The following is a 46,537-nucleotide window of genomic DNA, read 5'->3' on the forward strand; positions in this document are numbered from 1 at the left end:
GGAGTGGAGGCGGCCGCGGTGGTCCGGGAGCCGGCCCCGTGTCCGGGGCCGGTCGCGGAGCCTGAGGATCTTGTGGCCAGGGATGCGTGGGAGGCGCCGGATGCGGATCCCCCGGGTCCTGAGGGGCGGGATGAGTGGGTGTACCGGTATCGGGCTCCGTCATGGTGTGCGTCCAGTTCGTCGCGAGCGGGCGGCAGCGCGGATCAGGCACGGTCAGCGGTGTTTCCGTCACCGGCGGTGTCCGCGCGGACGATGACGACCGGGCAGTCCGCGTGCGTCGCGCACTGGTGGCTGACCGAGCCCAGCAGCAGGCTGGCGAAGCCTCCCCGACCCCTGCTGCCCACGACCAGCAGCTCTGCGCCGCGAGAGGCTTCGATCAGCGCGTCCGCCGCGCCGCCCCGGACCAGGTGTTGTTCCAGGGGCACGCCGCCTACCTCGACGAGCACCTTCTGGGTCTCGTTGGCCAGGTCCTGCCGGGCCGAGCCCTCGTCGAAGCCGGCGTCCACCGCCGGCGCGGACCAGCCCACCGCGCCGGGAACGTCGTAGGCCGCCACCGCGTCCACGGTCGCCCCGATCAGGCGCGCGTGGCGCACCGCCCACCGCAAAGCCTCGTAGGAGGCGGGTGAGCCATCGACGCCCACCACTACACGGGGAGTCGGGCCTATCGTGTCCATGGCCGTATCCCTCCTCTGTCACAGGTCGGAGCGGCCCGGAAGCCGTCCACCGGGGCGCCTGCCCGAACGAGCCACCCCCAAACAGCGACGGACAACGCCTCCCCGTAGCCCGTGCGGGCCGAGCGGGATCCGCGCCCCTGGCCAGGCCGCCTCGGTCGCCTCGGCCGCTTCGGCCCCGCAGAGAGGTCTGAGGCGGCGTCGGTGGGGTAGAGGAGAACGCAGAGACACCGAGTCACGGGAGGTGTGAGCGATGGGCACCAGTACCCCGACACGCCACACGATCCAACACCATGGCCCGGCGCGGAGCCCATACGGGCGGACCGCCGGCCCCGGTCGGGCCACGCGCTAGCGGGAGGATGCCATGGACGGCCCGGAGCTCTCCAAGCACGAACGCGACGTCCTGGACGTCATCGAGCGCGAACTGCGCGCCGACGTACTCCTCGACCGCAGACTCCGCACGCTGAGCCGCGGAGGCATCAGACCCTGGTCCCTCGATCGCCGTCCGGTGTTCTTCACCTGCCTGCTCGGCATCACCTGCGCCACGTTCTTCGTGCGCGCCGTGGCGACCCGGAGCACGGCGCTCCTCTGGACCTTCGCCGGTCTATGGGTACTCACCGCGGTCTGCGTGCTCCAGCTGGCGTACCAGTGGGCCATCAGGAAGACGACAGCAAGGGCCCACCGCAGGAAAGGCTGACCAGGCCCGGCGGACGCCCTCGCGGGGAGTCGGGCATCAAGGCGCTGCCCCGCCAGCCGCTCGACCACGGCCGCGTCGTGATGATCGAAGGCGACGACGCCGGAGGGCGCCTGCCCCCGGCAATCCCATGCCGAACGCGGGCCCCCTCGTGTTGGCTTGGGCCCGCGTTCGGATGGTGGGTTCCCCACAGACGGTCGGTGTCGGCATGGCGGTCGCTGCCGCCCTGCCGCTACTTCTTGCCGCGCAGGGAATCGTCGACACCGCGGGCGCGGTCCTTGGCCTCGCCCATCGCTTCCTTCGCCTTGCCCTTGACCTCGTCGATCTTGCCTTCGGCCTTCAGCCGGTCGTTGCCGGTGACCTTGCCGACGGCCTCTTTACCCTTGCCCTTGATCTGTTCCATCTTTCCCTTGGCCTTCTCAGCCATGGCTCGGCTCCTTTCGCGGATCTGCGGATCATCTCGAAGCGCAGCCGTATTCCGCTGTCTCGCCTGCCCCCGGAATCCGCGCCTACACGCGAGCGAGGAAGATTCCTACGACGCGCGCCGGGTCCCGCGGCACACTTCCGTCGGTCCACGCGCCGCACGGAAGCGGCGACGGTCTCCTCGAGGTGACCGTGGAACAGGGGACCTCGGTCACGGCCTCAAAGTGTCGGCCTCCCGGACGCTCTGCAGGTGGACAAGGACGTCGAAGGACTTGGCGAGCGCGACATCGTGCGGTTCGGCGGGGAACTGGGTGCCGAGGTTGAGCGTGGGCCGGGGTATGTCCAGCCAGGCACGCGCGGCGGCCGGGGCGCTGCGGACGTCGAGGTAGAAGTTTCGGTGACGCACCTGGTCGAGGGTGTACTCGTTCCGGCCGGGGCCGGCGGCGCCCACGGTGAACTTCTTCCACTCGCCGCCGAGGGCCGCGTCCTTCGACAGGAAGGAGCCCTCGTTGAAGGTGAAGCCGATCGGGAGGTAGTCATTGGCCATGGTGTCGCGCAGGAAGGATCCCTGGGTCTTGGGATACATCTTGGCGTCACTCGCGACGTAGCCGACATGGTCGTTGTGTGCCGAGAGCAGCACCTTGCCGCCGGTCTGCCGCTGCCACCAGGTGACATTCTGGGCCATCACCTCGTCACGGAAGCGCTGGGAGGTGGCTACCGAGTTGGGGTCGGCGAGGTCCATCGTGAGGAACTTGGTGGTCTGGGCGATGGAACGGGCGTGCTGTTCGGCCCACTTGAAGGCATCCGCGTCCGATCCCTTGTGGCTGCCGACCAGTTCCAGTGCCTGCTGGGCCTTCACGGCGAGCTGCCGGCGTTCCTCGAGCGGCTTGGCCAGGTAGGCGAAGACGTCGTCGATCGGGCGCAGGCCGGCGTAGAGCTCGTTGAGCTGTGGCAGCGCCGCTGGATGATTGCGCTGCACATAGCCGGTCACCTTGCCGAAGAACGCGTCGCTCAGTCTGGGTGCGCCGACGTCATTGCCCATGAAGTGGACGGTACGGCCGGGGTGGCTGCGATTGTAATCCCGCATCCATGCGATGAGGTTCACGAACTCCTCCCGTTCCCACGGCGAGTTGCCCAGCGCCTCCTTGGCGATCTCGCGGACATCGCCGTTGCCGGTCTGGAGATGGTCGTCGATCTGGAGACCTGCGGGCCAGCTCATTTCGAGGGAGAAAGTGGTGAACCCCTTCTTTTCCACGAGGTAGCGGAAGACCCGATCCTTCATGGTGAAGAACTCATGGGAGCCGTGAGTGGCCTCACCCAGGCCGACCACCTTGGCGTCGCCGATCATCGAGGCCAGAGGGCACAGGTCAGCGGCGTTCCCTCCGGGCTCCGTCGAGCGCAGGGGGTGCGCTGCGCGCTCCAGCGCGCGGACCTCGCCCTGCTTCGCCTGGGCCCCGTCAGCGGGTGCCGCGTGAACCACCACGGGGATGAGGACCACTCCCATCGCCGCCACTGACGTGGCCAGCATTCCCCGTCGGCTCATGCCCTTCCAGCGTTTATCCATGTACTTCGTTCCTCACATTGCTTTTCCGTTACCAAGAGCATTTTCACCTCGAATACATGGGGCAGGAAATAGGGTCTGCCTCCGAGACATACGGGGGTTAACCCCCGACGCTGACGACGGCAGGGACGGTGGGCATCTCGGTGTTGATGCCGCTCCACACGACGGCACCCATCGGGCCGCCCCGACTTTTCGGCCTGCGGCTGCTTGGACATCGCCTTTACGACCCGATCGTTCATTGAACCGTTCATCACGGATCTCATCGAGCAGCTGGTACCGAACAAGTGACGGGCCTCGCCGGGCGAAGGCGCCCCCGAAGTAGATCAACGAACCTCGGGCCTCGCCGATCAACGGGCCCGTCGACCAGGGCGAGGTGTCCTCCTTGCCCTCGGTGCTGTCACACCACCGCTCAAGAAGCGTCGCGACACAGGCCGCCATGCGTTCGGATGGAGGCTCCTCGACCTCGCTGTCGACATAGCGGTCGTACAGGTCGCCGAAGACCCGGCCAGCAGCCTTTCCGCCAGCTGATCGCCTTATCTGGACATCGGTGACCCCCAGCGCAACCAGGGCGTTCTGACGGTGGGCGCCCACTTCGGCGGGTCCGTCGTCCGTGGGGGCGAACTCCACAACCAGGACTTCACCATCCGGCAGGCCGCGAGCGAGTTCGTCCTCGAAGCCGCGGGCAGCCCTGCGGAGTTGGGGAACCGAGCGGCAGAGTGGTTCGAAGCGATCCTCGCGCGACCGCTGGTTCGCCGGGAATGGCATCACGAGGGCAGGATGTACGCGGTCCGTTACGAGTACGCGGATACGGGGCGCGGCCTCTGCGAGGGCTTCGAGACCCCCCTGGCACCCGACGCACTGCGGGAAAGACTCGCCGCAGAGGGCGTGATCCGAGGCCGGGGCCGGATCAACCGTGCCGGTCTGGGCCCACCGGACGTGATCGCGCACATCCGGGGCGCCCGCCCCGGTCAGTAGGTGCGGGAGGGCTTTCGGCGGCAACCCATCGGTCGCGTGGAACTTGGGGACTTGTCCGGCGCCGGCCGGCAGACCAGTCGTAGGCGGCCGAGATGAGTGAGGCCGGTCGCCGCGGCGGCCGGCCTCACATGCGACTGTCCGCCTAGCGCGGCTGCGTCACGATCTGGATCAGGTTGCCGCACGTGTCGTCGAAGACCGCGGTGGTGACGGGTCCCATGTCCAGGGGCTCCTGTGTGAAGCGGACACCGAGGCCGCGCAGGCGCTCGTACTCGGCTTCCACGTCGTCGACGGCGAACTGGGCGAGCGGAATGCCGTCCTCGACGAGCGCGTCACGGTAGGTCTTGGCAGCCGGATGGCCGGCGGGCTCCAGGAGGAGTTCGGTGCCGCCGGGCTCCTCGGGCGAGACGACGGTCAGCCACCGGTCCGTCTCTCCCAAAGGGACGTCGTGCTTCTTCACGAAGCCCAGGACCTCGGTGTAAAAGTGCTCGGCCTTGGCCTGGTCGTCGACGAAGACGCTGGTCAGGTGGATCTTCATGGGGTGCTCTCCTCCGGTCCCGGTCCCGGTGCGCCGGTACCGGGCCATCGCTCGGTGATCTGCCGCAGCGGAGTCGTGTTCAGGTCGTGGAACTTGTAGCGACCCTCCCGCCTGGTCTCGACGAGTCCGGCACCTTCCAGCACCGCGAGGTGCTGGGAGACCGCCTGCCGCGAGATCCCGAGCTGATGCTTCATGCTCAGTCGCGAGCAGATCTCGAACAGCGTCTGCCCCGACTTCTCCGTGAGCTCGTCGAGGATGGTGCGACGGGTGGGGTCGGCCAGGGCTTTGAAGAGATCGTCGGCCACCACAACAGCATAGGCAAGCGTTCACTTGCCTATCAAGTCGACGCACACGAGGCTTCGGGACCGGTGAGTACGGTGGGTGGGCTCAGGTCCGGGCCAGGGGGGCCGCCCCGAAGGAGACGTCGAAGCGGTCGCACCAGATGGTGACGCTGCTGTAGTCGGCCAGGTTCACGTCGGCCGGGATCTCGTAGTTCTGGTCGCCCTTGTTCCCCTTGAGCTTGCCCAGGCTCACGTACTTGCCGTCGTCGAAGACCGTCCAGCCCGCCGGGCCCTCCTTCACCGGGGCGTCGGTGAGCCAGACGCGGAGGTCCGGGCCGTTGCTGGTGTCGAGGTTCTCCAGGCGCAGGGTGCGGGAGCCGTCCGGGAGCCGGATCAGCTTCACCGTTCCCGTCGTGCTGTGCTCGTGGCTGATCAGCGTGCCCTGGGCCACGGTCTGCGGGCCCGCCGGGGAGCTCGGCCGCGCGCTCGGGGCGGTGGGCGGGGCCGACGAACCCGGCTCGGGGGCGGACGGGGCCGCCGCGGGGAGGGCCTCGTGGACGGTCGCGTCCTGCCACAGCTTCCACGGCTGGAACCAGTACAGGCCGAGGCCCAGCACCAGTGTTGCCGCGACGAGCACCCCGGCCCACAGCCGGCCGCGCCGCTTCGCCTCAGTCACTGTCACTGTCCTTGCCTCTCCTCGTCCGTCCGTCGTCGCTCGTATTCAACGCGAACGGATCGGAGCGTCACCAGGTCTGGCCTGATGACGAAATCCTTACGTCCGAGCCCCGGGCCCCGAGCCCCGAGCCCCGAGCCCCTGACCCCTGCCTCGCGACCAGCGCCTCTGGCAGAGAGTCGCGCCGCAGCCGGCAGGGCGGGGGCGCACGACCCCCGCCCTCCCCTCATGTCACAGAGCGCGGAGCTTGGTGGTGAAGACCTGGTTCGCGACCTTGTCGCCCAGGACGAGACCGTCGGCGGCGTCCCACGGGTAGTGCACGCCGAGCCAGATGCGGCTGTCGGCGTCCTCCTTGCCGGCGGCGCTGAAACTGGTGAAGTGGCGGGTCTTGACCGGGGACTGCGGTTCGTCGGTGGTCAGGTCGAAGGAGATGTTGTCGCTGCCGAAGTAGCGCTTCATGACCCCGGCCCAGGCGCCGCCGAAGGAGGCGTGGCCGGAGACGTACGCGGGGAAGCAAGGGCTGACGTTGACGCCCGTCGGGCTCTTCAGCAGCGGCTTCCACTGCGGGTCGAGGCCGCCCTCACGGATCGCGGAGACGGGCCGCCACAGATCGATGGGGGTGGCGAACTTGGCGTCGCGGACCGCGATCCCGGTGTCGGCCATGGCGAGGGACACGAGGGCGAAGAGGCGGGCGTTCGCGTAGACCCCGAGGCCGCGGGCCTTGGCGACCTCGCGGGTGGCCTGGAGCATGTGCCCCGGCGGCTTGTAGGTGCCGTTGTTGTCGTTGGCCCAGAACCAGGCGGCGGCGAGCTGGTCCGGGGTCCGGTTGATCACAGGGGTGGCCGCCGTGGGCTTGTCGGCGCCTGCCGTCCGGACCGCCTCGACCTGCCTCTTGTACTCGTCGCTCGCCACCAGGGCCTCGTACGAGCCGTACTGGGTCAGGGTGGTGGGACGGAACTGGGAGCCGGAGGTCAGCGAGAACGGCTTGACCTGGCCGTAGAACGGGTTGATCGCGTCGCTGTCCTCGTCACAGGAGGCGTCGGCCATGTCCGGGTAGCTCGTCGGTCGCCAGGCGCCCGGCTTGTTGTCCCCCACGTAGACCTGCGGGTTGTCGGAGCCGTCTCCGGTACGGGCGTCCGTCATCTGCTTGACCATGCCGGCGACCACGGAGATGTCGAGGAAGTCGCCGGCGGTGGGCTCGGTGCCGAACCGCTCGCGGAAGCGGGAGTCGAGGTAGGACGTCTGGTCCGCGTACCGGCTCTGCTTGTTGCCGTAGAGCCCGAGGAGGATGTTGTACGCGGTCCGGCCGATGACGCGCTCCTCCTCGTCCGGCCCCTCGACCCAGCCCACGTAGTTCTCGGCGTGGATGTACGGCTCCGAGGTGATCTTGCCCTTCCACTTCAGCTGGTACGAGGACTCCGCGTCGTAGATCGCCCCGTTCATCATCGCCGCCGCCCGGGCCATCGGGACGGGCCCGCCGCCCACTCGGCGGAAGACGTTCTGCAGCACGTCGTTCCAGTAGTGCACCGGATCGGATATCGACTGCGCCGGCAGCGCCGCGTGGGCGGGCTGCGGGGCCGCGGCGAGGACGGATCCGGTCGCCGCCAGGACGACACCGGCCGCCAGCGCCCGCCGCCAGAGCGTGGTGCGTCGTCGGGTGGTGCGGGTGTTCTCGGGCATGGCTCGACTCCCCCTGATCACTGGTGTGTTGATCACCACGGAGATGGCGGCGTGATCATGACCCGAGGGGCGTGTGAATGCTTGTAGAAAACGGAACGCTTCCGCGGATTGGCCGGTCCCGCACAGGCGGAGGGCGCGAAACCGCCCCCACCCGACCGGCGGGGCGACAGGGCCACGCCGGGAACGTGGGTCAACGCCCGCGGTGGTGGAGGCGGTCGGCTCAGGGCCCACGGCACGCTGACCGCGTACAACACCGGCAGCGTGGAACCGCACACGGTCCGGGAGGTGGCCGCGAGACGCCTGGTCAGCGGATGACGTCGAAGACGTTCTTCTGCAGGCCGTTGGCGTAGGCCTCGTGCTCGACGAGCTTCAGCTTCTGCGTGTCCTTGTCCGTGGCGCTGAACAGGCGCTTGCCCGCGCCGAGCAGGAGCGGGAAGACGAGCAGGTGGTAGCGGTCGATCAGGCCGGCGTCCGAGAGGGCCTGGTTCAGGGTGGCGCTGCCGTGGACGATGATCGGGCCGCCCTCGGTCTCCTTCAGCGCGGCGACCTCGTCCAGGGAACGCAGGATCGTCGTCTCGCCCCAGTTGTCGACCAGGTCGTCCTCGGTGAGGGTGGTGGAGACCACGTACTTCGGCATCACCTTGTAGTCGGCGAAGTCCTCCATGTCGGGCCAGACCGGGCTGAACGCCTCGTAGCTGGTCCGGCCGAGCAGGATCGCGGAGGCCTCCTTCTGCTCCCGGCCCTTGATCTCGAACGCCTCGGGCAGGAACTCGATGTCCTTGAAGGTCCACCCGGAGTTCCGGTAACCGGGCTCGCCTCCCGGGCCCTCCACTACGCCGTCGAGGGAGATGAAAGCGGTGCTGATCAGGGTACGCATCGTGGTTCCTCGGTGTCTCGTGTCCGGTTCTCGGCAGATACGGCCGGTGAGCGAGCGGACCGCATTCGCGGCTGCCGCACACCAGTCATGATCTCTGACTGCCGATCACGGAGAAACTCATCGGTCGTCTCCGAATCCCTTTCCTACGGTCCGACCGCCAAGGTCCACTCGCGCTCGCCGCACGTGCTGCCTCCAGCCACACGAAGCTGCCGGCGGCACGGATGCTCTCAGCCGGGAACCTGCCTGCCAAGAGCTTCGTCACGCCTGCGCGCCGCGGACGACTCCCAACCTCCGCCACCTGCAGTCGAGTGGGAAGCTGGTCTCAGCGGGTCGGGCGCTGCGGCGCGCTTGCCACCCCCGACGCCCGGCCACTCAGCGCAGCGTCCAGAGTCTCCTGGGCCACGCGCATCGCTTCGGCGTACTTCGGCTCGGACATGCGCTCCCAGGCCCGGTCCGGTGCGACGTCCTCGACCCGGCTCATCACCCACCAGATGTTGCCGAAGGGATCCCGCACCCGGCCGCCGCGATCCCCCCACGCACTGTCGGCGATCTCGGTGATCACTTGAGCCCCATGCATGACCGCGGCCTCCACGGCCGCGTCCGCGTCCGGTACGTAGACCCGCAGCAGCGAGGGCATCGCCGGCCAGTCCGGCCGGCGGTCGAAGGCCAGCACGACCGTGTCGCCGACGCGGATCTCGCCGTGACCGATGGTGCCGTCCTCGACCGCCACCCGTGCGAGCTCTTCGCCGTCGAACGCGGCGGTGACGAAGTCGAGCAGTGCGCCGGTGTCGTCGGTGACCACCCATGGCGCAACGCTGGTGTAGCCCTCGGGTGCAGTGTGAGTCATCGTTCTCGTCCCCTTCTGCGGCTCTTCGTGATGTGACGACTCTAGAACCCAACTAGGACGGATACTGACCTAGATCACGCACGAAACCGGCACCATCCTCGTCAACTGCCAGCGCCCCCCTTGGTCCCGGACGAGGGGATACCCACGTCCGGTCCCTCCGCTCGTCCCTACAGGTCGAGCTGGTACCGCAGTGTCGTGTGCGTGGGCAGGTAACCGAGGCTGTCGCTGATGTGTCGCATGTGCGTGTTGCTGTCGGCCGAGTCGGTCAGGAGACCGCCGAGGTCTGGATAGCGCCCGTGGGCCTGTCGGATCGACTCGGCCTTCATCCAGCGGCCGAGGCCGTGTCCGCGGTGCTCAGGCAGCACTCCGGTGCCGTAGTGCTGGGCATCACCAGTGCCGGCGCCGGGCACGACGAGTTCGGTGAACCCGGCGATCGAGCCGTCGGAGGTGTCGATGGCGACGACGGTGTGCAAGTGGTCGCCACGCCGCTCGACGGCCTTCGCCGCAGCCCGGACCCGGTCCACGTCCCAGGTCGTGGTGCCGTGGTCGGTGTCCTCCATGGGCATGTCGTCCATGGCGCGACGCGAGTCGGCGAAGGTCTGGGCGAGATCGTCGGGGACGGTTCCCTGCCAGGACGCCAGCCGGTAGCCGGAACGCGGACGCTCAATGATCTCTGTCAGGGAGGGGATGTCCACATCGACCAGGGGCAGGCGGGAGTACCGCAGGGTGAGTACCTTGCGGAAGCCGCGGGCCGACAGGAAGTGGTCGCCGGGCGATCCGGCCCCGGCCTCCGCAACGACGCAGCGCCGGGTGTTGTCCCGGGCGGCGGCCACGGCGGTGTCGAGGAGCTGAGAGCCGACGCCCTTGCGGCGCTCCACGGGATGGACGTGGAGGGTCAGTTCGGCCAGGTGCGCCTGTCCCCCGTCGAACAGGCGCAGAAAGGCCGTCCCGACAGGGTTGGCATCGGCGTCGGACGCCAGCCATGCGAGGCGTCGGCCGTGCGCCCCGTGTGCGGGGTCGGTCAGTGGGGTGATGTGGAGCGACAAGGTGTCTCCGTCGTGAGGAGGTGGCAAAGGTCAGTACGCGGGCTCAACTGCTGGGCGCTCCTGCGCATGTGCTCCACACCTCCTCGTCGACAGTGCCGGTCCGGATCACCATGGACGGCTGGGAGAACGTAGCCGGTCCCCCGGCTCCCCGACAAAGGGTTAACCGAGGGCTGCTGCGCCCCGGGTCCGCAGCCACTCACAACCGGGTCACCGACCGACGTACTCGAAGGAACGAGCGGACGCGATCCGGTCCAGTGCCGTGTTGTGCCCCGGTCGCCGGGCCGCGGCCGGGGCACGGTCGTCGGCTGTCAGGGGCGATCAGGCACCCGCGCCGGCTTCCTCGGCCCGCCGCGCGAGGTGGTTCACGGTGGTGATGACCTCGTCGGCGAGGGATCCCGTGTCGCCGATGGTGAGGTAGGTGACGTCGGCGACGGTGTGGAGGCCGCGGACCAGGAAGGCGTAGTCCTTGCCCTCTTCGAGGAGGAGGACGATCGGCTTGCCCAGGGCGGAGGCCCAGCCGATCTCGATGTGGGTGCCCGGGGAGGCGGGGTGGCCGGGGAAGGCGACGAAGACCGTGGAGGCGGAGATCTCGTCGTAGTCCAGGCGGGTGCACTCGTCGGGGGTGAGGAACTTCGCGCCCCAGGACTCGCGGCGGTGGGCGTTGTAGACGTGGTAGTCCTCCGCTTCCAGGCGCTCGATGAGCGTCTCGAAGCGGGTACGGGCCTCGGTGTTCATGGCGCCGTCCGCGTCCACGAGGGCTTTGAAGGGGCCGGCGAGGAAGACGCTGCGGGTCTGCTGAACGGCCGCGGTGGCGGTGGCGGTTGTGGTGGTCACTGCTTGACTCCCGTGACGATGAGGAACGGCGGATGGGCGGTCTCGGCCGGGGCCGTACCGGGCAGGGCCGAGGGGTCGGTGAGGAGGGGCTCGTCGACGGTGAGGTCGGTGAAGCCCGCGTCGGTCAGGACGTCCAGGTAGGTCCCGCGGGGCCAGTGGTGGTCGATGAGCTCCAGCGGCTCGCCGCCGCCGGGCTGGTCGAGGAGGACCTGGCGGCGTTCCCCGGGAGCGTAGGTGCGGCCGGGTTCGCCGCTGCGGAAGGTGGAGAAGCGGATGCCCGTGGTGGCCGGGTTGGTGTCGAGGACGGCGTACCGGGCACCGGGGCGCAGGACGCGGTGGACCTCGGCCGCGATCTCCTGGAGGACGGGGAGTTCGGCGACGTTGATGAAGACGTAGCAGGACATGGCCGCGTCGACCGAGGCGTCGGCGAGGAAGGTGAGCTTGCCGCTGTCGATCTGCCGGTAGTCGATGCGCGGGTGCGGGCGGCGGGCGCGGGCGATCTCCAGCATGCGCGGGGAGATGTCGGCCGCCACGACCCCGGTGTCGTGACAGGCCTCGACGATGCGGGTGGCGACCTTGCCGGGGCCGCAGCCGTAGTCGAGGACCGTCCGTACGCCGGGGGTGCCGATGCCGAGGGCGCGGAACACCGCCGGGTAGCCGATGAGGCGCTCGGGGAGGTCGTCGTAGGCGTCGAAGCCGTCGGCGGTGGAGACGGACTTCTGCCAGTGGGTGCTGGTCATCATGGACGGGATGCCTTTCAGCCTGCGACGGGGGCGGGGGCGGTGCTCGGCCAGCGCTCTTCGACCAGGCGCCGGTACATGGTTGGCAGGAGGACCAACTGCTCTTCGCCGACGTGTTCCTCGTGCCGGATGCGGCGGTGGATCTCGAAGAGGACCAGGACGTGGGTCCAGTAGTCCGGCAGGCCGTGCGAGCCGGGATCGGCGGCGAGTACGTGGCGCCCGCGCCGCAGTTGTTCCTCCACGGCGAGGACCTCGCGTACGTAGGGCCAGTTGTCGCCCTCCGGCATCGCGGGGAAGCGCCAGGCCGGCGGCGCGCCGGCGGCCGGATCGGCGAGGACCTCCAGGGCCCGCGCGTGGTCGGGATCGTAGAGGTGCAGGGAGCCGACCTGGTGCACGTACGAGCCGAGGGAGACTCCCAGTTCGCGGGCGAGCATCTCCTGGAGGACGGTGAAGGAGAAGACGTCGCTGGTCATGCCGCGGTAGACGTCGTTGGCGCGCATGAATCCCACGCCGTGCAGGGCTCCTTCACGCAGGAGGAACTGCAGGCCGAGGGTGCAGGAGACGTCCGGGTTGCCGGGGACCTGGAGTTCCTCGCCCCGGTAGATCTGGATGACGGCCCGCTTGGAGTCCGGATCCTCGCGGAGGGTCTCGACGACGGCGGGCCACTGGTCGGGGCGCCCGTCGCCGGCCCCGAAGAGCGCGCGGCCGTACGCGGTGCCGGTCAGCCGGTGGCCGTCAGCGGAGTACTTGCGGATGCTGGGGGCGTAGTAGGCGATGAAATCGAGGTCGTCCCGGCCCGCCAAGTACCACAGGGCTTCGGCGAAGTTGAAGACGATGTTGAGGCGGCGGGCGGGTACGAACGGCACCCGCTGGTCCGCCCGCGCGAGCCGGAAGCGTACGCCGAGCTGCTCTCGGCTCGCGTAGCCGCGGGGTGCGTTGCGGTAGGCGGGCTCGTCGATCAGCCACCGCAGCATGTGCGGATAGGCGTGGTGAAAGGTTTCGAAGTCCACGGGGTCGCTCTCTGCTGCCTCTGCTGCTGGTGATCCACTTCAGTCGGAACGTACTGGGCGAGGGAGCTGCCATCCTTCGCCCCGAAATGTGGGATTCATGTCGGATGAGCGAAGGAATCCCAGGTCAGAGGCGGTAGGCCGACCGTGCCGGTGGTCGGGGCACGTGCGGATCGCTTCTCCGGTGGCCGGGGTGTGTCCGTCCATCGGGTGAACCGGTGAGCGGAGCGATCGACGTCGCCCCAGGTCAGCCGGGGAAGAAACGTCAATCCGGCCCGCGCTGGCAGCCCGGGGACCGTCGCCGTGTGAAGATCGCTGACCGGAGGCCGTCGAACCACGGGGGCCGGATCCCTGTTCCCGTTCCCCGATCCCGGAGGTCGCGATGGCCGGCAGCGTGATGTCGGCAGCGGTCCTGAACTCTCTGGGCAAGCCGTTGGAGATCGAGCTGCGCCCCCGCCCCGTTCCGGGTCCGGGACAGGTGCTCGTCCGGGTCAGGGCCGCCGGACTCTGCCACACCGACCTCCACCTGGCGGACGGCTCGGCCGTCACCCCCCGCCTGCCCATCGTGCTCGGGCACGAGATCGCCGGGGAGGTCGCCGAGGTGGGTGAGGTCCGCACGGTCGGTGCGGGCGGACATGTCGGTGAGGTCGGTCGTGTAGGTGAGGTCGGTCAGGTCGATGAGGTCGGTCAGGGAGCCGGGTTCGCGCCCGGGGACCGTGTCCTCGCGTACTACTACGAGGGCTGCGGGCGCTGCGCCTGGTGCGCGGACGGCTCGGCGAACCTCTGCCCGGACCCGGCGGCGAAGGTGGGCTTCGACTCCGACGGCGGGCTGTGCGAGTACTACCTGGCCGACGCCCGGTCCCTCGTACCGATCGCGGACACGGTGTCCTTCGCCGAAGCCGCCGTACTCGGCTGCTCGGGAACGACCGCGGTCCGCGTCGTCCGGACCGTGGCCCGCACCGCCCCGGACGAGACCCTCGTGGTCATCGGCGCGGGCGGGGTCGGTCTCGCCGTCGTCCAGGTGGCCGTCGCCGACGGAGCCCGCGTCATCGCCGTCGACCCGCACGCGCCGAGCAGGGAGCAGGCGCGCCGGTACGGAGCCGACACCGTCATCGACCCGGGCGACGGCGACACGGTCGCGGCCGTCCGCGCGGCGACCGCGGGAGAGGGCTGCCAGGTGGCGGTCGACACGGTCGGCAACGTGCACACCCCGGGACAGGCCGTACGGATGACCGGCACCCGGGGCCGGGTCGTCCTCGTCGGCTACACGGGCAAGCCCTCCACCCTCGACGTCCTCGACGTGGTCGTACGGGAGACCGAGGTGCGCGGCTCCGTCGGCGCCACCCTCGCCGACGCCCACACCGTCATGCGGATGGCCGCGGCAGGCCTCGTCCGCGGGTGCGTGGAGGCCGAGTACCCCCTGGAGCGGGTCAACGAGGCCCTGACCCGCCTCGCCGCCGGCAACGTCACAGGACGCCTGGTCGTCGTCCCCTGACAGAGGTCACCGGGTCAGAGCCCTGCCGCGGCCGCGCTGCCGTTGAGGCCGGGGTTCTCCTCCCTGGGTTCGGGAAGGGGGTGGGGTTCGGGCCCGCGGCCCTGGTGCGTGGCGGGGACGGCCAGGATGCCTCGTATGCCCTTGTAGGCCCACTCCGCGTTCGTCGGCGGAAGCGAGACGCTGATGGTGCGGCCGGCGACCGTCCAGGTGATGTGCTCCATGACCGCCTCTTTCCTGATGGTTGACAGAGGTCCAGCCTCCGATCACCCGAACCCCGCGGACAGGGGCCAACGTCCCCTCCCACCCGGTCGGGAGTCCTCCGTACCGCGGCCGGTTAGGCTCGGCATCATGCGGATCTCCGTTTCCTCGGACATGGACGAACCCGTGGCTCGCGCGCTCCTCGGGCAACTGCGCGACCGCGGACACGATGTGGTGACGTACGGGGCGCTGAGCCCCGGCGACGATCCGCAGTGGGCGGCCTGCTCGGAGGCCGCGGCCCGTGACGTCGCCGCCGGGCACGCCGACCAGGCCGTCGTGTGCTGCTGGACCGGTACGGGCGCCTCGATCGCCGCGAACAAGGTTCCCGGCGTACGCGCGGCACTGTGCACGGACGCATACACGGCGGACGGTGCGCGCCGCTGGAACGACGCCAACGTGCTCGCGCTCAGCCTGCGCCTGACCTCGGAACCGCTGCTCAAGGAGATCCTCGACGCCTGGTTCGCCGCCGAGGCGAGCGCGGACGCCGAGGACCGGGAGAACGTGGCGCGCGTCGAACTGCTCGACCGGACCAGAACCGCACCCTGAGAACCGGCTCCCGGACCTCAGGCTCCCCCGGGGCCACGAGCGGCCGCGCTGCCGAGCCGGCTCCGGATGGCGCCGGGCCGCAGCCAGCCGTATCCGGCGTGCTGGAGGAGCCGGAGGAGGTCGTCCTCGTCGCCGGGCGTCCATCGCGTTCCGTGGCGGCGGAGGAAGTTCTCCAGGTACGGGGTCGCGCCGTCGTGCCAGTCGGCTGGTTCACGGGCGGCCAGTTCCCAGTCCAGCTCCCAGCGCCGGACGTTTCCCGCGGTGTCCCCGGTGAGTACGAAACGACCGTCGCGGGACAGGGCGAGGGATGCCGCGTGGCCCTCTCCGGAGAGTTCGAGGGAACGCAGGCACGTGCCGCTCTCCACGTCCCAGACGCCGACCCGGTTCGTGTGGGTGGCCACCGCGAAGCGGCCGTCGGCGGTGAACCGGGCCTGCTTGGCCCAGCCTCCGAGTTCCTCGAGTTCTCGTACGCATTCCCCGGTCGTGGTGTCCCACAGCCGGAGCGGCCAGTTCGCGTGCCCGCTGGAGAGCGCGAACCGTCCGTCCGTACTGAGGCACAACGCGGTGACGTTCTCCCGGAACACCGACCCGGCTTCCGCCGGTGCGCGCAGGACGCGGCGGCACTCTCCGTCGGCCAGGTCCCACAGGCGGATCGTCCCCCGGTCGGCTGACGCGGCGAGGTGTCCGTCTGGTCCGGTCCAGAGGGCGGTGACCTGGACCTCCTCGCCGCCGTTCCGTGCCGGTGCGCCGGTCTCGGCCCTGAGGGTTCTTACGTGGCGGCCGGTTTCGAGGTCCCACAGCCGTACGCCGCCATCGGCGCCTCCGACCAGCGCCGTCCGCCCGTCGGCGCTGAACCCCACGTGCGCGGCGCCCATGAGCGATTCCCCCCGTACGCACCCGCGGGTGGCGGGTTCCGGCACCAGGAGGTCCGGCAGTGCGTGGGTGCCGGGGAAGGTGCGGAGGCATTCACCGGTGTCGAGCCTCCACAGGCGTACGACGCCGCTCCAGTCCCCGGAAAGCAGCCGCCGTCCGTCGGGGCTCAGGGACACCGAGTCCACCTGACTCGTATGCCCCTTGAGCACGGCCGTGCACATTCCGCCCTCGATGTCCCACAGCCGGATCGTTCCGTCGTCGCCGCCGGAGACGGCGGTGCGGCCGTCCACGGTGATGTCGATGGCGTTGACGCCCCGGGTGTGGCCGGTGAGGCCCTTCAACGGCCAGGCCGCCCGCAGGCCCGTCCTCACCGAACGCCTGCCCAGGTCCCGCCAGGCGGACATGACCTCCGGTGCCCGTTCGTGTCCCGGGGTGTCGCGCGCCCGCGTGAGCAGGTCGAGCGCCGCGGGAAGGCGGTCGGCCGTCATGGCCGACTTCGCCTCGGTGACCATGGTGTCCACGCGCGCTCCGAGGCGGCTCAGTTCGGTGTGCGGGCGCGGGCGGCTCAGGACCGGCGCGGCCTGGTAGCCGTGCGGCAGGTCCCACCAGCGCACCGTGTTGTCCTCGCCGATGGAGAGCGCGGACCTGCCGTCCGGGCTGACCCGGACCGCCCGCACCCCGCCCCTGTGAGCCGTGAAGGTCCGCACGCAGCGGCCGGTGTCCCGGTCCCAGAAGCGCAGGTACGCGCCGGAGCCGGACAGCAGGAACCGTGTGTCGGCGCTCAGCGATACGGTGCCGCCCGCGCGGACGTCCTCCAGGGTGCCGACGCAGCGGCCGTCGTCGAGGTCCCACAGGCGAATCGGCCCGTTGAAGGTCCCGGTGACGGCGAGGCGCCCGTCGGCACTGAAGCCGATGGTGGATGCCAGTCCTGGTTTGTGGCCGGTCAGCACGTGCCGGGGACCGCAGTCCTCCAGGTCCCACACGGTGATGGTGGGCTTGGACCCGGTGTCGGCGATCAGCGCCCAGCGGCCGTCGGGGCTCACGCTCGCCGAGCGGAGCCCGCCGGAGCCCGCCAGTGTCCCCCGGATCCGTTCCTCCCGGAGGTCCCACACGTGGGAGCGGCCGTACCAGTCCGAGTAGAGCGCGACCCGCCCGCCCAGGCCGAAGGAGACCGCTCCGGCCTTTGCGTTGATCACGCGCAGGCACCGGCCGTCGGTGAGGTCCCACAGCCGGACGGTGTCGTCATGGCCGGCGGAGATCGCGAGCGTCCCGCCGAGGTCGACCGACCGCACGGGCCCGCTGTGCCCGGACAGGGTCAGGAGGCACTGCCCGGTGCCCAGCTCCCACAGCCGCACCGTGCCGTCCATCTCCCCGGTCAGCGCCCGCGTCGCGTCGGGGCCGAGGCGGATCGGCAGTTGGATGCGCGGCTGCCTGTTCTGGTGCCAGGGCATCTCACGGGTACCGGCACAACGGGCGTCCGTGATCTCACCGGAGTCGAGGGCGCGCAGCGTCGCCCGTACCTCCCGCTGCTCCTGCGCGGGCCCGCCCAGGAGTTCGCGGGCCGAGGTGAGGTCGCCGCGTTCCATGTGCACTTGGGCGAGCAGGTGCCGGGCCTGCCAGGAGTCGCCGGTGTCCGTACGGATCGCCTCGATCTCGGCGATGAGCTCTTCGTCGGAGACGGCGCCGCGCCGCCACCGCCGTACCCCGGCGTTGTAGACGGTTTCCAGGTGGTGCGGGTCGGCCGCGAGGGCATCCGCGAACGCCGTGTCGGCATCGGCCTCACGGTCGAGGTCGAGCAGCGACAGGGCCCGGTTGCCCAGTTCGTCGGCGCGCAGATCCGCTGCCACCGGGGCGGGGCGCGGGTACTCCTCGCCCGTCACCCGCCGGTAGATATTGGCCAGTTGACCGGCGACCTCGGCCATGGAGGCGGGTCTGTGCTCGGGCCGTTCGTCCAGGCAGCGCGCCAGCAGGGTGTGCAGATACGGCGGCATGGCGGGCAGGTCCGGGTCGGACGGTCCTTCGGCGCGGTAGAGGTCGAGCACCTCGCCCGCCACCGGTCCGGCCACCCAGGTGACCCCGCCGGTGAACATCTCCAGCAGCGACACCGCGAAGCTGTAGATGTCGGAACGCCGTCCCAAGGGGCGTCCCGTGGCCTGTTCCGGGGAGGCGTACGCGGGTGTGAGGCCGCCGCCGGACACCAGCACGCTGACGTCGGGCGCGCCGTCGGGCGCAGCGGTGACGGAACGGGCGCGGGCCAGTCCGAAGTCGGTGACCTTGGCTCCGCCCGCGCCGTCCATGAGCACGTTGGCCGGCTTGACGTCCTGGTGCACGAGCCCGCGGTCGTGCGCGTGCGCCAGTCCCCACGCGATCTGGATGGCCGTGTCGAGAATCCGTGCCCGGGCCGCTTGGCGCCCGCCCTCGTACAGTCGACGGTCGTCGATCCATTCGCGCAGGCTGCCTCCCTCGACGTACTCGGCGAAGATCCGCGGAACTCCGCCCAGCGTTCGGACGTAATGGCAGGCGCAGACATTCGGGTGCAGCCCCAGCGACACCCACGACTCCGCCTCGGCGACGAAGCGTTCGCGGTCGGCGGTGCCCGAAAACCGCTCCGGTCGCGGGCTCTTGACCGCCAGGTCGACGTCCCAGACCCGGTGCCGGACCTTGTACACCAAGCCCATTCCACCGTGGCCGTGCACGGCGGCCACCTCGTAGAGTCCGGCAACGACGTCCCCGACCTGCCACAGCCAGGGAACCTCGGACGCCCCCACGCTCATGGATCCCCCTTGATCGATACCGACGACCGATCCCGGATCCTAACGCCCTCCCCTTACGGCGAGGGGGGCCTGCAGGCCCTGCTGGGCAGGTGTGAGCGGCTCGTAGGCGTCGACCTCGAACAGGTACGGGACCGCGGAGGACGGGGCGAGCATGTGGGTACGGGGTAGGGGTGTCCCCACGCCCGTCGGCGTTGCCGGCGCCCCCGTATGACGGAAGTCTTACGTGCACGCGTGGGAGACCCTCCGCAGGGTCCGCGCTGCGTAGCGTCCTGAGCATGCGCGTACTCGTCACCGGAGGGGCCGGGTTCATCGGCTCCCACATCGTCACCGCCCTCGCGGCCCGCGGGCACGAGCCCGTCGTCCTCGACGCCCTGCTGCCCGCCGCCCACCCCGGCACCCCGCCGCTGCCCGACGCCGAGTTCCTCCGCGCCGACGTACGGGACGCCGAAGCGGTCCGGGGCGCGCTGCGCGGAGTGGACGCGGTCTGCCATCAGGCGGCCATGGTCGGCCTCGGCAAGGACTTCGCCGACGCCCCCGACTACGTCGGCTGCAACGACCTCGGAACGGCGGTACTGCTGACGGAAATGGCGGCCGCGGGGGTGCGGAACCTCGTGCTCGCCGGGTCGATGGTGGTCTACGGGGAGGGCCGGTACACGTGCGAACGGCACGGAACCGTACGCCCCGGGCCGCGCCGGACCGAGGACCTGACGGCGGGCCGGTTCGAGCCCCGCTGCCCCGACTGCGGGGCCGAGCTCGCGCCGGGGCTGGTCGGCGAGGACGCGCCGACGGATCCGCGGAACGTGTACGCGACGACGAAGCTGGCCCAGGAGCACCTGGCGGCGAGCTGGGCCCGGTGCGCGGAAGGTCGCGCGGTGTCGCTGCGCTACCACAACGTGTACGGGCCGGGCATGCCGCGCGACACCCCGTACGCGGGCGTGGCCTCCTTCTTCCGCTCCGCGCTCGCCCGGTCCGAAGCCCCTCGGGTCTTCGAGGACGGCGCACAGCGAAGGGACTTCATCCACGTCACGGACGTGGCCGCCGCGAACGTGGTCGCACTCGAGGCGGTCGGCACCCGGCAGGCGGGCACGGCGGCCGCGTACAACACCGGCAGCGGGGAACCGCACACGGTCGGCGAGATGGCCGCCGAGCTGGCCGCGGCGCACGGCGGACCCGCCCCGGTGGTGACGGGCGAGTTCCGCCTCGGCGACGTACGGCACATCACCGCCGACTCCGCCCGGCTGCGCACGGAGCTGGGCTGGCGTCCGACGGTCGGCTTCGCCGAGGGGATGGCCGAGTTCGCCCGGGCCGGCCAGCGCGAGTCGGCCGGTGTGACCGGCTGAGCCCGGGAACCAGCTGAGCCCGGGAACCGGCCGGGCCCTGGAACCGGCTGAGCCCGGAACCCGGCCGACATCGGCCGGCCGGGTTCCGCACGGCCTACGCGGGTGCGGGGAGGGTCAGTTCGAAGCGGCAGCCGCCGGGCACGTTGTGGACGTCCGCGCGCCCGGAGTGGGCCTCGACGATGCCCCGCACGATCGCCAGGCCCAGGCCCGCTCCCGAGGGAGGGGTACGGGCCTGGCTGCCCCGCCATCCCGTGTCGAAGACCCTGGGCAGGTCCTCCTCCGGGATGCCGCCGCAGGCATCGGTGACGGACAGCACCACCACGTCCGCGCGCCGTTCCGCCGCGATCGCGACCGTACCGTCGGCCGGCGTGTGGCGGATGGCGTTGACCAGCAGGTTGGACAGGACCCGCGTCATCTCCTTGCCGTCGACCTCTACCGGCAGCGGGGCCACGCCCGTACCCGCCAGGCGCACGCCGTGCTCGCGCGCGAGCGCGTCGGTTCCTGCCAGCGCATCGCCCACCAGGTCGTAGAGGGAGATCCGGGTGGGGTTCAGGGACAGGGCTCCGGCATGGATGCGGGACAGCTCGAACAGGTCGGTGACCATGGAGTTGAGGCGGTCCACCTCGGCGCGCATCTGGCGGTGGTAGCGGGCCGGTTCGGCGGCCATGCCGTCCTCCAGCGCCTCCGACATCGCCCGCAGCCCGGCCAGCGGGGTCCGCAGGTCGTGCGAGATCCACGCCACCAGCTCACGCCGCGAGGTCTCCAGGGCCCGCTCCCGGGCACGCGAGGCGGCGAGGCGCTCACTGGTGAGGGCCAGCTCACGGCTCAGCGCCGCGAGCTCGGCGGGGGCCGGCACGGCGGGCGCCTCGAAATTGCCCTCCTCCCCGAACTCACGTGCGGCGACGACGAGTTCCCGGCAGCGCCGGACCACCTGGCGGCCCAGCAGCAGCGCCGTGCCCAGCGATACCGCGGCGGCCATCGCGACGACCGTGGTCACCACGGCGAGGTCGTGGGAGGACAGGAACATCGCCCACGCCACCGCGAGCGTCCCGGCGAGCATCGCGGACACGGCGACCGCCGCGACCACCGCCAGGGACGCGGCGACGCTGCGCCGGCGCAGTATCCGCAACGCCACGGCTCCGAGGATCCCGGCGGCCGCCGCGCCGAGGAAGGCGTACAGGGCGATCAGCATCAGGTCACGCACGGTCGTCCTCCGTACGGGCGCCGGCCGCCGCAGGAGCGGGCGAGCAGGGGTCCGCCTCGAAGCGGTATCCGGCGCCCCATACCGTCCGGATCAGCTGCGGATCGGCCGGGTCCTCCTCGATCTTGCCCCGGAGCCTGCGGACGTGCACGGTCACCGTGGACAGGTCGCCGAAGTCCCAGCCCCAGACCTCCCGCATCAGCCGCTCCCGGTCGCAGACCTGCCCGGGGTGCCGCAGGAAGTAGGTGAGGAGGTCGAATTCCCTGAGGGTGAGGGCCAGTTCAGCGCCGTCCCGCGTCGCCCGCCGGGCAGCGGGGTCCACGGTCAGTCCGGCCGCCGCGAGCAGGGGTTCGCCGGCCGGTACCGCCGACGACGTCCTGCGCAGGACCGACCGGACGCGCAGGACCAGCTCGCGCGGGCTGAAGGGCTTGGTCACGTAGTCGTCCGCGCCGACTTCGAGGCCCAGGATCCGGTCGTCCTCGTCGCCGCGGGCGGTGAGCATGACCACGGCCGGGTAACGCCTCCCGTCCCCCTGGGCCCGCAGCCGACGGCAGACCTCCAAGCCGTCCATGCCGGGCAGCATCAGGTCGAGGACGACGAGGTCGGGCCGGTGCCGGGCGGCGGTCTCCAGCGCGGACGGGCCGTCCGCGGCCCGGTGCACGGTGAATCCCGCCCGCTCCAGATAGCCGGCGACGACCTCCGAGACGGTCGGGTCGTCGTCCACCACCAGGACGCGGCCCGCGGCCTCGCCGGAGGCCGGGCCGCGGTCGGTTTCGTTACTGGATGCCATGGCCCCAGAGTGACACCCCGCGGGGCGGCGCGGACCGGGGGGCGCCTCCGTCGGGCGCGGCGTCCGTGTTTCGTAAGACTTTCGGGCGCGCTTCTTCGCCCGTCGGTTCCTACGGTGTGGAGGGTGACTCCTTCTGCTTGTCGTCCGCCCCGCGCGGACCTCGTACTGCCGTGCCTCGACGAGGCGGAAGCCCTCCCCTGGGTCCTGGCGCGGGTGCCGGCCGGGTGGCGGGCCATCGTCGTCGACAACGGCTCCACCGACGGCTCGGCCGACATCGCCCGCTCCCTCGGCGCCACCGTCGTGCACGAGACCCGGCGCGGCTTCGGCGCCGCCTGCCACGCCGGGCTGTTGGCCGCACGCGCCGAACTGGTCTGCTTCTGCGACTGCGACGCCTCCATGGACCCCGGCCTGCTCGCGCCCATGGCCGAGCGGGTCGCCGCCGGCGAGGCGGATCTCCTGCTCGGCCGGCGCCGCCCGCGGGGACGCGGCGCCTGGCCCCTGCACGCGCGCGCCGGAAACATCGCCCTGGCCCGCATGCTGCGCCGCCGCACCGGACTGCGGCTCCGCGACCTCGGACCCATGCGGGTCGCCCGGCGCGAGGCACTGCTCGGCCTGGACCTGAGCGACCGGCGCAGCGGCTATCCGCTCCAGATGGTCGTGCGGGCCGCCGACGCGGGCTGGAAGGTGACCGAGACGGACGTCCCTTACCTCCCCCGATCCGGGAAGTCCAAGGTCACCGGGACCTGGCGGGGCACCTGGCACGCTGTACGGGACATGCGCGAGGTCCTGACCGAGCCGCCGAGCGCCCGCCCCGCACCGGCCGAAGGGGTCCGCGCATGAGCACCCTCCTCGTCATCGCCAAGGCTCCCGTCGCCGGGCGCGTGAAAACCCGGCTGACCGCGCGGTTCACCCCGCAACAGGCCGCCGACCTGGCCCTCGCCTCGCTCCAGGACACCCTCGCGACGGTCCTGGCGACCCCGGCCTCGCGACGCGTGCTGGCCCTCGACGGAGAGCCGGGCCCCTGGATCCCGGACGGCATCGAGGTCGTCCCGCAGGGTGGGGGCGGCCTGGACGTCCGACTGGCCGCCGCCTTCGCCCTGGCCGAAGGCCCGGCCCTGCTGGTCGGCATGGACACCCCGCAGGTCACCCCGGGTCTGCTCGCGCTCGGACTCGACTTCACCGGGGCGGACGCCTGGTTCGGGCCCGCCGACGACGGAGGGTTCTGGGCCCTCGGCCTCGCCGCCCCCGACCCGGCCCTGCTGCTCGGCGTCCCGATGTCCGTGGTGCACACCGGTGAGGTGCAGCGGCGGCGCCTGACCGATGCGGGTCTTTTCGTACGGGACCTGCCCGAGCTGTGCGACGTGGACACGCCCGCCGACGCGGAACGGGTCGCGGCCGCGGCCCCGCGCACGCGCTTCGCCGCCCTGCACCACGGCCTGTGCGCGGCGGCCCGATGACCGCCCGGCTCGCCGAGCCCGCCACGCGCGCCTGGCAGGCGGACCCGTACGCGGACGCCCTCCGCACCGGGCAGGGGCCGCTGTTCCTCCGCCGGCGCGACGGCTGGCTGCTGCCGCTCGAAGTCGAACGGTGGTGCGCCGAGCCCGACGCGGCCGACGACACCGTCCTGGCCCGGTGCGCCGGGCCCGTCCTCGACATCGGCTGCGGACCGGGCCGCCTGGTCGCCGCCCTCGCCGGGCTCGGCCGTACCGCGCTCGGTGTCGACGTCACCCCCGAGGCCGTGGCCCGTACCGAGCGGGCGGGCGGCAGCGCCCTGTGCCGGTCGGTGTTCGACCCGCTTCCCCGCGAAGGCCGCTGGGGCACGGTCCTCCTCATGGACGGCAACATCGGCATCGGCGGGGACCCCGCCGCCCTGCTGCGCCGGGCCGCCGAACTGACCGCCCCCGGCGGCTCCCTGCTGGTCGAGGTCGCCACCGCCGAGGTCGACGAACGAGTCGAGGTGTACGTCGAGGACGGCACCGGTGGCCGCGGAGCCTGCTTCTGGTGGTCCCGGCTGGGCACCCGCGCCCTGTGTGCCAAGGCGAAGGCCGCGGGCTGGACCCCGTACGACACCTGGCAGACGGCCGGCCGGCACTTCGTGCACCTCACGCGCTGACGGCCGCCGAGCCGCGAACAGCGGGGTGGGATCCGCGGCCGTGCGGATCCCACCCCGAGTCGCTGACCAGAGCTGCCCCGATCAGGCCCGACGGCGCTCCCGGCCCGCCCGGCGCGCCACGGCACGCACACCGACGTACGCGAGGGTGAACAGCGCGATGGCGGCCAGGGCGAGCAGCCAGTTGCGCAGGTAGTCGAGCGGCAGGACGGTGGGGTTGGCCGCGCGCCCCGGACGCAGGAGCGGTGGAAGCGCGATCGCGGTCAGGGAGCCCGCGACGATCAAGGCTCCGCGCGGCACCCCTCGCAGGCGCAGGCCCGTCACGGCGACGAGGGCGGCGATCCCCATTACGAGCGGTGCGACGAACCCGTCGTGCACCACGACCGCTCCCCCGAGCCACACGGCGATCCGCCAGGGCTCGGGCTGCTGGAGGAGGAGCCACCCGCCCCAGGCCGCGCACACCAGCCCGAAGCCGCCCATCGCGTAGCGGAAGTTCCTCACGTATCGGAAATCCATCACGCGACCTCCAGTCGGCCGACCCACTTGGTCTGCAGGACACCGGGCCGGTTCGGGGCGATGATCCGCGCCGGGTAGCCGTGGTCCAGGGACAACACCTCGCCGTTCAGCCGCAGTGCGAGCAGCGTGAGCGGATCCTGTGCGTAGAGGCGTCCCATCTCCATCACCCGGTAGGCGCCCGCCACTTCGAGGGAAACCACGCGGGCCCGTGCGTCCGGGCCGCCGCCCGCCCGCTCCAGGAGGTCCCGTACCCGTACCCCGGTCCAGTGGGCGGATTGGCTCCACCCCTCGACGCAGGCGATGGGCAGGGTGACTTCGTACTGCGCCATGGCGCGCAACTCGTCCAGCGTGAGGACGTACGGGCGCGGCCCGGCCACGGTCAGCCGCCAGTCGGCCAGCGAGGCCTCGGTGACACGGGCCGCGGCGGCCGTCCGGTTCACGGGGAGCCCTTGGGCCCCGTGCGCGGGGCTGCGCGGGCCGAACAGTTCCAGCCGGCCGAGCGCGGTGACGGACTGTCCGACCGTGGTGAGCGTGACCGCTCCCACCGCGGCCGCGACGCCGAGGAGGAGCTGCCGGCGGTCGGACCCGTCGGCCTCGGGCAGTGCCAGGGTTCCGGGGGAACGGAGCGTGAAGTGGTCGCGGATCCTGGGCCATTGCACGGCGACGTGCAGCAGGAGCGATCCCATCAGGAGCCAGGCGACCGCATAGTGCACGGGTACGAAGCTGAAGGGCCAGGGGTACCACTGGAAGGTGTTCAGCAGCCCGGTGAACAGCTCGAACAGTCCGGCCGCGACCAGGACGGCCACCGAGATCCGCTCCAGCGCGTGGCGGGCCGATCGCACCGGCGGCCACGCGAAGAGCCGCGGGTAGACCGCCCACAACTTCGCCAGCAGCAGCGGGACCGCGGCGATCCCGGAGGCCACGTGCAGACCTTGGGTGAGCCGGTAACCCCAGTACGGGCGGCTCGGCAGCGAGTCGGCCAGCCATCCGGGCGGGTGCTGGACGTAGTGGCTCAGCACACCGGTAGCGAAGCAGACGGCCATGGCCAGGCCGAGCCAGCGGCCGACGGCGGTCGCGGTACGGGCATCGTGCAGGCGCGCCTCGAAGGTGACGGGCGGCCCGGAGGGGAGGGTGAAACGCATGCCCCCATGACACCCCCGACGAGGCCCGAGCAGGCTGCCGGAACACCTTACGAATCACGGACGTCCGGGACGGCACGGCCCACGGGAGAGCCGATCCCTGGAACGATTCCGCAGGTGAAAGCCCCTACCGCCCTCACTCCTCGCACCGCACCGGTGACCACCGCCCTGGCCCTCGCCCTGGCCCTCGCCGCACTCACGATGCTCCTCGCCCGCACCGTCGTGTACGGGGGTCATTCCAGCGACCCCGTCGGCCTGTTCTGCTGGTACGCGGCCTGCTGGGTGGCCTTCACCGGCGCGCTGTCGGCCCTGCGCCGGGTCCCGGCCCGCCACGTCGCGTGGCTGGTCGCCGCGGGGGCCGTCGCCGTCACGCTGACCGGGCTGATGGGGCCGCCGCGGACCAGCACCGACTCCTACCGCTACGCCTGGGACGGCCGGGTCCAGTCCGCCGGCATCTCCCCGTACGACCACACCCCGCAGGACCCGGCGCTCGCCCGGCTCCGCGATCCCTGGCTCTTCCCCACCGGCGCCGCGTGCGCGGGCCCCGACCTCGCCCCGATCCCCCACACCGGCGGCACACCCCACTGCACCCGCATCAACAGGCCCGCAGTCCACACCATCTACCCGCCCGTCGCCGAGGCGTACTACCTCGCCGTCGACCGCCTCTCCCCCGCCGGCTCCCGCCACAAGCTGCTCCAGATCGGCGCCGCCCTGATCTCCCTCGGCGTCACCGGCACGCTCCTCCTGATCCTGCGACGGCGCGGCGACGACCTCCGCACGTGCGCGTACTGGGCCTGGTGCCCGGCCGTCCCCGTCGAGGCCGTCAACAACGCCCATGTCGACGTCCTGGGCGTGCTCCTCACGGTCGCCGGACTCGGCCTCGTCGCCTCACGGGCCCTGACCCGCCGGGCGGCGGGCGGAGCGCTGATCGGCGCCGCCATCGCCACGAAGCTGATGCCGGCCGTCGTCCTCCCCGGCGCCCTGTCCGGGGTCCGCCGCGTCCGTGACGCGGCCGCGGTGCTCCTGCCCGCCGCGGCCTTCGCCGTACTCGCATACCTCCCGTACGTCCTCCTCTCGCACGGCTCGGTCTTCGGCTACCTCGGCGGCTACGTGGAGGAGGAGGGCTACGACGACCCCTCGGCCGGATCCCGCTACTCGCTCCTGCGCCTGGTCCTGCCCGACACCTGGGCCTTCCCCGTGCTGCTCGTCATCGTCGCGGCAGTGTCCGTGTACGTGATGCGGCGCGGGGACCCGCGACGGCCCTGGAGCGGCGCCCTGCTGGTCACCGGATGGTCCTTCGCCCTCCTCACCCCCGGCTACTCCTGGTACGCGCTGCTCCTGATCGCACTCGTCGCCCTGGACGGGCGCTGGGAATGGCTCGGCATCCCCCTCGCGGGCGCCGCTGTCTACGTACTCGCCCCGGCGCTCCACTTCCAGCCGTCGCTGAGCAACATCGCGTACGGCGCGGCAGCGGCCCTCGTCCTCGTGATGTCCTGGGTCCGGCGGCGCGCGCAGGTGAGGGGCGCCGAGGCCACGGCGTGCGTGTCCGGCGTGAACCCCTGACCGGCCCGGGAACCCAGGGAGGGTCCCGCGCGGCGCGGGGGCTGCGCCCGGTTTCTGATCAGGTGGAGGGGGAGAGCTGTTCGCGGACCCATTCGGGATCGGGGTTGGTGTGTGGCCGGCCCTCCACGACGACGGTCGGCACGGTCTCGTTGCCGTCGTTGGCCGCCCTCACCTCCGCGGCTGCCGCCGGGTCCCGCCAGATGTTGACCCAGTGCAGTTGACGGGCGTCGCGGCCCAGCCGGAAGCGCAGTCGTATGCAGTACTTGCAGCCCGGCCGCCAGAGGACGACGGGCCGGCCATCGACCGCGCTCCGGCGCCGCGCCTCCAGCACACCGGTCGGTCTCGGGAACACGAGAGGCGAGTTCACGCCTGCGAGCAGCACGAATCCCAGCTCGATTGCGGCCGCTTCGACGGGGCGCCCGCTGAAGAGCAGCTCGGTCGAAACGAGTGAGCCGCAGAGCACGAGCAGTACCGGCAGGATCCAAGTGCGCGTCATGATGACGCAGGCTACCGATGGGTCGAAATGCTCCTCGAACCAGGCCGCTCACCCGGGCGTTCACCGGACGCAGCACCGGCCAGCGTCAACACGCCGACTCGGTTCCCTTGCTCGCGTTGGCCCTCGCCACGGACGACCAGGACGGCCCCGGCGTGACCGAAAGCCCCACCGATCGGCGGGTACGGGCCTGCCGCGAACGCGCCCGCGCCTACCGGACTCGGTCGGCCACGATCGTCAGGGGCGGGCTGACGATGTCCATCGGGTCGTCGGAGGTCAGGGCGACCGCGTAGGTGCCGGCGGGGACGTCGGGGACGGTGACGCGGGCGGTGAGCGAGCGCGGGTCGAGGCCGCGTGCGAGTGCGGCGACCTCGCGGGTCCGTGTGCCGTCGAGGGTGACGAGGGTGAGGTGCATCGGGTGGCCCGTGACGCCGATGAGACGCCAGCGCACGGTCACGCTCTCACCGACGGTCCACTGCTCCCCTCGGGCGGGAGCGGTGATCTGCACGCTGTCCGGGACGCCGACGAGGACGGCCACGTTCGGGCGGCTGAGGAGCGCGTTGGCGCGCCCGAGGGCGTTGCGGAGCGCGGTGGTGATGCCCATGAAGGTCCGATCCTCGTGGTGTCGTCGTGGTGCCCTGACCCCGAAGAGATTAATCAGACATTTCACGCGAAGGCGAATTGATATCCGGGCGGGCCGGTATCAGTCGCGGGTGAGGGCGGGTACGAGCTTGGAGTCGCCTATGGTGCCGAGGCCGGTGGCCGGGTCCAACGGGTTGCTGCGCTCCCCGACTAGCTGGACCAGGAGCAGTTCGCTGCCGGTGAGGGTCAGCCTGCGGCGAAAGGCGACCAGCGCCATCCAGCACGCGAAGCGCACGCAGGCGAGGGCGCCGCCGCCGTACGCGAGGATCCCGGCGCCGCCGATCGCGAGGCCCGCGGCGCCCGCCGCCATAACGAGCCCCGCCAGGGCGAGCAAGGCACTGCCGATGCGGTGCAGTACATGGGGGGCGCCAGGTTTGCGGGGCGCGGCCGCGGGGTGCGGGGAGGTCATCGCGCTGACGGGCGGGCGAACCATGCGCGTGCGCTGCCCTGACGCAGCAGTGCCATGATGGCGATCCCGCCGAGCAGCCCGTGGACATGCCCCATGCCGTCCCCGGCGCTGCTCCCGAGGGCGGCGAGGGCCGTGATGACCGTGCCGGCGATCGACACCCAGCGAAGTGCGGCGCCGCCTCGGGGCAGACGAAGGCGAGTACGGCCAGGAGCCAGGACAAGTGCCGCGCCGCACGTACGGGGCCCGGCATCTCGTCCGCCTGCCCCGGCAGGAGCGCGGAGGCCGGGAGCCGACCGGGGGACGGCTGCCGCCAGCCCTGCCGAGGACCATCCCGCCGCCCTGCATCCACCATGTCCGAATCATCGGACGGCCCGTCCTTTACCGCCGCCGAGGACCTCGCCCCCCTCCTCCGCGCCCGCGGGTACACCTTCGTGACGGTCTCCCAGCTCCTGGTACCCGCCCAGCCCGCACCCGGCTCCGCCTACCGCCCGCGACCCGCGGAGGCGGCGGGGGCCGACCTCGCGCGGCGTGAACGCAACCCGCCAAGGACTCCCAAGGCGGTGCAGGGACGCGCCCGCCGCGCGCACAACTCCGCGGGCGTGAGGCCGGACACCCACCGCCCGACCTGCCTGCCACTCCACCTCCCGAACACTGTCACTAAACGGTCATAAAGTATCAATGCACCGTTGCGGCTGGTCGTGCGTCTTGGCTGGCGGGCCCGACGGTGTCCACAACACCGAACACCGTCCGTCACCATCTCGCCGCCGAGCCCCGCGCCGGCGGCGAACCAGAGCTCCACCTGCCCCACCCCCGCCCCCGGAGCCCGGCGTCCTTCCGGACGCCGGGCATTCGGGACCGTTCCACCGTTCCACCGTTCACCGCTTCTTCTGGAGTCGCCCCATGAAGTCCCGCCGCCTCGTCCTGGTGCCCGCCGTGCTGCTGGCCGCCGCCCTGACCGCCAGCGGATGCTCCAGCGGCCCCGAGGAGGCCTCCTTCGGCTCAAGCGCTTCCGAAGGGTCGGCGAAGAACGGTCAGGACACGGCACCTTCCGCGACCGCACCCGGCGCGCCCGCCCCGGTGCAGATGCCGGCCAACGTGCGCAAGTGGAACCTGCAGCGGGAACTGAAGGACGGCACGCAGGTCATGTGGACCACCCTGAAGGGACCGAAGTCGGGCTTCGAGGGCCGGGTCTGGGCGTGGGTGCCCAAGCAGTACAAGGAGAAGAAGTACGCCAACAGCGGCTTCCCCGTGCTGACCGCGCTCCCCGGAGCCTCCGGGTACCCGACGAACTACTGGTTCGGAGCCGACCTCAAACTGCAGGAGCGGATCGCCGAACAGATCGACCAGGGCAAATCGCTGCCGTTCATCGTGATGATGCCGGTCCTGAACGCGAAGCTCGACCAGTACTGGGACGGCAGCGACATCCCCGGCCAGCCGAAGATGGGCACCTGGATGTCCGACGACGTCCCCGATCTCGCACGGGAGAACTTCCGCACCTACAAGGACCCGCGCGGCTGGGGATTCTTCGGGTCCTCCGCCGGCGGATACGTGGGCATGAAGATGGTCCTGCAACACCCCGACCGGTTCAGTACCGCTGTGGCCGGCGGCCCCGACACCGCGCCCGACTCGCCGTTCTGGAAGGGCTTCGACAAGGAGAAGCAGGCCAACAGCCCCGAGTACCTCGCCCAGCAGCTCATCAAGAGGAACGGGCCCAAGGTCCACCTGTCCTTCCTCCTCGGCGACAAGGAATCCGGCGCCGAGGTCAAAGCCTTCAAAGACAGGATCACGAAGGGGCCCATCGAAACCGACCTCCACCTGATCCCCAACGCCGGCCACAGCGGCACCAAGTACGCCGACGGACTCTTCCAGGGCCCCCTCGAATGGATCAGCAAGCGCATGATCGGCCCCGTCGCCACCGGCTGACGCCGCGACGTCGCCCTCCCGACCTCAACCGCGCCCTCCCTCGGCATACTTGCTGGACAGCGGCACCGACGATGACCACACCACCGCGCCGCGCGATGTGGTCGTTCCTCCTGGAGAACCGATGACACCGCCACCCCTCGACATCCGCTACCACGCGGGCGCATTGGCCGGTCCCGACGCCGACCTCGCCTTCGTCCTGGCCGAGGTCACGTGGGACGAACGCATGCGGGCGCGGCGGACCGCCAGCTTCGGCCTGCCGTACAACTACTCCGGCCAGCACTACGACGCCGCTCCCATGCCCCCGCAGATCGCCGCGATCAGCGCCCGTGCCAGTGCGCACGCCGGTCATCCCTTCAACAACTGCCTGGCGAACCTGTACGAAGACGGCGACAACACCATGGGCTTCCACCAGGATTCCTACGACGGCCTCGTCCCCGGCAGCTCGATCGCGATCGTCTCCCTGGGCGCGACACGCCGGCTCGCCTTCCGCAGCCTCGACCGGGCCCACCGCGAGGAACTCGCCCTCGAGCACGGCTCGCTGCTCCTCATGACCGCCGTGACCCAGGCCGGCTGGACCCACGCCGTTCCCCGGGACCGCACGGCCGGCCGCCGCGTCAGTCTCACCTTCCGCCACTTCGTTCCGGAGGCCGCCCAGGCAAATTGACCGTGGATCATCGATTCCGACGTAGCCCCGCACGGCCAGTTGCACGGGCCTGCCCCGTTTCGGACCGCCTGTGGTCACCGGCGCGCTCTTCAACGGCCCGACGGTTTCACTGGGATCCCGAGGTGACGAAGGCGTTGCTCGGCGCCCATGAGGAGGGGGTCAAGGTCCAGGTGATCGTCGGCGACGACCGGTCCACACCAGTCGCCAACCTCCAGGCGAAGCTGCCCCGACGGGCACGTCGTCGCAGTCCCGGGAGCGCGCACGCCAGGTCCTCAACGGGTGGGGGGAGGTTCCGGCAGGCGGATGCCCAACGCCAGGGTGCCGCCGGCTCACAGGCCGAAGGCGCCGCCCTCGATGAGGATGAGCAGCCCGAGGGCGATCAGGACGACGGGCAGCAGAACGTGGCCCCAGCGGGCCAGGGCCTTGGCGATGACCGGACGGGTGGCGAAGAACCGTCCCGCACAGCACCACACCGCGACCAGCACGAGGAACACCACGGCGTACAGGCTCATCCCGCCGATGCCGGCGGTGGCGAAGACGGGCACGTAGACGCCGATGTTGTCGCCGCCGTTGGCGAAGGTGACCGCGGCGACCTCCAGCGGGCTCGGCCCGCCCTCCTCGGCCTGCTCCGCCTCCTCCCCGTCCCCGTCGCCGTGGTCCTTCCAGGCCTGCCAGGCGGATTTGATGCCCAGCGCGAGCGGTAACTGCGGGCGGGCCAGGGGCCGGTGATGTCACCGCCGACTGCTTCGGTGCTGTCCCTGCGGCACGTACGGTCCAGCCTCCGGATCCGGGCCGGTGGCGCGGTCGGGTGAAGGAGGCGCTCACCCACCCGGCCGAAGCCCCCGCCGCGGATGACGAGACGCAGTCCATCAGGAGCGCCGCCACCGCGAAATGGACCACGGCGCGTCCGACGGCCCTGTGGTCAAGGACCTCACCACGGACGCACGGAACGTCGGCTCCAACAGCCACCGCATGGCCGACGCCAACGGGACCCGGGTCGAGAACTTCACGTACTCCTCCGAACATGGCGCACAAGCCCGCGCCGTGTACGGCGCCATCGGCTAGCCAGTAGAACAGGGGGAGGAACAGATCCGCTGCTCCTCCCCTCGCAGCACACGGACCACGTCCTGGAGACCTCTGTGCCCACGATGAAGGTGTTACCGGCGGCACTCGCCACCGCAGCCGCCGCAGCCGCATTCCTCGGATTCGCCCAGTCCCCAGGTACCGACACCGTCGTCCAGGAGCCGGCCGTCCACCATACGAACGAACCGTTCACAGCGGACCGCATCCGCGAACTCAGCCGAACCGGGCAGATCCGCCCCGCCGGCCCGCTCCCGATGGACAAGAACGGCAACATCGTCGAGCCCAAGCCCTAGGGTCTGTCCGCCGGAACATGCCGAGCGGCCCACCGGCGCCGCATCGCTGTAGCGACCTGCCGGACAAGGAGCCAGGTGGAACAGCTTGGACCCGTCGAAAAATACTTCGACATCGGTCGCATGATCGGGGACGCTTCGCACGATGACCAGAATCGACGACACACCGCCCGCGTGGGACGAGCGCACCCAGCTCACCACGTTTCTCGACTACGCACGTGGCACCACCCGCGCCAAGTGCGACGGCGTCTCCGAGGAGAACGCCCGCAAGGCGCTCCTGCCGAGCTCGCCCCTGATGACCATGAGCGGATTGATCAACCACCTCCGCTGGGTCGAGTACTACTGGTTCCAGGTGGTCTTCCTCGGCGAGGAGGACCGGGGCCCCTGGACCGATGAGGACCCCGACCGTGAGATGCGGATCGCCGTCGACTTCCCGCTCACGCAGCTGCTCGACGAGTACGCCGACCAGAGCGCCCGCTACCGCGAACTGGTCGCCGGACACAGCCTGGACACCCGGGCCAAGGGAACCATCCGCAACGGTATCCATGTCGACCTGCGCTGGATCCTCCTCCACCTCACCGAGGAGACGGCCCGCCACAACGGCCACCTGGACATCCTGCGCGAGATGCTCGACGGCCAGACCGGCTACTAGATCCGCCGGAGAGCACGGGCGGAGCCAGAGCCGGGTCGAGGCGTCGGTGCCGGGCTCGCCGGCCCTCGCGGTCTGCCCGGCCGTCGCCGCCGGGTGCGTGGCCGCCCGGTCGGAGTCGGGCCACGAGCTGGCGTCCGGTACGTGCGCGCCCGTGAACGGGACGGTCTCGGGCGCGCAGGCGTACGGCGAGGCCGTCGGCTCCGGCCGTCGCACGTGCAGGGGCGGGCACGGGCACGTCTCCTGAATCGCGAAGATCAAGCCCCTGACGGGTCCCTCTAGACTCCAACGATGATCGAGATACTCGAGAACCTGGACCTGCTGTCCCGGCCGCACCTCGACCTCGCCGCTGTCAAGGTGAACGGCATCTCCCTGGGAGCGCCGGCCGTCACCGTTCCGCGGCTGCGCATCGAGGGCGGCCTGTCCTCCATCATCGCTCGGTATCGCGGTGGGACCGCCATCGAAAGCGAGTACTACGACGCTGATGGACGGAGTCTGACGCTGGATGAAGTCATCGACGACGTGGTCGGGTCGGACGGCTTCCTCTACGGCTCCGACGAGATCAACTACAAAGTGCGCGCCGGATCAGTGGTCGGCTTCGCGATCACCGGCCCGCATCTGTCCCACTTCGCGCACTTGACCTCGTACGAGGAGTTCCTGACGGTGTTCGGTCAGCCTGATCGAACACACGAGAATGAGGCGTACGGCGACCTCATGAGCTACGAGGCCTACTACTGGGGTGCTCGGAAACACGTGACGTGGGATACCTGGGAGAAGCGGGTGAGCTTCATCAACCTGGGCGACTTCGAGGGGAACAGCGGTCCCTGAGCGCACGGCTTGAACTGAACTCCTTGTCCCCTGGACCGGCCGCGGATCACCCACGCGATCCTCTGCGGAAGCCTCTGCCCACCCGCCGTCGCTCCGGCTGTTCTTTGGCTCTGCCAACCGCCCTGGCGCCCGCCCTGCCGCCCGCCCTCCCCCGCGGCCTCCCTGCGACGTCAAGCTGACGGAGGCTCACTTCCGAGGTGATGTCGCACACCCGATACGGGAGTGCACGACATCGTCGGGTGCGCGCAGGCGGCAGCGGATTCCCGGCATCGAGGACACTCACGTCACGAGGTGCAGTGACGTGTCAGCGATGCCCAGCCGTACGCTCTGGCCCCAGGTCAGCTCCAGGGCGTCGCCCTCCATCCCGTCGCCGAACACCACGATCCGGTCCGACTCGACGGTCAGTTGCAGCCCTTCCCCCCGCCCCAGCTCACCGGCGACCCTCGTCGTTCCTGTCGCGGGAGAGGGCCACGCCTCCCGTACGAACCACAGGAGCCGCCGCTCGCAGGGTGCGGGCAGCCCCGCCGAGCTTCCGCGCTCCAGCCACAGGGAACGCAGCCAGCCGGTGGCGCCCGTGCCGGTGCCCACCAGCACCCCGGACGATGCCTGGGCCTCCCCCGGGCCGTTGTCGTCGGCGGAACCCAGGCGGTAGCGGGCCGTCTGGTGGCCGGGCGAGCCCAGGTAGATCTCGTTCAGTGCGAGAAGGCGCTGGGTGTCGTCGGCGACGGCCTCGACCATGGTCAGCTCCTCCACCCGAACCCCGGCTGCGATGGCCGCACGCAGCAGCGCAGCCGCGTCGGCGCAGCGGTGACGGACCAGGACCCCCGGGTTTCGCCCCGGGTCGGTGTCGATGCCCACGACCGGCTGCCCGTGCAGGTACTTCGCGGTGTTGGCGACCAGGCCGTCCTGGCCGACCACGACCACCACGTCCTCCGGGGCGAACAGGAAACGGTCCAGGTCGGCCCGCTCCACCCGCGAGCTGCGCCAGGTGAGCGGCACCGCCGCCGCCACCTCCCGCAACGCCTGCTGCGTGCGTTCGTGGCGGCGGACCACCTCGTCGATCGACCGGCCCCGGCTGGAAAGGAAGAACGCGGCCTGCCCGTGCGTCCCGTACCGCGCGAGCAGTTCCTCGTACTCGGTCCTGCGGTGCACGAGCACCGCCCGTGGGGCCAGGCTCACGCGCCCGCGCCGCTTTCCGGGCGTCCGAGCTTGGAGAGGAGACCGGTGAGGACGTCGGGAGACAGCGTGATGCTCTCGATCCGCGGCAGGTTCTCCGCCAGCCGGGTCGCCGCCAGGGCCTGCAGGGTGCCCGGGCCGGCTTCGTCGTGCACGCGGAGCCAGGCGGCCTGGACCTCGGCGCGCGCCGCGCCCGTCTCGCGCTCCGCCTCGGCGTCCGCACGGGCCAGGCTGACCTTGCGGGCCGCCTCCGTCTCGGTCCGGATGCCGTCCGCCGCCGCCTTCTCCTCCGCCTCGCGACGGGCGTTGGTTCCGCGCTGGTCGATCAACTGCTCCTCGCGCCTGGCCAGTTCGATCTGACTGGCCAGCTCGTTCTCGGCGATGGCGCGCTCACGCTCGACGGCGACGGCCCGCCGTTCGTAGGTGGCCCGGTCCGCCTCCTGCTGGATCTGCTCCCGGGCCGGGGTGCGCAGGGCGCGCTCCACCTCGGCCTCGGGACGGATCGCCACGACCCGCACGGCCACCACATCGATGCCGGTGGCCGGGAGCCTGGGCTCGGCGGCGAGACCGGCGCTGACGCTCCCCCGTACGGAGGCGACGCCGTCCACCAGGGCGACGGCCAGCGGAGTCCGGGCCAGTACGTCCAGCGTGTGCTGCTGCGCGGTCTCGGTGAGGAGCGTGGCGATCTGCTCCAAGGGCGCTCCGCGCCAGATCCCGGTGTCCGGGTCGACGGAGAAGTCGAGTCGGTCCGCGGCTTCGGCCGGGTCGCTGATCCGGTACGTGACGGTGGCCTGCACGGCGACGTCCTGGAAGTCGGACGTACGGGCGTGGAACGCCATGGCCAACTCCCGGTCGTCGACCGGCACTTCGGACAGCGCAGCCGACAGCGACCGGTACCAGAAACTGAGCCCTCGCCCGTCCTGGAGCAGCCGGCCGCGCTTGTGGTAGCGGATGTGGGTGGTGGGCGCGGAGCGCAGATGACGCCAGCCGAAGCGGCGGGTGATGTCGGCCATGGCGGCCCCCCTTCATTTCGTCAATGCGACGATAACGAGACCTGCCCATATCGTCAAGAGGACGAAAAGAGGGCAGCCGACGCTACCCAGGCAGCAACGCAAGCCGCCCGTACGGGTCTTCGGCCTGCCCGACGGACCACCCCGGGCAGCTCCGGCCGCGCGAGGGCCAGGTCACCCGCATCCAACTCCCCACGTGCGTGACTCACGGCCGAGAAGACCGCGGCCGGCTACGCCAACGCGCACTCCCGGGCCCCCGACCATGTGACATGCAAGATCCCCGACAGAGCCGAGCCACGTGAACGTCCGCAAGGCTCCCTCAGATATGGGAAGTGAGGCCGGTGGCAGGATCGTGGGAGATGAGCGTCGGCAGCTCAGGGTCATACAGAACCACCTCGGCGGTCAGCAGGGCCCGTCGTTGACTGATCGTCGCGACCTCGACCAGGAACCGCAGCACAGCAGCCACCCCCGCCCCGTCGAGAACGTCCTCGGGCCAGACGGAGAACTCGATCTCCTCCTCGAAGGCGGGCCAGGCGGAGAACCACACGGCGCCGAAGCGAGCCCGGAAACAAAAGCTGTCCTCCTGGCCCTCCGGTTCGTCTGCCCAGACACGGAAGAGGTCGGCGACGGCGGGATGCACGGGATCGAGCCCGGGGTAGGAATGCTCCACCTCGGTCTCGTCGGCCACGACTCGCAGGTGCTCGAGGACCGCGATCCAGTCGACGCGGGTCGTGTCGAGGACCCGAATGTCCCGCAGGCTGCCGTCGAGATGGAAGACCTCGCACATCCACGGCTCGGGCAAGCACCGAGCGCGGGCACCGTGCTCACCGGCGTGGACATCCTCGTGCGTCAACTCGCCCCGCCTGCTCGCGTTCGTCTCCCCCATGGCACCAAGATAAGAGATCGCTGCGGTACGGAAATACCTGCCCGGCGGGTTCAGGGTTTGACCGATCCCATATTTCAGGTCTTACGGCATCGCAAGATGACTGACAGAACCCCTGCTTCCCAAACCAAGTTCACGCAATTACCCAAGGCGCCGGCTCGGCTCGCCGAGGCCATCGACATCCTCACCAGCTCGACCCTCGAACCCGCAGCCCCAGGAGATCATGGGCTTGGATGACCTCTCCTGGAATTCGAGCCTGGTCGAATCTCTTCGCATGGCCCATCAGGTCACGCCTGTCCTCATATCGACCCGCAGGGTGTGCGTAACGTATTGCATCTGCCATTGTTCTCGCAGCCGCCGCCCTGTCGCTGGCCAGCCAGCCCCGCCCACGCCGATGACTTCCAGGACGTGTCCATCACAGACAACTCGTCCGCTGCTCCGCGCTTCCACAATGTCGAGGCCGGTTCCTTCCTCCCGGGCGCCGTAGACGAGTCCTGGATTCTCTGAGCGAACCACTGCCCGTACCTGCACAACCCGCAGGGGCCACCACCACGGCGGCCCCTGCGGCCTTTCCCGAGGCCTTGCCCAACTTGGGGAAAGGGGCGCTTGATCGAACGTCGCGCTCTGCGCGCGGGCCCAGACGCCTCCGCGCGCCGCCCTCGCGGCACCCCGAAGTCGTTGACGCCGCCTTCGCCCAGTACGACGTTCACGAGGGTGCCCGACGAACTCCTCGACGTCATGACTGATATCGGCTTCCACTTCGGCAACAACGCACCGGAAGCCGATACGGACCTCTCCTCACCAGCCGCCTTCGCTCTGGCGGAACACATCACGGGCGTCGCCATCACTTCGAAGCTGCTCCAGGACACGACGTTCACCTGTGCCACCGTCCACATCCGATGACATCGGCCGTCCGCCGGTTCTGCCCACGAGAACCGACAGGAACGGTTCGGTAGTTCCGACAGCACACTCGCGGCGTCCCGTCCTTGTTCGTTCGTGGGGACCAGTCCCGATTCCTGGCATCCGGCCCCACCAGTCACCTGCCGGGAGAGGTGACGGCCCGGCCCATCGGGTCAGGAAGGCCGGGAGATGCCGTTGGCGGGCGTTGTGCGGGCGAACCATGCCCGCGTCTCGTCTGCGGTCAGGATGCGGGTCAGCTCGGCCGTGCCCGGGAGATGCGGGAAGAAGCGGTCGGCGTTCCAGCTGCGCTGGTATGTCGGCTCGTCGAGCACGAGCAGGCGGCGTCCGTCGACCACGGGGATGTCGTCGGGGTGCCCTTCGTTCCAGATCCGCTCTCCGTCCGAGGTGAGGAGCTCGAAGCTGCCGGTCGCAATGGTCTGGGTGCGCCCCTGGGCGGGCTGGGGGTCGGTGGCAAGGCGGACGCTGGCTGCCGAAGGAGCGGTGCCGGGCACGTGGCCGCCGCCGACGAGAACGTGGGCCAGCAGCGTGTGCAGTTGGAAGTTGTCCCCGATGCCGCCGATGCTCACCTCGAATCCGGTCCCGGTCGGCTTGTGCAGCACGACGAGGGGCTCGTCGTCCAGGACTGCCAACGCATAGGCCAGGCATTTGAGGTCGTGCCGCTCCAGGGCAGCCAGGTCGCGGCAGGTGGGGAGGATCTCGGATGCGTGCCGACGGCGCACCTCGGTGCTGCGACACAGCACGGCCAACGCGGGCGGCTGCCACTCTTCGACCGAGCACCAGGCGAGCGCCAGCCGCGCGGCCTCGTGCCGGTCGCCCCCGAGGCGCGCGAGCAGTCCGTCATCAATGATCTTCTCGTCCGGCTCCGGCAGCTCGTTCTCGGCTGGGCCGGCGGCGGTCCAGCGGCGTGCGAACTCCAGAGCGTCGAGCAGGTCCTGGTGGACGCCGCCGAGGATCGGCTCGGCGCAGGCCGCCGGATCGGCACCGCGCTCGACGCAGAAGCCGGCCGCCATCGCCAGCATCGGCCGCGGGCCGGTGGGCGGGAAGGCCGGAAGCAGCGCCGCCAACCGGGGCCCTGCCTGAACGCATTCAGCGTCCGATGCCGACTGGACGGCGTTCATCATGGCGGTGAAGGCACGCCCCGTACGGTCGCCGTCTCGAGCGGCAACCGCTTCTTCCAGCTCGGACACAATGGCGGTGAGGCTTGTAGCCTGCCGCTTCCTCTTGAAGATCACCGACACACCTTAGGCCCGAGGATTACCTGGGGTCATCAGGGCCACGTTGCTCGAATCCCTCGGACCGTTGTCTGCTGTCGAGAGACTGGCAAGTTGAGGATCGTCGTCGGGGCCGCTCCGAGGACTCTTGGGTTCGGCTGGCGGGTCTCCCGGGTGCGTGGTCACAGGCAGGGCCGGACAGGGCGCTTGACCGCCGTCCTCCGCCTGGGGGCCCGTACCGCAGCAGGCTCTTGATGACCATCTGATGGTAGGTTCGCGGCCGCAGATGCCGACGGGGGACCCATCATGACGCCGACCACACTTCCGGAACCGGCCGGCCAGCTCTCGCGCGGACAGCGCAGGGCGCGCCGCATCGTGCTCCGCACGGGTATCGGGATCGTCCTGATGCTGCTGCTCGGCGTCCTGCTCGCGGGCCGACCGTGGAACGCGCCTTGGTGGCCCGGCAGGACCGAGGCGGCCGACGTCCCCGATCCTTGTGAGGTCCTCGCCGAGCCGGCCCGCCGGCTGCTCCCCGGCGTCACCCCTGTGCGGGACCCGTGGAAGCGGGTGCTGGTGAAGCAGGCTGTGTGCGAAGCCAAGAATGACGCCGCCGGCCTCAGCCTCGGATACGAGTTGTGGCAGTGGGCACACCTCAAGTCCCCGGAATCCGGCGAGGCGGCGGCCCGCGAACGGCTCCAGCTCCTGATGGACCACGCCCCCGGCCGGAGCTGGGACCAGGTGCCGGGCCTCGGCGACGATGCCTATCGGGACGGTGCGACCGTGCTGGTCCGCGAGGCCAATGTCATCGTCCGTGTCTCGTACAGCGATGCCCGGAATCAGTCGGCCGACGGGGCGGCCGAGGCCGAGCAGCTCGCCCGCGCAGCGGTGGCCGCGATCCGTCACTAGGTCTCCCCCACTGACGTGTGCCGTCTGCGGCGTGAAAGCAGGCTGGAGGGCCGGCCGTTCACACCCCGGGGCTGCACACGGGTCAGCCGGTCTCAGCAGATCCGCATCTCTCCCCGGCACGAGCATGGCGGGACGGCTCTGGCGGCAAGTGCCTTACGGGTCGTGACCCTTTGGTCGTGCGGCCCGCTCAGGGCTCCATCATGGCTTCCATGAATCCGACCGACCGCGGGTCTCGGGGTTCCTCGTGGAGGATCTCGCCGCCGAAGACCCCTGGTCCACAGCAGCTGGGGCCAGTCGGGGAGCCGCCGATATCCGTGCCCTCCGGCAGGTCCCGCGCACCCCGGGCGGCGTCGCCGCCGGCCGCCACCGGTACGGAGGCGAACCAGAGCACGGGGCGAACCCCCATCCCCCGAGGCCGAATCCGGCTCGGAGCGGCGTGTTCCGGGGCATCGCATCGGGAACGCCCCCAGGCATGAGCATCGGTACCGTCCTCGCATGGAGCCCCCTCGCGGTATTCCTCTACTGGGTACTGGCCGAAGTCATCCGAGGCTGGGGCAAACCACGAGGCAAGAACGACGACGACGGGATCGCAGACGAAGCCTGACGGTCACCACCATCACGGCCATCCGATGGCGACTACCCCGACCCGAACGACAGCAGCAGATACATCGCGAGGCAGTCCTGGCCGCTGGTCCGAGGGCACGGCGAGCGGCGGTCTCCAGCGGGGTGGGCGACCACGTCTACCAGGTCACCGGCAACCCGTACTCCGCGCCGGGCGAACCGCGTCCACCTGGGCGGACGCCGTCCATGGGGGCGCCTCCGCGGCCATCGCGGACCGCCGGTGCGCCTCTCAGGACAGCATCAGACCCAGGTGTACGTCTCGTCGGTGACGGCGTCCAGAGCCACGTCAGCAGCTGCGGCGTACGGGGCGGCCAAGGCGGCGAGCGCGGGTCCGATCGGCGGGAAGATCGGGAGCTCGGCGGTCTTGCGGTAGTCGATCCATTCGATGACGCCGACTTCATGGGTGCCGTCGGGCTGTTCGTCGAGTTCCTGCTCGGCGAGGGTGTCGCGGAGTCCGGGAGTGATGTGAAGGCGGTAGATCAGGTGGAGCTTGCGCGGGGGCGGGGTGGGGCCCGGGCGGGTGACGCGCTGGTCGATGACCCACAGGAGCTCTCCGCCCCCTGCCTGGTCGATGTCCAGGTCGAGTTCCTCGGCGAGTTCCCGGCGGAGGGCTTCGCGGAGGTCCTCGCCGTCCTCGACGTTGCCGCCCGGCGGGGTGTAGTGGGTGGAGCCCGCACGGTCGCGGCGGATGAGGGCGACGTCGTCGCCGCAGAAGACGACGGCTCCGGTACGGATCTTGATGCGCGAGAACGGGGCCGTCTGCTTCTCGGGGATGCTTGTCATAGCGGCCAGTATCCCGGCCAACCACCGGGGCCGGGGCCGGCTTCCGCCTCCAGGTGGACGTCCCCGAGGCGGACTTGGCGTCGGTGTACGGACCGTCCGCCTCACATCTCTGACGCTCGATAGGCGCCCAGGGTGAATCCGTCGAGGGCCTCCGGCGGCGGCCATCGGCCACGACCTCTGCCGGCCCGCGTGGCACGCCGTCTCCGGGGTGCGGCGGCGGAGGCAAGAGGGGGACGATGCAAGGCGGTCGTCGTCGGGGGTTCCGGACCCCCGGGGAAGCACGTCGCTCGCGGGAGGGTCGAGACACCCCAGGCCCCCGAGACACAGGCGGCCCGGTGGGCGGCGAAGTCGGCCATGGACAAGTCCCCGACCTCGCTGACGCTCGCAGCCGATGCCCCCGCGTGATCTGCAACCTATGACTTTCGCCGCGTGGCTGTACCGCTGCCTGATCGGCGAAGAGATGACCGGCTGGGGCAGTACGGCCCTCTACCCCGAGCCCGTCCTCCCGGTGTACCTGCCCACAGGGCCACACCAGCGGACCCGCGAGGAGTGTGGCCCAGAACGCGGTATGTGCGGAATGTGAGGTCCACACCATCCGTGACGTCCTCCGAGCCCTCCCTTTGGCAGCCTCAGGGGGCCCTTCACCGCTCACCGCATCTGCGGGACTCGGATTCGGCGGGCCCGGTCATGGCCGGAGCGAGCAGTTCTCGGCGCCTTCAGAGCTGGGGTTGCTCGGCTTCGGTCTTCGCGAGGTGGAGTGCCGTGCAGCGGCGGGTGACACGACCACGTACAGCGGCCCCGGCACGGCGTCGGGTGCGGGATGGATCGGGGCGCCTGTGCCCTGTCGGCATTTGTCAAGCGACGAGAAGTCGGGGCTACGAGCGCGGCTCCTGGGCGGGCACGGTGGGAACCGACCGTCCTGCGCCACGCAGGAGGAGCGAATCGCCCTCGCGATCGGAGCCGTCATGTATCCGCGTGCAGGGGTCCTCGTGACCCGCCGCCCCTGGCTCGTCGTCCTCGGCGCGCTCCTGTTCCTGCTCCTTTCCGTCGTCTTCGGAGCGGACGCGACGGGCCGGCTGAAGACACAGGGATACGACGATCCGCGCTCCGAGTCCAGCCGCGTCGCCCGGATGACCGCCGAGCACCTGGGGGCCTCCCCCAACCTGGTCGTCGTCGCGCAGGCCCGGAGCGGTACCGTCGACGACCCCGCGGCCCGCAGCGCCGGCACGTACCTGGGCCGGCTCCTGGCCGCCCAGCCGCACGTGAGCGCAGTGACCTCGTACTGGACCGGTAACGCACCGCAGCTGCGCAGCCGGGACGGCCGTGCGGCCATGGTGGTCGCGCATGTGGACGGCGAGGGGCAACGGCTCGGAGCGCGGGTCAAGATGCTGCGCGAGGGGCTGACCAGCACGGTCGCTTCCAGTGCGGCCCTGTCGGTGCACGTGGGAGGGACGGCGCTGGTCGACGCGGAGCTCCAGGACGTCTCTGAGGCCGATCTGAAGCGGGCCGAGTCCGTCGTCCTGCCGGGAACCCTGATCCTGCTGGTCCTGGTGTTCGGCAGTGTGGTGGCCGCCGCCCTGCCGCTGCTGATCGGGGTCCTGGCCATCGCCGGGACGCTGCTGGTCCTGAGCGTTCTGGGCGCCGTCACCGATGTGTCCGTGTTCGCGCTGAACCTCACCACGGCGCTCGGCCTGGGTCTGGGCATCGACTACGGGCTGCTGATCGTCTCCCGGTTCCGCGAGGAACTCGCCAAGGGTTACAGACCGCGCAATGCCGCGATACGCACCGTGCGCACCGCCGGCCACACGATCGTCTTCAGTGCCGCGACGGTCTGCGCCGCGCTCGCGACATTGCTGGTGTTCCCGCCGTACTTCCTGCGGTCCTTCGCCTACGCGGGCATCGCGGTGGTCGTGATCGCGGCGGTGAGCGCCGTGACCGTGCTGCCGGCCGTGCTCACGCTGCTCGGAAAGCGGGTGAACGCCTGGCCCGTGCCGGGGCGCAGCCGGGTCCACTCGGGCTCGCGCTCCCGCTTCTGGGAGGGGCTGGCGCGGATCGTCGTACGCCGTCCACTGGTCGCGGCGCTGCCGGTGATCGGGCTGCTGGTGCTGCTCGCCTCACCGTTCACCCATGCCGCTTTCGCCACCCCCGACGACCGGGCGCTGCCGGCGAGTGCGTCCAGCCGTCAGACCGGTGATCTGGTGCGCGGTGCGTTCGACATGAAGGGCTCCAGCGCTCTCACGGTCGTCCTGTCCGGTACGGCGTCCCCGCAGGAGCGGGCGCAGTACGTCCGCCGGCTGTCCGCGCTCCCGTACGTTGGCCAGGTGGCCCAGGTAGCGGGGCCCGCGGGTACGAACGGCCCGGACCGGCTCTCCGTGGTGCCGCTGGTGGACGCCCAGTCCAAGGCCGCCCAGCAACTCGTGCACGACATCCGCCGGGCTCCCGCCCCGGCCGGCACGGACGTTCTCGTCGGCGGACCCAGCGCCGTGCTGGTCGACGCCAAGGCCACGGTGGGCGACCGGCTCCCGCTGGCGCTCTCCGTCATCACCCTCACGACATTCGCACTCCTGTTCGGCTTTACGCGCAGTCTGCTCCTCCCCCTCAAAGCCATCGCGCTGAACGCCCTGAGCCTCACGGCCGTCCTCGGAGCCATGGTGTGGATCTTCCAGACGGGTCATTTCCACCGCCTGCTCCACTTCACGCCCGGACCGCTCAGCACGACCATGCCGGTCCTGCTGTTCTGCATCCTGTTCGGGCTCTCCGTGGATTACGAGGTGTTCGTTCTCGCACGCATCAAGGAGGCGCACGAAGCCGGACAGGACAACACCGGCTCGATCATCACGGGCCTCTCCCTCACCGGCGGCATGGTCACCACCGCCGGCACCCTCCTCGCGTTCACCCTCCTGAGCTTCGGCACCTCCCACGTCTCCCTCCTGCAGTTCTTCGGGATCGGCGCAGGTCTGGGCGTGCTCCTCGACGCCACCCTCGTACGAGGCGTCCTCGTACCGGCACTCATGCGCCTGGCCGGAAGCTGGAACTGGTGGGCCCCCCGCCCGCTGCGCCGCAGGGCGCCGTCCACCACTCCCCGCCCGGCCCCGGCCACCCCAGCGGTGCACCCCCCACGCCGATGCCCCCCGGGCCGCATCGCCGTCCGCACCCACGCCCGCGCACGCGCCCACGCACCCGCCCACGCCCGCCGCTGATCACCACGGCTCCCAACGGCGGCGCCCCAACGGCGCCTGTCAGATCCGGTGCGGACCATCGCCCACCGCCTGCCGGGTGAGGTCCCTCGGGGACGTTCCCTAGCGCGCCATTCCGTAGGCCTGCGCCGTCTGGGTGGGGCGGGTCCGGGACAGCCTCACGGCACGGCCGCGAGCGGTTTCGAACGCCATCGCCGGGTTTCCCGCCCTGCGCCAGGGCTCGGCTCCGCACCACGGCCCGATCCGGCGGAACTGTTCCAGGGCGGGCCCGTACATCATCGCCTGGAGCATGTAGTGCGCCAGCAGGTGGCGCAGGATCGGCAGGCGCTCGTCATCGGGTGCGACCTGGTCGAAGGAGGCGGCGATGCGCTTCAGCCGGCTCCTCGTCATGGGTGTCACGGGCAGCGCGACAGCGCTGGACCGGCCGGCGAGTTCACTCAGCGCGTGCAGGTAGAGACCGGCGAGCGGGCTGCCTGCCGGGGCCTTGCGGACCGCCCGGCGGGCGAACCGCATCATGCGCCGGTCGCTTCCGTACCACTTCGCGCACCAGTACTGGAGGGCTTGCCCGTGCCCTTCGTAGTGGTGGGGCGCGCGGGCGACGAGCCCCTCCCAGAGGGGCTTGAACTGCGAGTGGTCGTACTGGGCTCCGCGTGCCGCGGTGATCATGACGACCCAGGGGCCGGGGTTCGCGGGGTCGAGCAGTGCGGCCTCGCGGGCCTCGTCGATCGCGGCCGGGAGCATGGCGCGGAAGCGCTTCATGTCCTCGTACGGGACCTCGTAGGCGTAGGCGGTACCCCGGATCTCCCAGGCGCGGTGGACCATGAGGCTCGCGTGGAGGGTTGCCGCGTCGCAGTCGCCCGGCTCGGCGGCGCGCCAGGCGTCGAGCCAGGCGGCGTCCTTTCCGGCGACGTGCTGCAGGAGCTCCATCCGGTCCCAGCGCTCGTCCCAGTCTTCTCCCGCGGCCCGGACGTACCGCCGGGCGGCACTCCAGTCCCCCCGCCACGCGGCATCGGCGACGGCCTGCCGCTCCTGCGTCCGGTGGGCCGGCGGGGGCGGTCCGGGGCGCCGGTTGTCGAGCGCCTCACGAGGCGGAAGACCGTAGGCGGACGCCACGAAGCGCTTCTCCACCCAGCGGTCGACAAGGCGGATGGAGCAGAGGATCACGACGAGGAACACGCCGAGTACAGCGGCGAGGAAGAGGGTCACGGCGGGGAATCATTCCCGAAGTGATCACTCTCCGCAATAGCTTTAGCCAGCGATAGAGCCAGGTCAGAGGGGGCGGAGTGGCTCGACGCCCGGTCGGTGCGGCAGCTGGCGGCTATCACTTGTCCGCTGGTGCGGAACCACCGGATCGCTTCCTCGAATCGCTCCCGCAACCTCCCGGAGTACGGGCCGTACC

Annotated in this window: 51 protein-coding genes; 20 read left to right on the plus strand and 31 right to left on the minus strand. The window is 70.9% G+C overall.

Translation table 11 applies throughout. From position 1 onward, the window contains the following. Positions 1-203 precede the first annotated feature (203 nt). The gene (locus ACWGDE_RS06950; protein ID WP_453387937.1) at positions 204-674 is read right to left on the minus strand and encodes a universal stress protein; all 471 of its coding nucleotides are present in this window, start codon (positions 672-674) and stop codon (positions 204-206) included. Positions 675-1,035: 361 nt separating this feature from the next. Here ACWGDE_RS06950 and ACWGDE_RS06955 point away from each other — a divergent pair, with 361 nt between their 5' ends. Further along, positions 1,036-1,368 carry a DUF3040 domain-containing protein gene (locus ACWGDE_RS06955; RefSeq protein ID WP_453387938.1) on the plus strand — a complete coding sequence of 111 codons (333 nt, stop codon included), beginning with the start codon at positions 1,036-1,038 and terminating at the stop codon, positions 1,366-1,368. A 229-nt stretch (positions 1,369-1,597) separates the two neighbouring features. Here the strand turns inward: ACWGDE_RS06955 and ACWGDE_RS06960 are convergent, their stop codons facing one another. Then, positions 1,598-1,792: a CsbD family protein gene (locus ACWGDE_RS06960; protein ID WP_453387939.1), complete on the minus strand. Its 195-nt coding sequence runs from the start codon at positions 1,790-1,792 to the stop codon at positions 1,598-1,600. 207 nt (positions 1,793-1,999) lie between these two features. Continuing rightward, entirely contained in the window at positions 2,000-3,331 is a 1,332-nt protein-coding gene (locus tag ACWGDE_RS06965; protein ID WP_453387940.1) for an erythromycin esterase family protein, read from the minus strand. Between the two features lie 597 nt (positions 3,332-3,928). Between ACWGDE_RS06965 and ACWGDE_RS06970 the strand changes: the two genes are divergently transcribed. Then, entirely contained in the window at positions 3,929-4,324 is a 396-nt protein-coding gene (locus ACWGDE_RS06970; protein ID WP_453387941.1) for a hypothetical protein, read from the plus strand. A 142-nt stretch (positions 4,325-4,466) separates the two neighbouring features. Here ACWGDE_RS06970 and ACWGDE_RS06975 read toward each other — a convergent pair whose 3' ends face one another. From ACWGDE_RS06975 to ACWGDE_RS07020, 10 genes are all read right to left on the minus strand, one after another. Beyond that, on the minus strand, positions 4,467-4,859 hold the full coding sequence (locus ACWGDE_RS06975; RefSeq protein WP_453387942.1) for a VOC family protein: 393 nt from the start codon (positions 4,857-4,859) through the stop codon (positions 4,467-4,469). Then, positions 4,856-5,164, minus strand: a complete 309-nt coding sequence (locus ACWGDE_RS06980; RefSeq protein ID WP_453387943.1) for an ArsR/SmtB family transcription factor — start codon at positions 5,162-5,164, stop codon at positions 4,856-4,858. Before ACWGDE_RS06980 ends, ACWGDE_RS06975 begins: the two co-directional genes overlap by 4 nt. An 82-nt stretch (positions 5,165-5,246) precedes the next feature. Then, positions 5,247-5,816, minus strand: a complete 570-nt coding sequence (locus ACWGDE_RS06985; protein WP_453387944.1) for a DM13 domain-containing protein — start codon at positions 5,814-5,816, stop codon at positions 5,247-5,249. Positions 5,817-6,044: 228 nt separating this feature from the next. Then, positions 6,045-7,493 carry a vanadium-dependent haloperoxidase gene (locus ACWGDE_RS06990; RefSeq protein WP_453387945.1) on the minus strand — a complete coding sequence of 483 codons (1,449 nt, stop codon included), beginning with the start codon at positions 7,491-7,493 and terminating at the stop codon, positions 6,045-6,047. A 304-nt stretch (positions 7,494-7,797) separates the two neighbouring features. Further along, entirely contained in the window at positions 7,798-8,370 is a 573-nt protein-coding gene (locus ACWGDE_RS06995; RefSeq protein WP_453387946.1) for a dihydrofolate reductase family protein, read from the minus strand. 322 nt (positions 8,371-8,692) lie between these two features. Then, positions 8,693-9,217 (minus strand): VOC family protein, encoded by a 525-nt coding sequence (locus ACWGDE_RS07000; protein ID WP_453387947.1) that lies wholly within the window; start codon positions 9,215-9,217, stop codon positions 8,693-8,695. Between the two features lie 167 nt (positions 9,218-9,384). After that, entirely contained in the window at positions 9,385-10,263 is an 879-nt protein-coding gene (locus ACWGDE_RS07005) for a GNAT family N-acetyltransferase (RefSeq protein ID WP_453387948.1), read from the minus strand. 318 nt (positions 10,264-10,581) lie between these two features. Further along, positions 10,582-11,097, minus strand: coding sequence for a nucleoside 2-deoxyribosyltransferase (locus ACWGDE_RS07010; RefSeq protein WP_453387949.1), 516 nt, complete (start codon positions 11,095-11,097; stop codon positions 10,582-10,584). Beyond that, entirely contained in the window at positions 11,094-11,840 is a 747-nt protein-coding gene (locus ACWGDE_RS07015) for a class I SAM-dependent methyltransferase (RefSeq protein ID WP_453387950.1), read from the minus strand. Before ACWGDE_RS07015 ends, ACWGDE_RS07010 begins: the two co-directional genes overlap by 4 nt. Before the next feature lie 14 nt (positions 11,841-11,854). Beyond that, entirely contained in the window at positions 11,855-12,847 is a 993-nt protein-coding gene (locus tag ACWGDE_RS07020) for a thymidylate synthase (protein ID WP_453387951.1), read from the minus strand. A gap of 379 nt (positions 12,848-13,226) precedes the next feature. On the opposite strand from ACWGDE_RS07020, the gene ACWGDE_RS07025 reads away from it, so the two are divergent. After that, the gene (locus ACWGDE_RS07025) at positions 13,227-14,339 is read left to right on the plus strand and encodes an alcohol dehydrogenase catalytic domain-containing protein (protein WP_453387952.1); all 1,113 of its coding nucleotides are present in this window, start codon (positions 13,227-13,229) and stop codon (positions 14,337-14,339) included. A gap of 14 nt (positions 14,340-14,353) precedes the next feature. Here ACWGDE_RS07025 and ACWGDE_RS07030 read toward each other — a convergent pair whose 3' ends face one another. Next, positions 14,354-14,560, minus strand: coding sequence for a hypothetical protein (locus ACWGDE_RS07030; protein ID WP_453387953.1), 207 nt, complete (start codon positions 14,558-14,560; stop codon positions 14,354-14,356). Positions 14,561-14,687: 127 nt separating this feature from the next. Here ACWGDE_RS07030 and ACWGDE_RS07035 point away from each other — a divergent pair, with 127 nt between their 5' ends. Then, a complete protein-coding gene (locus ACWGDE_RS07035) occupies positions 14,688-15,143 on the plus strand; it encodes an RpiB/LacA/LacB family sugar-phosphate isomerase (protein ID WP_453387954.1) in 456 nt (151 codons plus the stop codon). Positions 15,144-15,160: 17 nt separating this feature from the next. Here the strand turns inward: ACWGDE_RS07035 and ACWGDE_RS07040 are convergent, their stop codons facing one another. Continuing rightward, complete coding sequence (locus tag ACWGDE_RS07040) at positions 15,161-18,790, minus strand: protein kinase domain-containing protein (protein ID WP_453387955.1); 3,630 nt, start codon at positions 18,788-18,790, stop codon at positions 15,161-15,163. Positions 18,791-19,065: 275 nt separating this feature from the next. Here ACWGDE_RS07040 and ACWGDE_RS07045 point away from each other — a divergent pair, with 275 nt between their 5' ends. Further along, positions 19,066-20,130, plus strand: coding sequence for an NAD-dependent epimerase/dehydratase family protein (locus ACWGDE_RS07045; protein ID WP_453387956.1), 1,065 nt, complete (start codon positions 19,066-19,068; stop codon positions 20,128-20,130). Between the two features lie 94 nt (positions 20,131-20,224). On the opposite strand, the gene ACWGDE_RS07050 is transcribed toward ACWGDE_RS07045, so the two are convergent. Beyond that, on the minus strand, positions 20,225-21,334 hold the full coding sequence (locus ACWGDE_RS07050; RefSeq protein ID WP_453387957.1) for a sensor histidine kinase: 1,110 nt from the start codon (positions 21,332-21,334) through the stop codon (positions 20,225-20,227). Next, positions 21,327-22,121, minus strand: a complete 795-nt coding sequence (locus ACWGDE_RS07055) for a response regulator transcription factor (RefSeq protein WP_453387958.1) — start codon at positions 22,119-22,121, stop codon at positions 21,327-21,329. Before ACWGDE_RS07055 ends, ACWGDE_RS07050 begins: the two co-directional genes overlap by 8 nt. A 123-nt stretch (positions 22,122-22,244) precedes the next feature. Here ACWGDE_RS07055 and ACWGDE_RS07060 point away from each other — a divergent pair, with 123 nt between their 5' ends. From ACWGDE_RS07060 to ACWGDE_RS07070, 3 genes are read left to right on the plus strand one after another with little or no spacing between them, the layout of a single operon-like run. After that, a complete protein-coding gene (locus ACWGDE_RS07060; protein ID WP_453387959.1) occupies positions 22,245-22,961 on the plus strand; it encodes a glycosyltransferase family 2 protein in 717 nt (238 codons plus the stop codon). After that, positions 22,958-23,578 carry a TIGR04282 family arsenosugar biosynthesis glycosyltransferase gene (locus ACWGDE_RS07065; protein ID WP_453387960.1) on the plus strand — a complete coding sequence of 207 codons (621 nt, stop codon included), beginning with the start codon at positions 22,958-22,960 and terminating at the stop codon, positions 23,576-23,578. Before ACWGDE_RS07060 ends, ACWGDE_RS07065 begins: the two co-directional genes overlap by 4 nt. Then, the gene (locus ACWGDE_RS07070; protein WP_453387961.1) at positions 23,575-24,234 is read left to right on the plus strand and encodes a class I SAM-dependent methyltransferase; all 660 of its coding nucleotides are present in this window, start codon (positions 23,575-23,577) and stop codon (positions 24,232-24,234) included. Before ACWGDE_RS07065 ends, ACWGDE_RS07070 begins: the two co-directional genes overlap by 4 nt. Before the next feature lie 81 nt (positions 24,235-24,315). On the opposite strand, the gene ACWGDE_RS07075 is transcribed toward ACWGDE_RS07070, so the two are convergent. Together ACWGDE_RS07075 and ACWGDE_RS07080 are read right to left on the minus strand one after the other, a co-directional pair. Continuing rightward, on the minus strand, positions 24,316-24,732 hold the full coding sequence (locus ACWGDE_RS07075; RefSeq protein WP_453387962.1) for a hypothetical protein: 417 nt from the start codon (positions 24,730-24,732) through the stop codon (positions 24,316-24,318). A 14-nt stretch (positions 24,733-24,746) separates the two neighbouring features. After that, positions 24,747-25,889, minus strand: a complete 1,143-nt coding sequence (locus ACWGDE_RS07080; RefSeq protein ID WP_453387963.1) for a molybdopterin-dependent oxidoreductase — start codon at positions 25,887-25,889, stop codon at positions 24,747-24,749. A gap of 114 nt (positions 25,890-26,003) precedes the next feature. Between ACWGDE_RS07080 and ACWGDE_RS07085 the strand changes: the two genes are divergently transcribed. Continuing rightward, positions 26,004-27,449, plus strand: coding sequence for a glycosyltransferase 87 family protein (locus tag ACWGDE_RS07085; protein WP_453387964.1), 1,446 nt, complete (start codon positions 26,004-26,006; stop codon positions 27,447-27,449). Positions 27,450-27,507: 58 nt separating this feature from the next. Here the strand turns inward: ACWGDE_RS07085 and ACWGDE_RS07090 are convergent, their stop codons facing one another. The 4 genes from ACWGDE_RS07090 to ACWGDE_RS07105 form a co-directional block, all read right to left on the minus strand. Then, complete coding sequence (locus ACWGDE_RS07090) at positions 27,508-27,945, minus strand: glutaredoxin domain-containing protein (protein ID WP_453387965.1); 438 nt, start codon at positions 27,943-27,945, stop codon at positions 27,508-27,510. A 208-nt stretch (positions 27,946-28,153) separates the two neighbouring features. Then, on the minus strand, positions 28,154-28,546 hold the full coding sequence (locus ACWGDE_RS07095; RefSeq protein WP_453387966.1) for a GPI anchored serine-threonine rich family protein: 393 nt from the start codon (positions 28,544-28,546) through the stop codon (positions 28,154-28,156). Between the two features lie 99 nt (positions 28,547-28,645). Next, the gene (locus ACWGDE_RS07100; protein WP_453387967.1) at positions 28,646-28,993 is read right to left on the minus strand and encodes a hypothetical protein; all 348 of its coding nucleotides are present in this window, start codon (positions 28,991-28,993) and stop codon (positions 28,646-28,648) included. After that, entirely contained in the window at positions 28,990-29,151 is a 162-nt protein-coding gene (locus ACWGDE_RS07105) for a hypothetical protein (protein ID WP_453387968.1), read from the minus strand. The genes ACWGDE_RS07100 and ACWGDE_RS07105 overlap by 4 nt, the downstream gene beginning before the upstream one ends. A gap of 742 nt (positions 29,152-29,893) precedes the next feature. On the opposite strand from ACWGDE_RS07105, the gene ACWGDE_RS07110 reads away from it, so the two are divergent. Continuing rightward, positions 29,894-30,916 (plus strand): alpha/beta hydrolase, encoded by a 1,023-nt coding sequence (locus tag ACWGDE_RS07110; RefSeq protein WP_453387969.1) that lies wholly within the window; start codon positions 29,894-29,896, stop codon positions 30,914-30,916. A 121-nt stretch (positions 30,917-31,037) separates the two neighbouring features. Continuing rightward, entirely contained in the window at positions 31,038-31,580 is a 543-nt protein-coding gene (locus tag ACWGDE_RS07115) for an alpha-ketoglutarate-dependent dioxygenase AlkB (RefSeq protein ID WP_453387970.1), read from the plus strand. 329 nt (positions 31,581-31,909) lie between these two features. On the opposite strand, the gene ACWGDE_RS07120 is transcribed toward ACWGDE_RS07115, so the two are convergent. Further along, positions 31,910-32,299: a cadmium resistance transporter gene (locus tag ACWGDE_RS07120; protein WP_453387987.1), complete on the minus strand. Its 390-nt coding sequence runs from the start codon at positions 32,297-32,299 to the stop codon at positions 31,910-31,912. 172 nt (positions 32,300-32,471) lie between these two features. On the opposite strand from ACWGDE_RS07120, the gene ACWGDE_RS07125 reads away from it, so the two are divergent. From ACWGDE_RS07125 to ACWGDE_RS07145, 5 genes are all read left to right on the plus strand, one after another. Then, entirely contained in the window at positions 32,472-32,645 is a 174-nt protein-coding gene (locus ACWGDE_RS07125) for a hypothetical protein (RefSeq protein WP_453387971.1), read from the plus strand. Between the two features lie 74 nt (positions 32,646-32,719). Beyond that, positions 32,720-32,956, plus strand: coding sequence for a hypothetical protein (locus ACWGDE_RS07130; protein WP_453387972.1), 237 nt, complete (start codon positions 32,720-32,722; stop codon positions 32,954-32,956). A gap of 142 nt (positions 32,957-33,098) precedes the next feature. Beyond that, positions 33,099-33,605, plus strand: a complete 507-nt coding sequence (locus ACWGDE_RS07135; protein ID WP_453387973.1) for a DinB family protein — start codon at positions 33,099-33,101, stop codon at positions 33,603-33,605. A 46-nt stretch (positions 33,606-33,651) separates the two neighbouring features. Beyond that, the gene (locus tag ACWGDE_RS07140) at positions 33,652-33,849 is read left to right on the plus strand and encodes a hypothetical protein (protein WP_453387974.1); all 198 of its coding nucleotides are present in this window, start codon (positions 33,652-33,654) and stop codon (positions 33,847-33,849) included. 44 nt (positions 33,850-33,893) lie between these two features. After that, complete coding sequence (locus ACWGDE_RS07145) at positions 33,894-34,430, plus strand: hypothetical protein (protein WP_453387975.1); 537 nt, start codon at positions 33,894-33,896, stop codon at positions 34,428-34,430. A 279-nt stretch (positions 34,431-34,709) separates the two neighbouring features. Here ACWGDE_RS07145 and ACWGDE_RS07150 read toward each other — a convergent pair whose 3' ends face one another. The 3 genes from ACWGDE_RS07150 to ACWGDE_RS07160 form a co-directional block, all read right to left on the minus strand. Next, the gene (locus ACWGDE_RS07150; protein ID WP_453387976.1) at positions 34,710-35,609 is read right to left on the minus strand and encodes a hypothetical protein; all 900 of its coding nucleotides are present in this window, start codon (positions 35,607-35,609) and stop codon (positions 34,710-34,712) included. Further along, positions 35,606-36,619 carry an SPFH domain-containing protein gene (locus tag ACWGDE_RS07155; protein WP_453387977.1) on the minus strand — a complete coding sequence of 338 codons (1,014 nt, stop codon included), beginning with the start codon at positions 36,617-36,619 and terminating at the stop codon, positions 35,606-35,608. Before ACWGDE_RS07155 ends, ACWGDE_RS07150 begins: the two co-directional genes overlap by 4 nt. Positions 36,620-36,935: 316 nt before the next feature. Further along, positions 36,936-37,502 (minus strand): hypothetical protein, encoded by a 567-nt coding sequence (locus tag ACWGDE_RS07160; RefSeq protein ID WP_453387978.1) that lies wholly within the window; start codon positions 37,500-37,502, stop codon positions 36,936-36,938. Between the two features lie 675 nt (positions 37,503-38,177). Between ACWGDE_RS07160 and ACWGDE_RS07165 the strand changes: the two genes are divergently transcribed. Beyond that, a complete protein-coding gene (locus tag ACWGDE_RS07165; protein WP_453387979.1) occupies positions 38,178-38,402 on the plus strand; it encodes a DUF6461 domain-containing protein in 225 nt (74 codons plus the stop codon). Between the two features lie 170 nt (positions 38,403-38,572). Here ACWGDE_RS07165 and ACWGDE_RS07170 read toward each other — a convergent pair whose 3' ends face one another. After that, entirely contained in the window at positions 38,573-39,652 is a 1,080-nt protein-coding gene (locus ACWGDE_RS07170; RefSeq protein ID WP_453387980.1) for a hypothetical protein, read from the minus strand. Positions 39,653-39,937: 285 nt separating this feature from the next. On the opposite strand from ACWGDE_RS07170, the gene ACWGDE_RS07175 reads away from it, so the two are divergent. Further along, positions 39,938-40,537, plus strand: coding sequence for a hypothetical protein (locus tag ACWGDE_RS07175; RefSeq protein ID WP_453387981.1), 600 nt, complete (start codon positions 39,938-39,940; stop codon positions 40,535-40,537). A 187-nt stretch (positions 40,538-40,724) separates the two neighbouring features. Here ACWGDE_RS07175 and ACWGDE_RS07180 read toward each other — a convergent pair whose 3' ends face one another. After that, complete coding sequence (locus tag ACWGDE_RS07180) at positions 40,725-40,928, minus strand: hypothetical protein (RefSeq protein ID WP_453387982.1); 204 nt, start codon at positions 40,926-40,928, stop codon at positions 40,725-40,727. An 81-nt stretch (positions 40,929-41,009) separates the two neighbouring features. On the opposite strand from ACWGDE_RS07180, the gene ACWGDE_RS07185 reads away from it, so the two are divergent. Then, positions 41,010-41,141 (plus strand): hypothetical protein, encoded by a 132-nt coding sequence (locus tag ACWGDE_RS07185; RefSeq protein WP_453387983.1) that lies wholly within the window; start codon positions 41,010-41,012, stop codon positions 41,139-41,141. A 257-nt stretch (positions 41,142-41,398) separates the two neighbouring features. On the opposite strand, the gene ACWGDE_RS07190 is transcribed toward ACWGDE_RS07185, so the two are convergent. After that, positions 41,399-41,941, minus strand: coding sequence for an NUDIX domain-containing protein (locus tag ACWGDE_RS07190; protein ID WP_453387984.1), 543 nt, complete (start codon positions 41,939-41,941; stop codon positions 41,399-41,401). 965 nt (positions 41,942-42,906) lie between these two features. Between ACWGDE_RS07190 and ACWGDE_RS07195 the strand changes: the two genes are divergently transcribed. After that, a complete protein-coding gene (locus tag ACWGDE_RS07195; RefSeq protein WP_453387985.1) occupies positions 42,907-45,141 on the plus strand; it encodes an MMPL family transporter in 2,235 nt (744 codons plus the stop codon). Between the two features lie 99 nt (positions 45,142-45,240). Here ACWGDE_RS07195 and ACWGDE_RS07200 read toward each other — a convergent pair whose 3' ends face one another. Continuing rightward, the gene (locus tag ACWGDE_RS07200) at positions 45,241-46,344 is read right to left on the minus strand and encodes a hypothetical protein (RefSeq protein WP_453387986.1); all 1,104 of its coding nucleotides are present in this window, start codon (positions 46,342-46,344) and stop codon (positions 45,241-45,243) included. Between the last annotated feature and the right edge of the window lie 193 nt (positions 46,345-46,537).

It is taken from the genome of Streptomyces sp. NPDC054956, from assembly GCF_053609185.1.

What these genes read in the sequence shown, in the direction of transcription:
- ACWGDE_RS07070 (WP_453387961.1), top strand. Translation starts at nt 23,575, where the DNA reads ATGACCGCCCGGCTCGCCGAGCCCGCCACGCGCGCCTGGCAGGCGGAC.
- ACWGDE_RS07185 (WP_453387983.1), top strand. Translation starts at nt 41,010, where the DNA reads ATGAGCATCGGTACCGTCCTCGCATGGAGCCCCCTCGCGGTATTCCTC.
- ACWGDE_RS07035 (WP_453387954.1), top strand. Translation starts at nt 14,688, where the DNA reads ATGCGGATCTCCGTTTCCTCGGACATGGACGAACCCGTGGCTCGCGCG.
- ACWGDE_RS07125 (WP_453387971.1), top strand. Translation starts at nt 32,472, where the DNA reads ATGGACCACGGCGCGTCCGACGGCCCTGTGGTCAAGGACCTCACCACG.
- ACWGDE_RS06990 (WP_453387945.1), bottom strand. Translation starts at nt 7,493, where the DNA reads ATGCCCGAGAACACCCGCACCACCCGACGACGCACCACGCTCTGGCGG.
- ACWGDE_RS06995 (WP_453387946.1), bottom strand. Translation starts at nt 8,370, where the DNA reads ATGCGTACCCTGATCAGCACCGCTTTCATCTCCCTCGACGGCGTAGTG.
- ACWGDE_RS07000 (WP_453387947.1), bottom strand. Translation starts at nt 9,217, where the DNA reads ATGACTCACACTGCACCCGAGGGCTACACCAGCGTTGCGCCATGGGTG.
- ACWGDE_RS07155 (WP_453387977.1), bottom strand. Translation starts at nt 36,619, where the DNA reads ATGGCCGACATCACCCGCCGCTTCGGCTGGCGTCATCTGCGCTCCGCG.
- ACWGDE_RS06965 (WP_453387940.1), bottom strand. Translation starts at nt 3,331, where the DNA reads ATGAGCCGACGGGGAATGCTGGCCACGTCAGTGGCGGCGATGGGAGTG.
- ACWGDE_RS07080 (WP_453387963.1), bottom strand. Translation starts at nt 25,889, where the DNA reads ATGCGTTTCACCCTCCCCTCCGGGCCGCCCGTCACCTTCGAGGCGCGC.
- ACWGDE_RS06950 (WP_453387937.1), bottom strand. Translation starts at nt 674, where the DNA reads ATGGACACGATAGGCCCGACTCCCCGTGTAGTGGTGGGCGTCGATGGC.
- ACWGDE_RS07045 (WP_453387956.1), top strand. Translation starts at nt 19,066, where the DNA reads ATGCGCGTACTCGTCACCGGAGGGGCCGGGTTCATCGGCTCCCACATC.
- ACWGDE_RS07025 (WP_453387952.1), top strand. Translation starts at nt 13,227, where the DNA reads ATGGCCGGCAGCGTGATGTCGGCAGCGGTCCTGAACTCTCTGGGCAAG.
- ACWGDE_RS07190 (WP_453387984.1), bottom strand. Translation starts at nt 41,941, where the DNA reads ATGACAAGCATCCCCGAGAAGCAGACGGCCCCGTTCTCGCGCATCAAG.
- ACWGDE_RS06960 (WP_453387939.1), bottom strand. Translation starts at nt 1,792, where the DNA reads ATGGCTGAGAAGGCCAAGGGAAAGATGGAACAGATCAAGGGCAAGGGT.
- ACWGDE_RS07115 (WP_453387970.1), top strand. Translation starts at nt 31,038, where the DNA reads ATGACACCGCCACCCCTCGACATCCGCTACCACGCGGGCGCATTGGCC.
- ACWGDE_RS06975 (WP_453387942.1), bottom strand. Translation starts at nt 4,859, where the DNA reads ATGAAGATCCACCTGACCAGCGTCTTCGTCGACGACCAGGCCAAGGCC.
- ACWGDE_RS07065 (WP_453387960.1), top strand. Translation starts at nt 22,958, where the DNA reads ATGAGCACCCTCCTCGTCATCGCCAAGGCTCCCGTCGCCGGGCGCGTG.
- ACWGDE_RS07015 (WP_453387950.1), bottom strand. Translation starts at nt 11,840, where the DNA reads ATGATGACCAGCACCCACTGGCAGAAGTCCGTCTCCACCGCCGACGGC.
- ACWGDE_RS07100 (WP_453387967.1), bottom strand. Translation starts at nt 28,993, where the DNA reads ATGACCTCCCCGCACCCCGCGGCCGCGCCCCGCAAACCTGGCGCCCCC.
- ACWGDE_RS07110 (WP_453387969.1), top strand. Translation starts at nt 29,894, where the DNA reads ATGAAGTCCCGCCGCCTCGTCCTGGTGCCCGCCGTGCTGCTGGCCGCC.
- ACWGDE_RS07195 (WP_453387985.1), top strand. Translation starts at nt 42,907, where the DNA reads ATGTATCCGCGTGCAGGGGTCCTCGTGACCCGCCGCCCCTGGCTCGTC.
- ACWGDE_RS07145 (WP_453387975.1), top strand. Translation starts at nt 33,894, where the DNA reads ATGATCGAGATACTCGAGAACCTGGACCTGCTGTCCCGGCCGCACCTC.
- ACWGDE_RS07135 (WP_453387973.1), top strand. Translation starts at nt 33,099, where the DNA reads ATGACCAGAATCGACGACACACCGCCCGCGTGGGACGAGCGCACCCAG.
- ACWGDE_RS07175 (WP_453387981.1), top strand. Translation starts at nt 39,938, where the DNA reads ATGACGCCGACCACACTTCCGGAACCGGCCGGCCAGCTCTCGCGCGGA.
- ACWGDE_RS07030 (WP_453387953.1), bottom strand. Translation starts at nt 14,560, where the DNA reads ATGGAGCACATCACCTGGACGGTCGCCGGCCGCACCATCAGCGTCTCG.
- ACWGDE_RS07090 (WP_453387965.1), bottom strand. Translation starts at nt 27,945, where the DNA reads ATGACGCGCACTTGGATCCTGCCGGTACTGCTCGTGCTCTGCGGCTCA.
- ACWGDE_RS07095 (WP_453387966.1), bottom strand. Translation starts at nt 28,546, where the DNA reads ATGGGCATCACCACCGCGCTCCGCAACGCCCTCGGGCGCGCCAACGCG.
- ACWGDE_RS07055 (WP_453387958.1), bottom strand. Translation starts at nt 22,121, where the DNA reads ATGGCATCCAGTAACGAAACCGACCGCGGCCCGGCCTCCGGCGAGGCC.
- ACWGDE_RS07040 (WP_453387955.1), bottom strand. Translation starts at nt 18,790, where the DNA reads ATGAGCGTGGGGGCGTCCGAGGTTCCCTGGCTGTGGCAGGTCGGGGAC.
- ACWGDE_RS07160 (WP_453387978.1), bottom strand. Translation starts at nt 37,502, where the DNA reads ATGGGGGAGACGAACGCGAGCAGGCGGGGCGAGTTGACGCACGAGGAT.
- ACWGDE_RS06955 (WP_453387938.1), top strand. Translation starts at nt 1,036, where the DNA reads ATGGACGGCCCGGAGCTCTCCAAGCACGAACGCGACGTCCTGGACGTC.